The organism is Pannonibacter sp. Q-1 (genome assembly GCF_054073275.1).
On sequence record NZ_JBSXNB010000003.1, the window covers coordinates 56,292 to 113,962 of the forward strand.

The window sequence follows — 57,671 nt, forward strand, 5'->3', positions numbered from 1 at the left end:
AGCCCTGCAGCGCATGGCTGGTGACGTAATCAACCAGCCGGCTCGCCAGCCAGATATCGTCCGGCACACGCCGGGAAAAGCGGCGGCTGATGTCGAGATCAGCGTTCACTTCCGGATCTGCATGAAGCGTTTTCAGCTCATCCAGATCGTCCGGCGTGAAGGGTACGAGGCGTAAACGGCGTGTCGCCAGTACGGTATCCTGCATTGCGCATTCTCCCTTCGTCCTCATCGTTATTTTTGACGGGACGAGGAGATAGAGAGCGATTGTGCGCTTTAAAGGGCTGTTTGACGACAATCCGGCGACAGTTCCCTGACAGTTTGACAACCATCAGAAATCATTGAGGATTTCACGCGCCAGCAAAGCCAGGTCCTGCGCCTGCGGATCCTTGCGCGGCCAATCGGACAGTTGCCCGCGGAAAAAGGTCTCCTGCCGCTTGGCATACTGGCGCGTCGCCACCGTCAGGGCGAAATGCGCCTCTTCCCGGCTGCATTCCCCGCGCAGCAGCGCGCCGATTTCGGCAATGCCGATGGCCCGCATGGCCGGCAGCGTATCTGGCAGCCCCAGCGCCAGCAGCGCCTCCACCTCGGCAAGGCCTTCGGGGGCCAGCATCATCTCCGCCCGCAGCGCAATGCGCGCATGCAGCCAGGGGCGCGGCGGGGCGAGAATCACCTTCACCAACCCTTCCGGCCCCAGCAGCGGCGTCCCATGCGCCTCGGCCTGCCAGTCTGCCAGCGTCCGGCCGGTGCCCCGCACCACCTCCAGTGCCCTTGTCAGGCGCTGCAGGTCCATCAGCCGCTCCGCGGCTTCTGCATCCAGCGGGGCAAGCTCTGAGCGAACGGCTGAAATGCCGCCTTCAGCGGCAAGCCGCCGGCACTGCTCCCGAATGGCGGCAGGAATCGGCGGCACTTCGGCAAAGCCCTGGGTCAGCGCCCGGAAATAGAGCCCCGTGCCGCCCACCAGCACCGGCAGCTTGCCCGCCTCCCGCACAGCGTCAATCTCACCGCGCACCAGATCGAGATAGGCACCGGTCGAAAAGGCCTCGCTGGCAGGCAGGCACCCATAAAGCCGGTGCGGCACCAGTGCCTCGTCTTCGGCGGAGGGACGCGCCGTCACCAGCCGCAATTCACGGTAAAGCTGCATGGAATCGGCATTGATCACCACGCCATTGACGGCTTGCGCCAGTTCAATGGCCAATGCCGACTTGCCGCTGGCCGTCGGCCCGGCTATCAGGATCGCGGTTTTCGCTGTTCCGGCCATGTTGCTCCGGCCTTCTGCCCGTTCAAGAGGTTCCCCGATGCCGTCTCTGGTTGCCACGCTCGTTTCCAATCCGGCTTCACCGGCCCTTGATGACACATTTCTGGCCGAAGCAGCCCGCCTGCTGAACAGTGCAGCTGCCCCTGCCCTTCTCTCTCCCGGCGTTGCCGCCGATCTCTCCGTGGGGCTGGACCTGCCCGCCCGGGACGTGGAAGCCCGCCTGCGCGCACTGGCCGGTCCCCGCCCGGTTGACGTCTTTGTGCAGCCTGCGGAAGGCCGGCGCAAGCGGCTGCTGATCGCCGACATGGATTCCACCATGATCGGGCAGGAGTGCATCGACGAACTGGCGGCAGAACTCGGCCTGAAGGACCATATCGCCGCCATCACCGAGCGCGCCATGCGCGGCGAAATCGAATTCGAACCCGCCCTGCGCGAGCGTGTTGGCCTGCTCAAGGGCCTGCCGGTTGCCGCCGTCGCCGATGTTCTGGACAAGCGCATCACCCTGATGCCCGGTGCTGTTTCGCTGGTGCGTACGATGAAGGCCAATGGCGCCTATTGCGCACTGGTCTCAGGCGGCTTCACCCTGTTTACCGGCCCCGTGGCCGAGCGCATCGGCTTTGACGAGAACCGCGCCAACATTCTGGAGCACGCGGACGGCCAGCTGTCCGGCACGGTGCGCGAGCCTATTCTTGGCCGCGAAGCCAAGCGCGAGCGGCTTGAGCAGCTGGTGGCGGAGATGGGGCTTGCCTTCGGCGAGACCATGGCTGTGGGTGACGGTGCCAATGATCTGGCCATGATCGCCCGTGCCGGTGTGGGCGTTGCCTATCACGCCAAGCCGAAGGTGGCGGCGGAAGCGGACATGCGCGTCGATCACGGCGACCTGACGGCGCTGCTCTTCATTCAGGGATACCGCTTGCAGGACTTCGCCGCCTGAGGCGTATCTTGCTCAGGCGGGCCTTGTTCAGGCCGGGATACGCACCGGCATGCCGCTGGCCTGCTTTTGCGGCGTGTCACTCGCCTTGAGGAGTTGCAGGACATCAGCCGCAGGCATGGGGCGGCCAATGAAGAAGCCCTGTGCCTGCGAACAGCCTTCCCGGCGCAAGGCCTCCATCTGGGCTGCCGTCTCCACCCCTTCTGCAGTCGTTTCAATTCCGAGACTGGCGCAGAGACTGGTAACGGCCCGCACCACGGCCCGCTTGTCTTCCCCCTCATGAATGTCCTGAACAAAGGCCCGGTCGATCTTCACCTTGTCAAAGCGGAACTTCTGCAAATAGCTGAGGCTCGAGTAGCCGGTGCCGAAGTCATCCATGACGATACGCACGCCAAGGCTCCGCAACTCTTCAAGAGTCGTAAGCGTCGCTTCCGTATCCTGCAACAGCACACCTTCGGTGATTTCGATTTCCAGACGGCTCGCCGGAAGGCCCGATGCGCCAAGCGCCGCCAGAACATCGAGGACCAATGTGCGCGTGCGGAACTGGACCGGAGAAATATTGACGGCCACCCGCACGTCCGAGGGCCAGGAGGAAGCCTCACGGCAGGCCTGTTTCAGGACCCAGGAGCCAATAGCGCTGATCAGCCCGGTTTCCTCGGCGATGGGAATGAACTCACAGGGCGGAATGTTGCCGCGTTCAGGATGCGGCCAGCGGATCAAAGCTTCGAAACACGCAATCTGACCATGGTTGAGGCCATAAAGCGGCTGATAATGCAGCTGGAACTGGTCCTCCGCGAGGGCCGAGCGCAGGTCGAGCTCCAGTTCCCGGCGCTGCTGGATCTGGGCATCCATCGCCATCTCGAAGAAACGGTGGATGTTGCGCCCGTCCTGCTTGGCCCGGTACAGCGCCATATCCGCATGCATGAGAAGCGTGTCCGCGTCTTCCCCATCCTGCGGAGAGATGGCAATGCCGATGGAGACGCCGACAAAGATGCACTGTCCGCTGATATCGAAAGGCTGGCCGATGGCATCGATGATCCGGTCCGCCATGTCCGCTGCCTGCGCCGGACTGCGCCGTCCGTGCAGCACGATGGCGAATTCATCGCCGCCCAGCCGGGCAATCAGGTCCTCTTCGCCAATCGCCTGCCGCAGCCGCACGGCAACCTCGACCAGAAGCCGGTCGCCCACCGGATGCCCCAGTGTGTCGTTGACCGTCTTGAACTGGTCCAGATCGAGATAGAGCAGCGCCGTCGGCTGGCCGGTTGCAAGGCTGCTGGCAACATATTCCTCGGCCTTTTCCCGGAACAGGATGCGGTTGGCAAGGCCGGTCAAGGAGTCATGATGGGCAAGATGGGCAATGCGCTGCTCCTGCCGCTGGCGCTCCGTCACATCTTCGTAGACCGCGACTGACCCGCCTTCTTCCGTCCTGGCAATGGTGACCACGATGGTGCGTTCGTCCCGCACCTGAACGATACGCTTGCGTGTCACCTGCAGCCCGGCCGCCAGCCTTTGATCCTGCGGGCCTTCGTCGGCAATCACCTGCGCCCCCTGCCCGATGCAGGCTGAAACGACCCCGGCCCGGGTGGTGCCGGGCTGAACCGCCGCCTCGGACAGATCAAACAATGCACGGAAGTTGCCATTGGCAAGGATCACCCGGTCATCCGGCCCGCACATCAGGATCCCTTGCGGAATGCTCTCCACCGCCGAGGACAACCGGTCGAACTGCTGCTTCACCTCCTGACGGGACGAGGCCAGCAGATCCTGCCGCGCAGCCTCCAGTGACTGCATCAGGCTGTCAAACGCCGCCCCCAGTTCTCCGATCTCGTCCGGGCGCCTGATCAGATCCTCCGGCACCGGATGGATGGCATCACCCGCATCCCGCAAGGCTCTGGCATGGCGCGTAAGCCGTTCGACCGGCCGCGCCACGGCAGCACCAAAGGCAAGCACGGCTCCGATACAGGCGAGGCAGGCAAAGGCTGCCACCGCGAGAATCGTGAACATCCCGGCATCGATGCGCCGGGTGATCATCGCCGTGGTATCCTCATTCTGCTCACGCGCCCAGATGGCAAGTTTTTGCACCGCCTTCGTCAGCCGGTATTCAGAAAGCCGCAGCAGGCGCATCACATCCGTCCGGGCCCGGTCGATGGTAATTGCCTGTTGCAGAACGGCCTCCAGCGGACCGCCAGCATCCACCTCGCTGGATACGGCGCGGATTGCATCGCGCAGCGGCCGTGTCCGGGGAAAAGAAGACTGAGCCTCCAGCCAGGGCATCAGCTGGCGGGAAATCGCTCCAATGCCCTGTGCTGCGAGATTCTGGTTCTGGATCGCCTCGCCAAGATTGCGTGTGCCTGCCGCATACCAGTCTCCCAGAAGACTGGCATCGAACCGCTCCACTTCCTTGCGCAGGTCATAGGCAAGACGAATAACCGGCCAGTTCTCCACCATGGCTGAACCGAGCCGCGCCCTCTCAGCCTCAAGACCATCAGCTTTGCCGATCATCTCCCGCATGCTGCGCTCGTCAAGCGCGACTGCGCCATCCACCTGTTCCAGCAGCCTGTCCAGCGTCGCATTCATGCGCTTGAAGTTGAAGCGGATACGCTCCTCGACGCGCCTGCGCTCCTGAGAGTTCAGAATATGCTGGTCGCAGACGGCCAGAACCTCGCCCTGAATTCTCTTGAAATCATCCCGCGCACGGATCGCATCCTGGCCCAGCGTCTCGAGATTGCGTTGCCGGATCGACATATCAAGCGCATCAAGCTCGGAATAATCGACTGACCGCAGATTGAAGGCTGCAAGCGCCGGATCTCCGCCCGTGCGGAAGAAACACTCATCAATCAATGTCCGCGACAGGCCGGCAATCTGCTGGACGCTGGCCGTTGCGCGCAGCGCATCCACATAGAGCGGGCCTGTCGCCTGGCTCATCAGATGCATGCCGCCGGACACCGCCTGCATCTGCCGGATGCTGACAAGACCGAGGCTCAGGATAAGGAGAACAAGGACGCCGCCGAAACCGGCAACAGCAATGCGCAGGCGCTGAAATCGCAGGAGCACAGGCAATGAAAACCAAAAGCGCATCCAGAACCTACCCCATCTGGAGTTCCTGCCTCAGACAAACAACACTCAAAACACCACCTGCGCCGCCCCAATCCATGGCAGCGGATAAAGCGAGCCCCTGACCAGGATAACACTCGTATAAATTGCTATACGTTTCGTAAAAAACATACGTCAAACAAGAAAATAACGTAGCGTCATTAACAATGCCCTTCCGGGACAGGAGCACTCAAAGGTTGCATATCAAAAGCAAGGGGCGCGGAACATGTCCGCGCCCCGATCAGGTAAGATAAGACAAGAGCCTGATTTTACTTCTGTTCCTCAATCCGCACCGGAATGAAGCGCAACTCTCCGTTCGGATTGGCCAGCAGCAGCAACGCCGACTTCCGGCCGCCCTTTTTCAGCTTCTCGACCTGGGCAGCAGCTTCTTCGGGCGTCTTGACCGGCTCCTGGGCGACTTCCTTGATGGTGTCGCCTGCCTGAATCCGCTTCTCTTCTGCGGAACTGCCAGCGATCACCTCGGTCACGACAACGCCCTCAACCTCGGCATTGATCTGGAATTTTTCGCGCAAGGCATCGTCGAGAACCGCCAGCTTCATGCCCAGCACTTCGCTGGTCTTCTGCTCTTCCTCTGCCGGCTTTTTCTCTTCCTCAGCCGCACCGGCTGCATCTGCCTCTTCAAGGCGGCCAAGCGTCACCTTCAGCGTCACCCGCTCGCCCTTGCGCAGCACGACAACATCCACTTCCTTGCCGATGGCCGTGTCGGCCACCATGCGCGGCAGGTCGCGCATCGCCGGAACCGGCCTGCCGTCAAACTCGACGACCACATCGCCCGGCAGGATCTTGGCAGCTGCGGCCGGGCCGTCATCGGACACACCGGCAACCAGCGCACCCATGGCCTTGTCCATACCCAGGCTTTCCGCGATCTCGTCGGTCACTTCCTGAATGCGCACGCCCAGCCAGCCGCGGCGGGTCTCGCCGAACTCGCGCAGCTGCGCAATCACGGCGGTGGCCGTGTTCGAGGGAATGGCAAAGCCGATGCCGATCGAGCCGCCCGACGGGGAGATGATGGCCGTGTTGATGCCGATGACCTTGCCATTCATGTCGAACAGCGGGCCGCCCGAGTTACCCCGGTTGATGGCAGCGTCCGTCTGGATGAAGTTGTCATAGGGGCCGGCATTGATATCGCGCTTGCGGGCGGAAACGATGCCGACGGTGACCGTGCCGCCGAGGCCGAAGGGATTGCCGATGGCCATCACCCAGTCGCCGACGCGGATCACCTCGCTGTCGCCGAGTTCAACGGCTTTCAGCGGCTTTACCGGCGTCACCTTCAGCACGGCAATATCGGTTTTTTCGTCAACGCCGATGACTTCCGCCTTGAGCTTGGAGCCATCGTTGAAATTGGCGGTAATCTCGTCCGCATCCTCGATCACGTGATTGTTGGTGATGATGATGCCTTCGGTGCCGTCAATGACAAAGCCGGAGCCCAGCGACTGAACCCGGCGCGGAGATCTGCCCCCCTCACCGCCTTCATCGTTGTTCTGGCGGTTGAAGAATTCGTCGAAGAACTCCTGGAAGGGAGAGCCTTCCGGAAGCTTCGGCATGGGGATCGACCGGCGGGCCTGAACGGTCTGCTCGGTCGAGATGTTCACCACCGCATCGGCAAGGCCTTCCGCCAGATCGGCGACGGAAGCTGGCCCCTGCGCGAGCGCAACATGGGCCGGCGACACTGCAACAAAGGCCGCCAGCATCGCTGCGGCTGCCGTCCGGGCTCCGCGGGAGAAGGTTTGAGCTTTGAAAATACGGGCCATCGGCCGCTTTCCTCCATACCATCGGGCGGGCAGATGCCCGGGTCACGAAATCACTCTAACGATATATGCAAACATGGCGCCAGTTCGACAGCAATCGGACTGGCGCCATGACATTTCCGAGAGGCAAAAAATCCGTCAGCCGCGAACCAGCCAGATGACGAAGACACCGGCAGCCAATGCGGCAAGGCCAACGCCGCGCAACACGCTGTCATCCATATCAAGCACGCTGCGCAGCATCGCTTTCATGCGCCCTGGCGCCAGCGCATAGAGGGTTCCCTCCAGCGCCAGCGCCAGGGCTATGGCTGTTATCAGATCGCTCATTGCCCCGCAGGTGCAGCACCGGCGGCCGGTGCCTGGAGCGGCATCTGCACAGGCGCAGCCGTTGCTGCCGCAGCCCCGGCCGGATCATTGAAATACCGGAAGAAGCTGGAGTCGGGCGACAGCACGAAGCTCGTCTGACCGGTCTTCAGGCCTGCTTCATACGCCTGCATGGAGCGGTAGAAGGTGAAGAAGGACGGGTCCTCGCTGAAGGCCTCGGCAAAGATGCGTCCGCGCTCCGCGTCACCATCACCGCGCAGGATTTCTGCATCACGGCGGGCTTCGGCGATCAGAACCGTTGCATCGCGATCGGCACGCGAACGGATGCGGCGGCCCTGCTCTTCACCCTGGGCGCGGATTTCGGTCGCTTCACGCTCACGCTCGGTCTGCATGCGCGAGAACACGGCCTGGCTGTTGGCTTCCGGCAGATCAGCGCGGCGGATCTTCACATCCACCACCTCAAGGCCAAGATCAGCCGTTGCAGCCGACACGAGCGTGCGGATGCGGGTCATGATCTGGGAGCGGTTGTCACGCACCACGGCCGTGAAGGTCGAACGGCCGAGTTCGTCACGCAGCGCGCCCTGCAGCAGCGTCGAAAGGCGCTGGTTGGCGGCGTTGATGTTGTTGACGCGCTGATAGAACCGGACCGGATCGGAGATGCGGTAACGGGCAAACGCATCCACCACCAGACGCTTCTTGTCCGAGGCGATAGCTTCCAGCGGCGGCATGTTGAAGTCCAGGATGCGGCGGTCGATGTAGACCACGTTCTGGACCAGCGGGATCTTGAAATGCAGGCCCGGCTGCTGGGTGGCGGACACCACCTTGCCGAACTGAAGAACAAGCGCCTGCTGCGCCGGGTTGACGATGTAGATGGAGAGATAGAGGACGGTCAGCGCGAGTGCGATGATGACCCCGAGAAAACCGAGAACACCGTTCTTCATTACTGCTGTCCCCCGCCGTTACGCACTGCCGGCTGCTGCGGCTGGCTGGTTCCGCGGCCCAAGAGATCGTTGAGCGGCAGGTAAGGCACCATGCCCTCGCCCGCCTTCTGGTCGATGACGATCTTGGCATTGCTGCCAAGCACCCGCTCCATCGTTTCCAGATAGAGGCGTTCACGCGTCACATCCGGCGCCTTGCGGTACTCTTCATAGATCTTGGTGAAACGCTGGGCCTGACCGGTCGCCTCGGCGATGACCTGATCGCGGTAAGCGTTCGCCGCTTCAATGACACGGGCCGATTCACCGCGCGCTTCCGGCACGATGCGGTTGGCATAGGTCTGCGCTTCGTTCTGGATACGCTCCTGGTCGGCACGGGCGGCCTGAACGTCGCGGAAGGCATCAATGACCTGCTGCGGCGGGTCAACCTTCTGCATCTGCACGCTGACGATGTCGATACCCGCCTGATAGTCATCAAGCGTCGTCTGCATCAGGTTCTGAACGGCAACCTGGATCGGGGCGCGGTTTTCCGTGAGGATGGCGTCGATGTCCGAGCCGCCCACAACTTCACGCATCGCGCTTTCGGCAACCGCCTTCACGGTGCCTTCGGGATCCTGGATGTTGAACAGATAGTTGGCCACACCCTCGGTCGTCGTCTTGATGCGCCACTGCACCTTGAAGTCAGCGTCGACGATGTTTTCATCACCGGTCAGCATCAGGCTTTCTTCCGGCACGTCCACCGTGCGCACGGTGCCGCCGGAGACGCGTTCCTGCATGCCGATCGTCATTTCCTGCAGGCGCAGGACTTCCGGCTTGTAGACCTCACCGACCGGATAGGGCCAGTTGTAGTTGAGGCCCGGCTGGGTCTGGCCCGAGACCTTGCCCAGCACCAGTTCCACGCCCACCTGATCCGGTGCCACACTGTAGAAGCCCGTCAGCATCCAGCCGCCGACGAGCACGACGCCTGCCAGCAGGATGCCCTTGACGCCGAAGTTGCCGCCGCCGCCCGGCAGAACCGTCTTCATCCGGTCCTGCGTCCGGCGCAGCAGTTCTTCAAGATCGGGGGGATTGCCGCCACCACTGCGATTGGGGCCGGAACCCCACGGTCCGCCGTTATTGCCGCCACCGCCGCCGCCCCAGGGACCGCCGTTTCCGCCGCCCCCCTTCCAGCCGCCACCGCCACCGCTCTGGTTGCTCCAAGGCATCAAGACATCCTTCTTCGGGGGGCAGGTTTCCTGTCCCCTGGTTGAACTTGTTGTATCTGACCTGCTGGGGGTTATAGGAAGGTTAGCGGCCGCAGACAACGCGCAGCCTCCGGTGCCTCCCAAACTCAGCCGGATTCAGGTTTATCACCCGGGACATGGGTTCCATGACCCGGATTTTCAAGGCTTTGCGACGCCTAAGGTTACGCCGCGGGCGCGGCAGGGCGACGCATATCCACATGCGGAATTCCATCCTCCAGATAGATTTCGCCGGTGGGCTCAAACCCGTGGCTGCCATAGAAGCGCTGCAGATGCGCCTGGGCAGAAAGTTCCACGTCCGCCTGCGGATACAGATCCCAGGCCCAGGCAAGCCCAGCCCGCATCAGATGATCGCCCAGCCGCAGCCCCCTGGCATGCGGGGCCACGACGATCCGCCCCAGGCGCACGAAGGGCTCTTCCGCAGAAGGCACAAAGGCGCGCAGATAAGCAGCAAGACGCCCCTCAGCGTCCTTCAAAAGATAGTGAAGTGCCTCGGGGTCGCGGCCGTCGATCTCCGGATAGGGGCAGTTCTGCTCCACCACGAACACGTCAACGCGCAGCTTCAGCACCTCGTAGAGGGCCGCGAGCGGCAATTCGTCGAACGGAAACCAGCGGCAGGACCAGCCCGCCGGCACCTCCCGTGCCGCCGTCATGCTGCTGTCCTCCGGCGGTACGTCTGGAACGTCACATCCGCGCTGTCCTTGTCACTGCGCTCTGCGGCCCGCTCTGCCACCAGCTCCCACTGGCCGGTGCTGAATGCCGGGAACACCGTATCCCCCTCCGGCGTGGCGTGAACGCGGGTCAGCTCCAGCCGGTCCGCATGGGCCATGGCCTGCGCATAGATCTGGCCGCCGCCGATCACCATCACTTCTTCCGCCCCGCTCTCTGCCGCAAGCTTGCCGGCAAGTTCCAGCGCCGCTTCAAGGCTCTGCACCAGATGCACGCCTTCCGGCAGATCAATCGCCTGCCGCGAGATCACCACATGCGGGCGTCCCGGCAGCGGCTTGCCGAGGCTTTCAAAGGTCTTGCGGCCCATCACCACCGGCTTGCCAAGCGTCAGCGCCTTGAAGTGCTTCAGATCAGACGGCAGCCGCCAGGGCATGGCATTGTCGACACCGATCACCCCGTTCTCCGCCACCGCCGAGACAATCACCGTTTCCAGCATTTTTCCGCCTGCGCTGATCATGGCTTCACCGCCCCAATGCCTTCAGGCCGAGATCCGGCTGATCGGTGAAGAACCCATCCGCCCCGGCCTCCGTCACCGTCAGGCGCACCAACTCCCCAAAGCTCGACGCAAAGGGCGGCAATCGGTCGGCGCGCAGGGTATAGGGATGAACTGCAAGGCCAAAGGCCTTTGCATCGCGCACCAGCGGCGTCACCTCGGCCACGCCGTCCTTGTTTTCATCCGTCAGAACCTGCGTCAGCGACGGCCCGATCCCGTCCGCCACTTCGGCAATGGCTGCCAGCCCTTCCGGCGCCTTCAGCCAGTCGTAATCCGTGCCCGGCGCCATGTTCCAGCTGTTTTCCCCCAGCAGCTGCACCAGCTTGCCCTTGTAGCCAAGCTCCTGCCGAACGCGGCGGATCTCGTTGAAATCAAAGGACTGGAGATAGACCTTGGCATCGGCCCCGGCGAGGTCATGCGCCTCCAACACGGCAATCACCGCCCTGGCGAGATCCTGGCCTTCGTCCCGGTGGAAGGCAGGAGACTTCAGCTCCGGATAAATGCCGAACACCCAGCCGCTTGTCTGCGCAAGGCCCTTCAGGAAGATGATCTCTTCCTCCAGGGTTGGCACCGTCAGGCCCATTTTCACCCGGGGAAACCGGCCGGGAAAGGCAAGGCCGCCGGTGCGCCCGGCCCGCTCCAGCACCTGCAGCCGGCGGACTTCCTCAAGGGTGAAGTCGATGGCATAATGCAGGCCATCAGCCCGCGCCCGGCCCGCGAACACCTCGGCCACGTCCGTCGTCGCATCCAGCGTGATGTCATGCAGCACGATGGGCACGCCATCCTTCGTCAGCACCACATCCTGTTCGATGTAATCCGCCCCCATGCCCACGGCCAGCGCCTTGGCGGCCAGCGTGTGTTCCGGCAGATAGCCGGAGGCGCCGCGATGGGCGATGACGAGCGGTTCTGCCATGGCAGTGCCCGCCATCAGGACGAGGCCGAGCAGGGAGGCAGGCAGAAACTGGCAAGGACGGCGCATGGCGTCTCCTTTTGTGTGGCTGGCAGAACGCGGGCGAACCGCCGTCCGGTCAGACGGCAATCGGTGCCTTGATCGCGGGATGCGGATCATAGCCCGACAGCTGGAAATCCTCATAGCGGAAGGCGAAAAGATCGGTCACGTCCGGATTGAGTGTCATCACCGGCAGAGGCCGCGGCTCGCGACTCAGCTGTTCGCGCGCCTGATCGAAGTGATTGGCGTAAAGATGCGCATCCCCCAGCGTGTGGACGAAATCGCCCGGCTTCAGCCCGCAGACCTGCGCCACCATCATGGTCAGCAGCGCATAGGAGGCGATGTTGAACGGCACCCCGAGGAACACATCCGCCGAGCGCTGGTACAGCTGGCAGGACAGGCGCCCACCGGCCACATAGAACTGGAACATGGTGTGGCACGGCGGCAGGGCCATCTCGTCCACCAGCGCCGGGTTCCAGGCGGAGACGATCAGGCGGCGCGATTCCGGGTTCTTGCGGATCATCGCCAGCACATTGGCAATCTGATCGATGGACCGGCCATCGGGCGCAGGCCAGGAGCGCCACTGCGCGCCATAGACAGGCCCCAGGTCGCCATTTTCATCGGCCCATTCATCCCAGATGCTGACGCCATTGGCCTTCAGGTAGCCGATGTTGGTGTCACCGGCGAGGAACCACAGAAGCTCATGGATGATCGACTTCAGATGCAGCTTCTTCGTCGTGACGACCGGGAAGCCCTCTTCCAGATTGAAGCGCATCTGGTGGCCGAAGACCGAGCGCGTTCCGGTGCCCGTCCGGTCGCCCCGGTCGATGCCCTCATCCAGAATGCGCCGCATCAGATCATGATATTGCTGCACGTGGTTGCCCGTCCGCTGTCCTGTTCCGGCTGTCTGCCTGTTCTGGCCCGCTGAGGGCCTGGGCGCAAGGATTCATTGCCGGTGCGCGGCTCCTGACAGCCACTCCATCCACAGGCGCCCTGCCCCCCTTTCAATCGGCAAGCGAAATGCCTATATTCCAACTGCCGGTTCACCGGCTACGGCGATAAATTGACTGTGTAATAAGCCTATCGGACCCGGGGGCGGTACCCGGCGCCTCCACCCAAGCCCACCCCAGCGGTGGGTTTCGGCGGGGGCGAAATAGGATCGACGAGGGTGTAAAGACTGCTCTTTCGCTCGGCATGGTACCACCGATATCGGACCAAATCTGTAGTTGCAAACGACAACTATGCTCAGGACGTCGCTCTCGCCGCGTAATGCGGTGCGAGTTGTCCACCTAAAGCCCTGACGGGTAGCACTGTCAGGCGGGGTTCGGAGGCACCTGGCAACAGAAGCCTCCACTTAACCCCCCAAAGCAATCCAGAGATTTCCGCTGTTTTTCAGCGCCGCCAAGGCATTGCCCCTGCGTCATGCTCTTGCCACAGCGCCGCAGCATGCCCATTATTTCCCGCATGCGCCCTTTCCGGCATCCGGAGCGGAAGCGGCGTGGAGGACGGGTCTGCGAAAAGCCGGGATTACGAGCCTTTCAACAGGGCGATATGTGACGCGAGGGGCTTTTCTTTTGACCGGCAAAGGGTCAAGGTGCCCGAAATTGATTTGATTCCGGCGGACAATAAAGAATGGCAGAAGACCTGCTCCGTTATGACATCATCGTGCAGGACGCCCTGCGGGCGGCGGTGAAGAAGATCCTTGCCGAAGTTGCCCGGACGGGCCTTCCCGGCGAGCACCATTTCTACATCGCCTTCGACACCAATGCTCCCGGCGTGCGGATTTCCTCGCGCCTGAAGGAGCGGTATCCGACCGAGATGACCATCGTTCTCCAGCACCAGTTCTGGGATCTGGCCATCGGTGAGCACGCCTTTGAAGTGGGCCTGTCCTTCGGCGGTATTCCGGAGAAGCTGCTGATCCCCTTCAGCGCCATCAAGGGCTTCTTTGACCCCTCCGTCCAGTTCGCGCTGGAGTTCGAGCCGGGCAAGACCGCAGAACCCATTCCGGACGATCTGGTGGAAGCCGTCGGCGAACTCGCCAATCTGGAAGCTGCTGCTGCCAAGTCCCTTGAGGACAAGAACGTCAAGCCGGCCACGCGCAAGACGGCGGCAAGCGCCAGCAAAGCCGAGAAGGCTGAAAAGGCCGCCAAGGCGGACGCAGCAGAAGAGGGCTCCAAGGACGAAAAGCCGGCCGAAGGCGGTGAAGTCGTCTCGCTGGATGCCTTCCGCAAGAAGCCGTAAGATTGAGATCTGCGGAGGATCCGGTCACAACGTCCGGGCCTCCCCGTTGGATCAGATATCAGGGTGGAGGCTGAGGCATGGGCGCCGACATCATCAATCTGCGGCAAGCGCGCAAAGCCCGCGACCGGAAGGCGCGGGAAAGCGAAGCGGAAACCAACCGCCGCCTCCACGGCCGCACCAAGGCAGAGCGCAAGCTCAAGGACGCACTCGACAGCAAGGCGCAGCAGACGCTGGATGCCCATCAGCTGGAGCGCAAGGCCTCTTCTGATAAAACCAAAGATCCAGACCGGGATGGTCAGGCGTGACCTTCGTCAAGCGCTCCCTCAGCCTCAAGGGGCACCGCACCAGCCTGGCGCTTGAGCCCGATTTCTGGGCCGAACTTGACCGCATCGCCGCAGACCGCTCCCTCTCCCTCGCCGCCCTCATCGGCATGATCGACGCCGAGCGCGCACCAAATCAGCCCCTCTCCTCTGCCGCCAGAGTGTTCGTGCTGAGGGCCCTCAGGTCTGTGCCGGAGCAAGGGTGACGGAACGCCGCAAGCCTGGGTGCCGATTGAGAACCCCTTCTTGCGCCGTCATTCCTCCGCCCTGCCATGACCTGATCATGACATCCATGCCGTTCCAGCGCACATCCGAAGCAGGAGGTCCGGCAATTTGCATCTGTTTCCGCAACGACCGCCACGGAATGGATGCCATGGTCGAGCCATGGCATGACGAAACGGTTGAATTCTCCCGAGATGCAGGGCGTGCACTCATTTGCGAGCAGCGTCCGGACCTGCATTTCGAACATGGCCAGTCCGCCGCCAGTCCGCCGCCAGTCCGCCGCCACTCCTCCGTCATGCCATGACTTGATCATGGCATCCATGCCGCTCCAGACCATATCCGAAGCGGGAGTTCCGGTAATTTGCATTTGTTTCCGCAACGACCGCCACGGAATGGATGCCATGGCCGCGCCATGGCATGACGAAAAGGTTGAATTCTCCCGAGATGCGGGGCGTGCCCTCATTTGCGGGCAGCATCCGGATCTGCATTTCGAACATGGCCAGTCCGCCGCCAGTCCGCCGCCAGTCCCCCACCATTCCGCCGCCACTCCTCCGTCATGCCATGACTTGATCATGGCATCCATGCCGTTCCAGTGCACATCCGAAGCGGGAGTTCCGGCAATTTGCATCTCTTTCCGCAACCACCGCCACGGAATGGATGCCATGGTCGAGCCATGGCATGACGAAAAAGTTGAATTCTCTCAAGATGCGGGGCTCTTACCCGGAGATATCAGTTGCCGGGTGCCGGATAGGTGACCACGAGGCCGCTGGGCATGGTGACCAGCACCGGTTGTGCCGGCTTGTTGGCCGGGATGCCGTCAGCCGGCCGGCCGGCCCCTGCGTCAGAGCGCTGGCCCTGCACACGCGGGGCAGCGGGAATTTCCTTCGCGGGCTCCAGCGGCGGCAAGGGCGCAACGCTTCCGGTCGCCTCCGGATCACGGTCTGCGGCACCGCTGCGTCCGGCGTTTCCAATGGCAGACTGGATCTTTTCCTCGAAGGTCAGAAGATCGCCGATAGCATCCCCATTGGCGGGCTTCGGCCCCGTCTGGGCGCGCTCACTGCGCGAAGGCGCTGTGCTCTGTGCATTTCCGCGCTGATCAGGCGCAGGAGCGGATTCAGGGGCCTTTTCCGGCTCACGGCCTGACGCGTTCCCGGCCGCGGCTTTTTCTGCGGCGGCCTTTTCCGCAGCCGCTTTTTCTGCAGCCGCCTTCTCGGCAGCGGCTTTTTCGGCCGTCCGATGCTGATCTTCCGCCTCGCGGAAATATTTCATCTCGCGGGCCAGCCGGTCACGGTCGAGGATATCGGCCTGCAGGCGCTCCACCCGCTCCACTTCCTTCTCGAAGGCGCGCAGGGTGAGGAAGGCCATCAGCGGGCCGGTGTCGATCCGCCGTTCCGGGTTGCCCAGAGGGCCGGAGAAGATCACACCTGCCTGCGGTTCGGCCCCGGCAACCGCGTCCTCGCCCGCATCGGCTTTCAGCGAAAGGTCGGCCTGCACGGTCCAGTCATTGAGATTGATCTGGCCGGAGCCGAGCAGAGCCGCCGCCGTTCCCTCAGCACCAAGATTGCGCAGGCTGACCCGGCCGGCCGCCATCGACAGGGAGCCTTCGAGAGACGCGAAGGGCAGCGTGCCCGCATCCAGCTGGCTGGCAAACAGGCTGCGGATCTTGTCTTCTTCCAGCTGCAGGCCGGAGTCGGCTGCGCGGATGATGAGGCCGAAGGCTTCCGGGTTCAGCGCCCGCAGCTCACCATCCTTCAGAGCCACCGTACCGCCGCCGCTGAGCCCGGCGGCCAGAGCAGCGATGGACCGTCCGCTCGTTTCAAACTGCGCATTCACATCCAGCGTGCCGGTTGCCACGGCCCTGCCAGAGCGCTGCCAGACAAGGTTTTCGGCCTGCGCGCCGGTCAGTTGCAGCGTTCCGGAGAAGCCCGCCTCACCCGCATTGCGGGTCAGGGCCACCTGCCCGCTCAAGCTGCCGCCGCCATAGCGGGCCTCAAGACCCTCCAGCCGCAGGCTGTCCGGCACGATCCGCAGCTTCGCGGAAACCGTCTCAATGGCCGTCAGGTCATCCAGCCACAGTTTTCCGGCCTTGAGATCGAGACCCAGATCCATGTGCCCGGCAAAGGGTGTTCCAAGCGCCTGCCCCGGCCAGACGCCATTCCCCTCGGCAAGCGCCCATTGATCGGCGCCCAGCATGACTTCCGACAACAGGCGGGCGTCGAGGGCCGAAAGGTCCAGCGCGCCGGAGATCCGGTAAAGGCCCGATCCTGCGGCTGGTGTCAGATCCCCCGTCAGGCGTCCGGCCACGGTCACACCGGCCATGGCGCCCTTGATATCGCTCAAGCTGAGCTTGCCGCCTTCACCCAGCAGATCAAACCGCAGGTCCGCCGTCAGATCCCCCGCCAGTGCGGGCAGGACCTGACCGGTCATCAGCACCGCAGGAGAAAGGTCCTGCGATTTCAGCGTCACCCCGGCGGTGTAGCGCAGCGGCACGTCATCGCGCGGCAGTTCCATGTCGCCGACGGCTTCCAGACGGCTCGTTCCCGCCTTCGCATCGAGGCTGAGGGCAAGGCTGTCGCCCGGCTGCCCGTTCAGTTTCAGCGCCAGTTCCGCCGCGCCAAGCCCCTCTTCCGAGGCAACGTCAAAGCCGAGCTGGCGCAGCAGAAGCGCGCCTTCCGGCCCGGACATGTTCAGCGTCAAGGCCGCATCGCCATCGCGCCAGGCGTCCATCCGCCCGGCGAAGCGGCTGTCGAGGCCAATCTTGTTGCCGTTGACCTCGCCCGACAGCACCAGCCGCATCTCACTGCCCTTGCCGGAGGGCTTGGCCTCGATGCGCCCGTCCAATTTGGCCGGCACCAGATAGTCACCGCCGGTCTGCAAGCGCCGGGTCAATTCGCTGTCCGGCGCGGCATTCTCGATGAGGGCATAAAGCCCGGCCAGCGAGCTTGCCTCCAGCGTTGCGTTGAGCGAGCCCGAGGGAACGGTCGTCAGATCCCGGATGGTGCCGATGGCGTCGATGCGCGCACCGGCCAGATCATTGGCGGAAAGCTTCGAGATCTTCAGCTGCTCGCCGTCATATCCGGCTTCCACCGTCAGCGCCTTGCCCTTGATGCCCCGGATCGACACTTCACGGGCGTGAAGCTTCACGTCAATCTCGGCCCCGGCGAGCATCCCGCCCAGCGCATCGGCGCCAAAGGCCGGAGCCAGGCCGGACACAAGATCCAGATCCAGCTTTTCCGCCTCAAGGCCGAGCGCGAACACGGACTTGCCATTGCGCTCATGGGTGTAGGCGATGGAACCGGCAGCCTTCGCCCCGTCAATATCGAGGCGCGAGACGGCAAAGCTCACGCCGCCGCTGCCGGCATCCAGCTTGCCTTCAAGCGCAACCGGCAGGCCGGTGAAGACAAGCCCGTTGTGCCCCTGCAGCCAGCCCGTCAGCAGGCCCGGCTGCGCAGAATTGAGCACCAGCGTGCCGCTGTAGGACGGCGCGCCTTGCAGGGACAGGTCCCCTTGCGTGGTCACCTGCGTGCGGCCCGGCAGGCGGCTTGCAAGCCGCAGCACTTTCCAGCCGCCCGCTGCCGTTTCAAGGTCCAGGCGCGTGCCCTGAATGATCTCGCCGCCAGCCACAATGGCCGGAAGGTCAAGCGAAACCTCACCCTTGAGCGTGTCCGGCGCCAGCGCCGCAAGACCGGAGAGAAGGCTTTGCCCTGCCGTGCGGATGGCCACAGGCTGCTGCGGGCCCTGCCCCAGCATCCGGTCCAGATCCAGCTGCCGCGCACCGGCCTTGATGAGGAACCGGCGCGAATCCGCCAGATCAAGATTGCCCTCGCCCGTCAGCGTCACATGCCGCTCGTCCGGGCCATAGCGAAGTTCAAAGGAAGGCACCGTGATTGAAGCCGGGCCGGCCTTCACGTCACCCTGAACCCGCCACTCCTGCATGGAGGGATCATCGGAGGCAACGGAGGCGAGCGTAAACCGGCCGTCAAGCTCCGGCGCACCGGCCTTGTCGCTCAAAAGCGCATCAACGCTCAGCTGGGCGGGCGTCAGTGCCGGGGTCAGGTCTGCCTTGACGCGGATGCCGCCGCCGGGCTGGCGTTCACCGGTGGCAAGGCGCAGGGACATGGGCTCGCCATTGCTGGAGAGACTTCCGTCCACCTTGAACGGGCCGTTGAGCGAGCGGGCGCTCACCACCACATTCACATTCTCGATCTTGCGCGAGCCGCCGTCACGGGCATCGGACAGCGTCACACTGCCGTTGTTCACCTCGATCTGGTCAAAGGCGACGTTCTTCGGGTCCACCCGGGCAAGGCCCGCCTCGCTGCGCTCCATCAGCCAGTCAAGGCGGCCATCCTCATCGAGCGCAAGGTTCACCTGCGGCCGGTCCAGCCGCATTTCCACGACGCGGATTTCGCCCTTCAGCAGGGACGGCAGTTCGACGCGCATCTGAAAACGGGAGACGGACAGCAGCGGATTTTCCGCATCCCCCACCCTCACATCGGTGAAGGTGAGCGCCGGAGCGGGCAGAAGGCTCATGTCGGCCTTGCCCAGCACCGTCACCTTGTGGCCCAGCGCCTCGCCGGCATAGCGCTCGAAGGTCGAACGGTACGCTGTCCAGTCGACAAAGAGAGGCCCGACCAGCGCCGCCAGCAGCGCCAGGATGATAGCCACACCCGCCGTGATATAGACCGAATTCAGCGTCATTCTCCTGTTGCTCTGGCGCCTGCTGCGTACAGCCCCCCGCCGTTACACGAGCACGATCTTGCCCGGATTCATGATGTTATCCGGATCAAGGGCAATTTTAAGGGTACGCATCACATCCAGTGCGTCTCCATGCTCTTTTTTCAGATATTTCATCTTGCCCTGCCCCACGCCATGCTCGCCGGTGCAGGTGCCGCCCATTTCGATGGCGCGCCAGTTCATCTGTTCGATGAAGGCCTCGCTCTCCGCCAGTTCCTTCGGATCGTTGACATCCACGAGCACCAGCGTGTGGAAATTGCCGTCGCCCACATGGCCGACGATCGGCGCCAGCAGCCCGCGCCGCTCGATATCGGCCACCGTCTCGGCCACGCATTCGGCAAGGCGGGAGATCGGCACGCAGACATCCGTCGACACCGCCTTGGAGCCGGGGCGCAGGCCCTGCGCTGCGAAATAGGCATTGTGGCGCGCCGTCCAGAGCTTTGTGCGCTCTTCTGCCAATGCCGACCAGAGGAAGGTGCCGCCGCCGCAATCCGCCGCAATCGCCTCGAACAGTTCCGCCTGCTCCTTCACGCCCGAAGCCGTGCCGTGGAATTCGAGGAACAGCGTCGGCGTTTCCTCAAGATCCAGCTTGGAATAGGCGTTGCAGGCGCGCACCTGCATCTTGTCGAGAAGCTCGATCCGCGCCACCGGAATGCCGGACTGGATGGTCATGATCACGGCGTTGCAGGCCGATTCCACATCCGGGAAGGGGCAGACGCCGCCGGAAATGGCCTCCGGCTGGCCGAAGAGCCGGAGCGTCACTTCAGTGATCACGCCCAGCGTGCCTTCCGAACCGACGAACAGCCGCGTCAGGTCATAACCGGCAGAGGATTTGCGCGCCCGGCCGCCCGTGCGGATGATGCGGCCATCCGCCGTCACCACGGTCAGCCCCAGCACCACATCCTTCATGGTGCCGTAGCGCACCGCATTGGTGCCCGAAGCGCGGGTTGCCGTCATGCCGCCGATGCTGGCATCCGCGCCCGGATCAATGGGGAAGAACAGGCCCGTGTCGCGGATATAGGCATTCAGCTGCGAGCGCGTCACACCGGCCTGCACCACGCAGTCGAGATCTTCCGCGTTCACTTCCAGAATGCTGTTCATGCGGCTGAGATCGATGGAGACGCCGCCGCCGGGGGCATTCACATGGCCTTCCAGTGACGAGCCGGTGCCAAAGGGGATGACCGGCACCTTGTGCTGGGCACAGAGCCGGACAATCTCCGCCACCTCTTCCGTCGTCTGCGCAAACACCACAACATCCGGCGCCTGATTCGGCAGCCATGTGGTGGTGTGGCCATGCTGCTCGCAAACGGCTGCGGAGGTGAGGCACCGCTCGCCAAAACCGGCAGAAAGTGCAGCCTTCACGGCGGCGATGCCGTCCTCGTTGCGTTTCACCTGAACCTGCATGGCCGCCAGAGACATGGCGCATCTCCTCATCCTGTCATGAGGGCCTTGGTTTCCGGCCCTCTTGTGCTGGCGCACACTATCAAAGATGCCCCGCCACCCAAAGCTGTCTTGTGGGGCAAATCCCGGTTCTGTTGTCTCACCTGTTTCCTCCCGGCAAAAAGCCGTTGAAACGGGTCCAGTTCTGACCGGGATTGCGGTAAGAAGGAACACGCGTGGCCAGCGGCCGCAGCATTTGCGTTCCCGGATGTGGAGAGCATCACGCCATGGCCAAAGGCCCCTCCCCGCTGTTTTCCCTCAAGATTCCCGTCAAAGCCGGGATTACGGCCATCGCCGCCGAGTTGCGGCTCAACGTCCGGCATTTCCGTCACAGCAAGGCACCGCTCATCTGGGTGCTGGCCCTGTTCATCGGCGCCATCGTCTCCTGGGCGGCCATTTTCTTCCGCGAGCTGATCGGCCTCGTCCAGATGCTCTGGCTCGGCACCTCCAGCGAGGCAGTGGTGACGGCCGTTGCACAGGTGCCCTGGTATGTGGTGATGCTGGCCCCTGCAGCCGGCGGGCTGGTGGTAGGGCTGCTGCTGCATTTCGTCCAGCCCATGCAGCGGGCCTCCAGCGTGGCCGACGTGATCGAGGCGCGTGCCAGCGCCGGGCGCAGCCTGCGCTTCTGGCCGGGCATGTCCTCCGCACTGATTGCCGCCCTGTCGCTCGGCTCGGGCGCCAGCGCCGGGCGCGAGGGGCCGATGGTGCATCTGGGTGCGACCATCGCCACCAGCCTGGGCCGCCTGTTCAGCCTGCCGGATTCATCACGCCGCATGCTGCTGGCCTGCGGTGTCGCCAGCGCGGTTTCCGCCTCGTTCAATGCCCCCATCGCGGGCGTGCTCTTCGCCCATGAGGTGATCCTCGGGCATTACGCCCTCTCCGCCCTGCCCCCTGTCGCCATCGCCGCCGTCACCGGCACCGTCTTCTCCCGGCTGTGGTTCGGCGATGTGGCGGCCTTCATCATTCCCGCCTATCAGATCACCTCCTACTGGGAGTTTCCCGCCTTCGCGCTTCTGGGGCTGGCCTGCGCCATCGTCTCCATCCTGTTCCAGTTCGCCTTGACCGGCACGGACTGGGTGGCGCGGAACATTCCCCTGCCGCTGTGGCTGCGCCCGGTCATGGGCGGGCTGGCGGTCGGGGCCATTGGACTGATGTTCCCCCATGTGCTGGGCGTTGGCTACGAGGCGACCGATGAAGCGCTGAAGAACCAGTTGCCCCTGACGCTCCTGCTGGCCCTGCTGGTGGCCAAGACGGCGGCAACCGCCATCACCCTTGCCTCCCGCTTTGGCGGCGGCGTGTTCTCGCCTGCGCTCTATCTAGGCGCCATGACGGGCGGGGCCTTCGGCATCATCGCCGCCGCCGCCGTGCCGGACATGGCCTCCAGCGGCGGTCTCTATGCCATTCTCGGCATGGGCGCGGTCGCGGCTTCCGTGCTGGGAGCCCCCGTCTCGACCACCATGATCGTCTTTGAGCTGACCGGCGGCTACGGCCTGTCCATGGCGCTGCTGCTCTGCGTTTCCATCGCCACCGGTATCACCCAGGCGGTGCATGGGCGCTCCTTCTTCCAATGGCAGCTGGAAATGCGCGGCGTGCCGCTCAAAGACGGGCTGCACCGCATGCTGGTGCGGGAGGTGCGGGTGGATGATTTCATGACACCGCTGGCGCCCGGAGACACCGGAGAGACCGGCCCGCTGACGCCGGACATGCCCGTGCTCTTCACGGACGAAACGCTCGACAAGGCCTTGAGACGATTCGATGAAACCGGCCAGACGCGGCTTCCCGTGGTGCGCCGCTCAGCCCCGCTGGTGCCCGTCGCCACGGCCTTCCATGTGCACGCACTGGCACATTACAACGCCGTCCTGATTAAAGCGGCAGAAGAAGAACACCGGTAAAGGCTATATTTTTCAGATATTTAACCGAAAAACCGGAATCAAGCCGCAAGGCAAGGGCAGCACCGTCTCAGCGGCTTGAATCAATGTGTGAAGAACCGCCTCATCCGCAGACCAGGTCTCTCCCTCGTCATCCCGGACGAGAGCGAAGCGAAGATCCGGGACCGGTGAGCCCCGGCCTGCCGGCTCTATGGACCAGTTGAACCAACCTGCACCCCGGCTCACCGGTCCCGGCTCGCGCTGCGCTTGGCCGGGATGACGAGGGAGGGGCGCAGGCCCGTAAAAGCCCCACAGCCGGATCAAACCGGCTCCGTCGCCTGTTCAAGCCAGATGCGGGTCTTGCCGTCGAGGTGCGGGCCGACTTCGTGGCGGACGCGGGCGTGGTAGGTGTTGAGCCAGTTGCGCTCGGCCACCGTCAGCAGATCCACATCCACCAGCCGCCGGTCGATGGGCGCCAGCGTCAGCGGCTCGAAGCCCAGCATGGGCCGCTCGCCATCGGGAATGTCCCGCGCCTCCGTCACCAGTTCCAGGTTCTCGATGCGGATGCCGTATTCCCCGGCCGGGTAATAGCCCGGCTCGTTGGAGAGGATCATCCCCGGCTTCAGCGGCTGGCTGCCCGTCTTGGCAATGCGTTGCGGCCCTTCGTGGACGGACAGATACGCCCCCACCCCGTGGCCCGTGCCGTGATCATAATCCAGCCCCGCCTGCCACAGGGCGATGCGCGCCAGCGTATCAAGCTGCGCACCCGTCGTGCCCTCCGGGAAGCGGGCCGTGGCGATGGCGATATGGCCCTTCAGCACCAGCGTGAAGTGGCGCTTCATCTCCGCCGTCATCTCCCCCACCGCGATGGTGCGGGTGATATCGGTGGTGCCGTCCTCATACTGGGCGCCGGAATCGATCAGGAACGGGCGGTTCAGCGGGACCGGCAGATTGCTCTCCCGGTTCACCCGGTAATGGCAGATCGCCCCGTTCGGCCCGGCCCCCGAAATGGTATCGAAGGAGATGTCCTTCAGCACGCCCGTCGCAGCACGGAAGGCTTCCAGCTTTTCCGCCGCGCCGATCTCGTCCAGCGTGCCCTTGGGCGCTTCTTCGTCCAGCCAGCACAGGAACCGGCAATAGGCCGCCGCATCGCGCAGATGCGCCGCTTTGGCCCCTGCAATCTCAGCCGCATTCTTGATGGCCTTGGGCAGCAGCACCGGATCGGCGGCCTCCACCAGCTTGCCGCCGGCCTCGGTGATCTTTGTGGCGATGGCTTCACCGGCAAGGTCCGGGTCCACCATCACCGTCAGCCCCTCCTTGCCGAGGCCTTCCAGCGCGGACAGGAACTGATGCGGCTCGGCGATATCGGCATAGGCCGAAAGTTCGCTGCGGACCTCGTTGGAGAGCTTGCGCCCGTCGATGAACAGCACGGATGGCTGCGCCGCCTTGAGCACGGCAAAGGACAGCGGCAGCGGCGTGTGGGACACATCAGACCCGCGGATGTTGAAGAGCCAGGCAATCGAATCGGGCTGGGTGATCACCACCGCATCGGCGCCGCGCTCCACGACGGAGGCCATGATGCGTGCGGCTTTGTCCGCAACGGCCTCTCCTGCCAGTTCCAGCGGATAGAGCGAAACCGCACCCAGCGGCGCCTCGGGACGGTCTTCCCAGACCGCATCAACCGGGTTCGTCTCGACAGCCACCAGTTCAGCCCCCGCCTTGGCGCATACTTCGCGCAGGCGGCGGGTTGCGTTGAGCGTATGCAGCATCGGGTCAAAGCCCAGCTTCATGCCCTTGGAAAGATTCGCCTCGATCCACTTCAGCGGCGGCTCGTTGATGAGATGCAGCGGGGTGAAAACCTCGCAATCCACCTGCTCGCGCACCTGCAGCGTGTAGCGGCCGTCCACAAAGATCGCCGCCTTGCCGCCCAGCACGGCGGCCACGCCCGCCGAGCCGCCGAAGCCGGTCAGCCATTGCAGGCGGCAATCGCAGGGCGGCACATATTCGCCCTGATGCGCGTCGGCGCGGGGGATGAGGAAACCGTCGAGGCCACGGCGGGCAAGCTCTGCCAGAAGGGCCTGAAGCCGCGGACGGCCAACGGAAGGATCGGTGGGGGTGTCAAAAGTCTGGAACATGGAGCGGAGCCTAAACCCGCCGCCCCGGCCATACAATCTCAAAGGCAGCGCCCGTCCACATGCAGCAAGGTTAAAAAGCCGTTTCCTTTCGCACTGCGGCATAGTCTTTTCGCACATGCAATAAACGCAAGGCAGTCATGCGGTTCCATGTCTTTTCGGAATGGCCGGATGAGGCCATATTCAACCCGTGACGAGGGAGGAACCTAGCCACACCGAATTTATGGAGAAATCCAAATGGCACTTTCGACTGTTACCTCCACGATGATCGCCGCTGATCGCCGTTCGTCCCGCAGCATCATCCGCCGCGCTTTCGATCACATGATCGCCGCGCGTGAAAAGCAGGCCCTGCGTTATGTCAACGGCTACCTGCTGTCTCTGGACGATGCCACGCTGGCAGCTTACGGCTACGATCGCGAAGAACTGCGCCGCCAGGGCTCGCTCACCAGCGCGATCTGAGACGGAAACCATATCGCAGCCGCGGCGGAGTGATCCGCCGCCCGGACTGCGGGATGACAAGGCTCCTTCGGGAGCCTTTTTCCGTTTCTGGGCAATGGTTTATGGCGCGTGACGGAATCAGGCGGGCAGCGGGTTGAATCAGAATGTTGGCGAATGACGCTGAAGGCACGGAGTTGCCCTTCCTGACATCCCCACCGTCGTCTTCCCGGACGAGAGCGAAGCCGAGATCCGGGACCGGTGAGCCAAGGTCTCCCGGTTATCGCCTTTAAGGGCAAACCAACTTGCACCCCGGCTCTCCGGTCCCGGCTCGCGCTGCGCTTGGCCGGGATGACGATGGAGAGTGCCTGTTTTTTTTGCAAACGATGAGGCGGGCACAGGGCCCGCCTCATCCTCATCCGATCTGCCCTCAGCCGCGCCCGCGCGTCAGCGTCAGGGTAATCCAGCCGTTCTTTTCAAAGCGCCGCACAAGGCGGAAGCCCTGCGTGCCATAGGCGAAGAGGATGCGCGGGCCGTCCTCGATTCGCAGGCCCGAAAGCACCAGCATGGCATCGCCGGTCATGCGGGCGGAAATGCTTTTGGCCATCTGCATCAGCGGGCGGGCCAGAATGTTGGCAATCACCAGATCAAACGGACCGTACTCGGCAAAGCGCCGGTCTTCCACGCCAGCCGCCGTAAAGGTGCGCACGAAGTTGCCCACACCGTTCAGCACAGCGTTCTCAGCTGCCGTCTGCGTTGCCACCGGATCAATGTCGCTGGCAATCACCTGCTGGCGCGAGAGCTTGGCCGCAGCAATGGCCAGAACGCCGGTGCCGGTGCCGATGTCGAGAATCTTGTCGAACCGCCAGTGGCTGAGCAGCCGGCTGATTTCGCGCAGGCAGCCTTCCGTGGTGGCGTGGTGCCCGGTGCCGAAGGCAAGCGCGGCTTCAATCTCGATGCCGATGCTGCCCGCAGGAACCGTGCCCCGGTCATGGCTGCCGTGGATGAGGAAACGCCCGGCCGGCACGGGAGCCAGCCCTTCGAGGCTCTTCTCCACCCAGTTCAGGTCCTCAAGCACCTCGGCTTCCACCGGTGCGGCAAAGGCATCGGCTCCCAGCCGGTCCTTCAGCTCGTCGGCAGCCTCGTCCGGCTCCATGCCGAACATGAGGATTTCGACCGCCCAGACCGAGCCGTCCGGCACGAATTCATAGACCGTGACCGGATTGCCATCGTCCTCATAGGCCTGTTCCACGATCCCGTAGATACGCTTGGCTTCCAGTTCGGCGGCACAGATCCGCACTCTCACAGTCTGCATGAAATCCTCGGCAGCTTGGCAATGACGTGGCCGATATAACGCCAGCGGCCCCAAACAGCCAGCCTATTCGGGCGCTGCTGGAGCGAGCGGCAGCGTTATGCGGGCCGTGAGCCCCCCAGCGGGCGTATCAAGCAGCTCAAGCTGCCCGCCATGGGCTTCCACGATGGAGAGCGTGGTCGACAACCCGAGGCCAAATCCGGTCCCCGCCTCCGACCCGATGGACCGGGCACTGTCCCCTCTCACGAAGGGCAGGAGCATGCGCTCCTTCTCGGAAGAGGAAATGCCTGGTCCATGATCGATGACGTCGATGACGGCCCTGCCATCCCTGGAAGTGAGCATCACCGTCACTTCGCCCTGTCCGTCAGCCGCATAGCGCAAGGCGTTGCCGGCCAGGTTTTCGACAGCCCTGACAAGCTCGCTGGGCCGGGCCAGAACCTTGATGTCACCCTCTGCCTCAAGCCCGATCACATGGCCTGCATCCTCATATTCATCCCGAATGCCTTGCAGCAAGCTGGGAACATCAATGCAGACGGAGGCTTCGCCGGTGCGGCCCTGCCGCAGAAACGTCAGCGCGCCATCGATCTGGGCTTCCATCACCTTGAGATCAGCAAGGCTGCGGCGGCGCTGGTCTTCATTTTCGATCAGTTCGAGCCGCAGGCGCAGACGGGTCAAAGGCGTGCGCAGGTCATGGCTGATTGCGGCCAGCATCTGGGTGCGGCGCTCGATCAGGTCGTGGATCCGCTGCTGCATCCGGTTGAAGGCAAGTGCCGCATCCCGCACTTCCTGCGGCCCGCGCGCGGCGAGCGGCGCCAGGATTGTGGTATTCTCGCCAAAGCTGGTCACCGCCTTTGACAGGTCGGACAAGGGCCGCACCAGAGTGCGCAGGGCCCAGATCAGCAGCATGGAAACACTGATGATCAGGAAGATGAGCAACTGGAAAAGAGGATCACCCAGGATCGGTGGCCTGTCCCTCGGCAGCATGTCACTTTCCACCAGCGTGCCGTCGGACAAGCGGAAAACCAGTTGCGGAACCCGGCTGTCATTGGCCTGATCATCCGGTCTCCCGCCGGATCCGTCCGCCCCGTCCCCATGCAGCAGGACACCGAGAAATTCGACTCCCTTTGTCACAGCTCCGGGTGCGAGCGGCCAGAAAGGCGGCAGCCGCTCCGTCATCTGATCGATCTCTGCCGAAGCAGAGATCGTCAGCTTCAGCTCCGGATAGTCAGCCCTGACGTCCTCCAGAATAGCTTGCCGGACAGCCGGATCAGCCTCATCAAGACGGACGGCCGCCGCCGCAGCGCGCATGGCATGCAGCGACAATTTCGCATTCGGCCCCTGAGGCCGGATCAGAGTGATCGCAGCGACTGCAAATATGACAAGAACCGCAAGAGATGAGATCATCACCAGCAGCATCTGCGGGGCAATGCGCTTCGGCCATAACCATGCCAGGGCCCGTATCAAGCTGGCTTCACCTCTCCAACGAACTCATAGCCACCGGCACGGACAGTCCTGATGAACTGCATCCGCGCGCCGGCCGCATCCATCTTGCTGCGCAGTCGGCTCACCAGAATGTCAATGTTGCGGCCCGTCATGCTGACGTTGATGCCCTGCGTCAGTTCCACCAGCTGTTCGCGGCTCAGGACACGGCCATGGCGCTCGCACAGCACCTGTAACAGATCAAACTCGGCCGGCGTCAGGCTGACCAGCGCGCCCTTGGGGTTGAACAGATGGCGCGTCTCGCAGTCAAGCACCCAGCCATCAAAGCCCAGCTTCTTGCCGGAGACAGCCGGGGTCGCCGCCCCCATTTCAACGCGGCGGAACATCGCCCGGATACGGGCAATCAATTCGCGCGGATTGAACGGCTTGGGCAGATAGTCATCCGCCCCGACTTCCAGACCGATCACACGGTCAAAGTCATCGGCCTTGGCCGAAACGATGATGATCGGAATACTGCTGGTGCCTCTCAGGCGGCGGCAGATGCTCAGGCCATCCTCGCCGGGCAGCATGAGGTCCAGCACGACGAGATCGATCCGCGCGCTGTGCAGCACACGCTCCATCTCGCCTGCATGGCGCGCGAGGCTCACCTTCCAGCCCTGACCCGTCAGATGCTGGTCAATCAGTTCGCCGATTTCGGGGTCGTCCTCGACAACGAGGATATGTTCAGTCTGTTTCATGAGCCGCAATATGACTCAACTGCGCCGCATTTCAATTATTTTTCGTCGGTTATTTCTTTTGACTTCCGTAGTTTCTTTAGAAAAATAAAGAAAAGAACGAGAAATAATTCATTAATTTCGCATTAACCTTTGCCATTCACTGTTCATTATATTGCAAGCAAAAGGAAAGGCTGCAATCATGATGTCCATTGGTGCATCGGGCATTCAGTCTCCCCAGCAGTATTTTCAGTCCAAGCTGACGGAGCAGGTAAGTTCCGGAGAAATCACGTCCAGCGACATGGACGCAATGCTTTCCGCGCTGGAAGCTATTGATGGAGAAATGGGGCCTGGCGGCTCCGCGCCATCAGCTCCGCCCAGCCAGGGCGAGATGCAGGCAAAGCTTGAGAGCCTGCTGTCTGAACAGGTGGAAGCCGGCACGCTGACACAGGACCAGGCGGACGAACTGGCGTCCCTGTTCGAAAGCGGTGAAATGGCCCCTCCCCCGCCTCCGGGCGGCGGCGGCATGCCGCCCATGACCGAAGATGATGACACCACTGAGGACATTCTGGCGAAACTGCTGGAAGAACTTCAGACAAAGACCGGCTATTCAGCGTCCGGAACAAACACGGTAGCGTCTTCCACATCCCTTATCGTCGACTATACCGCCTGAAACTCTGCATGCGGCGTCAATAACAGGGGCAGGGTTAGGCCAGCGCATGACAGGGCGCTGGCCTTTTTTCTGCTGATCCGGCGTACGGCGCCTGATCCACGACAAGGCGCGATTCGCCGGCATCGAAAGACTTGGCGTCAATGCCGCTCGACGAAACTGTCGATCACCCGCTTCTCGCCGGCCTTCTCGAAGTCGATGGTCAGCTTGTTGCCCTCGATGGCCCGGATCGCGCCATAGCCGAACTTGATGTGGAACACCCGTTCACCGATCTCGAACTCCGAGGGCTTGTCCGCCACGGAGCGGGCCACAAGCGCGCCCTCGATGGTCAGCGGGCCTTGCGCGCGGCTGCGGGCAGAGCGCATGTCGCCACGCCGCCCGTAATCCTCGCCGCCCGCCCGCGCCTTCTGCGCCCGCTGCCAGCCCGGCGTCGAATAGGTGTTCTGGAAGGCATCACGGCTGTCGAAGCGTGACACGCCGTAGCTGCCGCCCCCGCCATAGCCACCGCCGCTGTAGCCGCCATAACGGCTGGAGCTTTCGACCACCTCCACATGATCCTCCGGCAGCTCATCGAGAAACCGCGAGGGAATGCTCGACTGCCAGGAGCCATGGATGCGCCGGTTGGAGGCGAACCAGATCTTCGCCCGCTGCCGTGCCCGGGTGATTCCCACATAGGCAAGCCGCCGCTCTTCCTCCAGCCCGGCCCGGCCGCCGTCGTCCAGTGCCCGCTGATGCGGGAAGAGCCCCTCTTCCCAGCCCGGCAGGAACACCGTGTCGAACTCAAGCCCCTTGGCCGAATGCAGCGTCATGATCGAGACGGCATCGGCAGCGTCGGCCGAATCCCGGTCCATGACGAGGGCGATATGCTCGAGGAACCCCGGCAGGGATTCGAACTCTTCCATGGAACGGATGAGTTCCTTGAGGTTGTCGAGCCGGCCCGGCGCCTCGGCGGACTTGTCCTGCCGCCACATGGCCGTGTAGCCGCTCTCGTCCAGAATGATTTCCGCCAGTTCGGAATGCTTGACGCGGGTGAGCTGCGCTCGCCAGCGGTCGAGATCCGCCAGCAGATCCGTGAGCGCCTTGCGCGCCTTGGGCTTGATTTCTTCCGTGCGGCACAGCTGCGTTGCCGCCTCGATCAGCGGAATGCGCTGCGCCCGGGCCAGTTCATGCACGATCTTCAGCGTCGCCTCGCCAAGGCCGCGCTTGGGCGTATTGACGATGCGCTCGAACGCCAGATCATCGGCCGGCTGCACCACACAGCGGAAATAGGCCATGGCATCGCGGATCTCGAGCCGCTCGTAGAAGCGCGGGCCGCCGATGACCCGGTAATTCAGCCCCAGCGTGATGAAGCGGTCTTCAAACTCACGCATCTGGAAGGACGCGCGCACCAGAATGGCGATCTGGTTAAGCGAATGCCCCTTGCCTTGCAGAGCCTCAATTTCATCGCCGATGGAGCGGGCTTCTTCCTCCGAATCCCAGGCGGAAGCGACCGTCACCGGTTCGGCCTCCGGGTCCTTGTCGTCGGTGAAGAGCGTCTTGCCCAGCCGCCCCTCGTTATGAGCGATCAGATGCGAGGCCGCGCCGAGAATATGCGCCGTGGAGCGGTAGTTCCGCTCCAGCCGGATGACGAGCGCGCCGGGAAAATCGTGCTCGAAGCGCAGGATGTTGTCCACCTCCGCCCCGCGCCAGCCGTAGATCGACTGGTCGTCGTCACCCACGCAGCAGATATTGGCATTGCCCTGCGCCAGCAGCCGCAGCCACAGATACTGGGCGACGTTGGTGTCCTGATACTCATCCACCAGCATGTAGCGGAAGCGGCGCTGGAAATCCTTCAGCACATCCGGCTGGGTCTTGAACAGGGTGATGCAGTGAAGCAGCAGGTCGCCGAAGTCCGCCGCATTGAGCACGGACAGCCGGTCCTGATATTCCTCGTAAAGCTTGCGCCCCTTGCCATTGCCGAAGGAGCGCGCCTCGCCTTCCGGAATGTCCTTCGGCGTCAGGCCACGGTTCTTCCAGCTGTCCACCTGCGCGGCAAACATGCGCGCGGTCCAGCGCTTTTCATCCAGCCCCTCGGCCTGGATCACCTGTTTCATCAGGCGCAGCTGATCGTCGGTGTCGAGGATGGTGAAGCTGCTCTTGAGGCCCACCAGCTCCGCATGGCGGCGCAGGATCTTCACGCAGATGGAGTGGAACGTGCCGAGCCACGCCATGCCCTCCACGCCCTCGCCCACGTAACGGGCGATACGCTCCTTCATCTCGCGCGCCGCCTTGTTGGTGAAGGTCACCGCAAGGATCTGCGAGGGATAGGCCCGGCCGCTTGCCAGAATATGCGCGATGCGGGTGGTCAGAACCCGCGTTTTGCCGGTGCCAGCTCCTGCCAGCACCAGAACCGGCCCGTCGGCGCTTTCGACTGCCAGCCGCTGTTCCGGGTTGAGCCCTTCGAAATATTCCGGCGCCCCGCCCTGCTGGCCAGCCCCCTGCCGCGCCGCCAGAGCCCGCGCCGCAATGCCGCCGCCCTGCGGCCTGTGGGCCGCAACAGGCGCAGATCCCGGCCCAAACCCGGCATCATACTCAGCGTCAATATCGCTCCAGTCGTCGGAAAAACCGGGAGGCACAGTCATTCATCCAGCCAGGGTTCGGGTGCATTTCATGGAGAACAATATAGCAACAATCGCGGCAAGAGCGAGGCTTTGAGGGGAATATAATGGGGGAAAGGGTGCCTCATCAGAGGCCCGCTCAAACCTGTCGCCCTTCCAAGGCCGCCGAAATGCTGGGCCGTCTTACGCTTGGATTGCAACAAATCTTATCGAGACGCTGCAGTCTTGCGTAGCCGGAATCAAGGCGGCAGAGGAACGTTCTGTTCCTCAAAAGTCATAAAAGCCTGCTGCATCAGATATTTGGTCACCTTGCAATCAAAAGGTTGCAAAAATTATGTACCACAATTAAATTCTGATAACTTTACGGAAGATTGGCACTCTAACCGGCATGGAGGAAGCCCATGCAAAAATTCAGAGCCTTTCGGATGGCCATTTGTCTTGCTATGGCTCTCGCAACAGTGCCAACAGGTGTTCTGCATGCGCAGGAACAGACTGGCGTCGTCCTAAATCGACTGCTAGCCGATACTCGCGATACACTGATCCGGGTGAAGCGTGACACCGACGGCACACTGAAGCTGAAACAAGCAACCTTGCAGTTGCAAACCAGCCTGCAAAGTGAAGCAAGTGGCAAGATCAAGCTCGTCGTCGTCTCTTTCGGCAGTTCTGTTGCCAGCGAGGCTGTACAGACCCTGAAGCTGGTGCTTGCACCACCCGGCGATGGCGACACCACAAAGGTGTCCTCAACCTCTGACGGCCTCGCTGAGGCAATTCTCGCCGGCTACACCGCAAGCCTTGGTGCGCGCAACGCCACGCCGCCCCTGCACCTGAAAGAACTGCAAACCAAGGTAAAATTCGTCGTCAAGGCAGAGGCAGGCGCAAGCGGTGGCCTAGTGTTCTTACCCGTTACTGTCGATCTGGCGGGCAAAGTTGCCTCCAGTAACATTCAGGAGATCGATCTGGTCTTCTGCGTTGATCGCTGCTGAGCAAAGGAACCGCATCGACAGGCCTGCACTGACGGTAACGGGCAACAACCGCAGCATGCATGGAGGGCAACCATGAATGTTACCACCAGTTTAAAGCCGAACTGCGACCATTGTGCAAAGACTGACCTGCGGCACCGGTTCGCTCTAGCCGCAACCTTCTTCCTGACACTCGCATTTTTCTGCCAACCTGTAGCAGTGAAGGCCCAGCCAGCCTGTGGCACAGAACTAGGATTAGACTTCGGCCATCCGCAACTGGGCCAAAGTGAATGGCGGGATCTTGCCCATGCCTTGCTGAGAGTGGAGAACGGCACCAGTAATGGCACAGGCCATGGCACAGCCTTCCTAATCGACAATAAACGTGGAATTTACCTCACTGCCGCCCATGTAGTCGAGGTGATTGAAGCCGGAGAGATGTCAGCCAACGGCCGTGCCCCGCTTGCCGGGCGCAATCCTATGCTGGCCAGAGACCCGCTGCCGCTCCGTGTCCTTGCCAAAGTCATGACAGAAGCACCGCAGGGCCAACTTCACCCCTTGCATGAGGACTTTGCAGTTCTGCAACTCATCGATCCGACACCAGTTACTAGCATCACGCCGTTCGAACTGGCATTCGAGCGGCCGGGCCGCAGCACTGGTTTCAGATTCTACGGCTATGGCCTGTCGAATTCGCAGGACTTGACACCACGAGCTTCTGCTGTGCCACAAAATTTCGATCCCCATTCGCCAGCTCCCTTGTACCGGCTCGCTGGTGAAGTGCGCGAAGGCGATAGTGGAGCTCCGGTCTTTGATGACAAAGGTATCGTCTACGGCATTGTCATGGGAGCGCAAGGACACAACTTCGCGCTGTTCCATCCTCTGCAGCTCTATCTCGAGCATCTGTTCGCCCTGCAGCCGCCCCCCGGCGATGACAGGCTCGATACGACCGCCTTCGCCGAGCAAAGCTTGGAGCAGCGCCGCAGCAGCCTGACCCTAATGCTCGACGCACGCCCACGCTCCAATCGCATCACTAACATAGCTCTGGTAAACTTCATCGCTGAACTGGATCGCACGGGCAGGCTGCTGGAGATCCCGGCGGAACTAATTGACTGTCCGCTCTACTATGCAGTCAGCGAAAGAATGATCACCCAGCACGCATTGCCGCTACTGAATCATCGCGTCCGCATCAAGTACACCAACCTGTCCCCGGCGATGACTGTGCAACAAGCACTACGTCAGGCACAGATCCTGGAGCAGAGTGGAGAGATAGCCGAAGCATCAGCCTATTTTACCGTAGCCGCTGAAGCCGCTAGCGCCCAGGTGGCTGCGATCGCCAGCAGGCCAACCGGACAGAAGGCGCTTTTCGCATCGATCGGCCGTGCCAAAGCATCCACAGATTCAACCACCGGCTGGCTGGCCTCCGACGGAGCGGGCACACCGGTTGAGTACTTAACGCTGCTGGAAGACACTATGTCTAGCCTCAATGTACCCGCCGGAACGCCAAACCTGGCAATTGCCCAACTAGATTCACGTCGGCTGACTGGATATGGTTCCGACAGCTTTGCAGTCAGTCTCCACGACTATTCACTGGCGTTGGCTGGTCAAGCGCGCATGGCGCAACAACTGCAACTGAACGAGTTCGACAGCACCGCTTCGGCGGCTTTACGGGCCGCGACACTGTCAGCGGCAGTGGCGCATAATCCAAACTGGCAAACCCGTGCCCTCGACACGCTGGCCACAAATGCTCTCACCTTTGACCAGCCAGACCTTGCCAGCCGCGCCTTCGCAGAGTTATGGGCACGCGGCATCAAGAACAAGGCCGTGCAGCAAGGCTTCGAAAACAGTACCGCACTAGCGCCTGCATCGCCCAACCGGTCTCTGACCATCCGGCAGGCCACAGGATTGAGGCCTATCGACATGCTTGGCCTGTCGAGTGGCCGGGTAGCACTGGAACGGCCGGGTGGAAGCTGAAGAAATAGCAGGCCAACCAGCTAAGCCGCAGGTCCATCACTTTCGAGCAAAATTTGACACAGAAGGGCCGACGCAGCTCCGCCCCAGAGAACAGAACTGGATGGCACGTGGAGTAAATGCCGCTGGCGCGAAGCTTGGGCCTTCGATGATCTCACTCACCCGCCAACCAGATCGAACCAGCCGTCTTCCGTGATCACCTCAATGCCCAGATCCTGGGCCGTCTTGAGCTTGGAGCCGGCGCCGGGGCCGGCCACCACGAGATCGGTCTTTTTCGAGACAGAGCCGGCCACCTTGGCGCCCAGCCGTTCGGCCATGGCTTTTGCCTCGTCGCGGGTCATGCGCTCCAAGGAGCCGGTGAAGACGACGGTCTTGCCCGCAACCGGCGAGCCATCGGCGCTGATCTTCTCGGCGTCCTGCGGCGTCACTTCGGCCAGAAGTGCGGCAAGTGCCTCCCGGTTATGGTCTTCCCCGAAGAACTGCACCACCGCCTCGGCCACGGTTTCGCCGATGCCGTCGATGGCGTTGAGTTCGGCCCAGGCTTCGCTGCTGCGGTCCTGCGCAGCTTCCATGGCAGCGGAGAAGGCGGAGAAGGAGCCATAGGCGCGGGCGAGAAGCTTGGCGTTGCCCTCGCCCACATGACGGATGCCGAGCGCGAAGATGAAGCGGTTGAGATCAATGCGGCGGCGGGCGTTGATCGCCTCGAACAGGTTCTTCGCTGATACGGCGCCCCAGCCTTCGCGGTTGCGCAGCTTGGTCAGCGCCTGCTTGTCACGCGCTTCCAGCGTGAAGATCTCCGCCGGGCTGCGCACCAGCCCTTCGGCGAAGAAGGCGTCGACCTGCTTGTCGCCAAGCCCCTCGATGTCAAAGGCGTTGCGGGAGACGAAGTGCTTCAGCTTTTCGGAAGCCTGCGCCGGACAGATGAGGCCGCCGGTACAGCGGCGCACGGCATCCGGGCGGCCGGTCTTCGCATTGATCTCCCGCACCGCGTGGCTGCCGCAGGCGGGGCATACGTCCGGGAAAGCAAAGGGCACGGCATCCGCCGGGCGGCGCTCCAGATCCACCGCAATCACCTGCGGGATCACGTCGCCCGCGCGCTGGATCTGCACCGTGTCACCGATGCGCAGGTCCACGCCGCCGCGGATCGGCTCGCCATCGGTGCCGATGCCCTTGATGTAATCCTCGTTGTGCAGCGTTGCGTTGGAGACGACCACACCGCCCACCGTCACCGGCTCAAGCTTGGCGACCGGCGTCAGGGCGCCGGTGCGGCCGACCTGGATCTCGATATCCCGCAGGATCGTATAGGCCTTCTCGGCCGGGAACTTATGCGCAATCGCCCAGCGGGGCGAGCGGGAGACGAAGCCGAGCCGCTGCTGCAGGTCCAGCCGGTCCACCTTGTAGACGACCCCGTCAATGTCATAGCCAAGGCTGGCGCGGTCTTCCTCAATGCCGTGATAGACGGCCAGAAGCTCCTCGACGCTGGAGCAGCGGACCATGCGCGGGTTGATGGCAAAGCCCCAGTCGCCGAAACGGCGCACCATGTCAAACTGAGTGTCACAGGGCACCTCGCTCATCTGCCCCCAGGCATAGGCAAAGAAGCGCAAGGGGCGCGAGGCGGTGATCTCCGGGTTGAGCTGGCGCAGCGAGCCGGCCGCCGCATTGCGCGGATTGGCGAAGACCTTGCCGCCGTTGCCGGCCATGCGCGCATTCAGCGCCGCAAAGTCGGCATGGGACATGTAGACTTCGCCGCGCACCTCCACCACCTCCGGCACACCGGCAGGCAGTTCATGCGGGATATCGGCGATGGTGCGGGCATTGGCGGTCACGTTCTCACCCACCGAGCCATCACCACGGGTGGCGGCGCTGACGAGGACGCCCTTCTCGTAGCGCAGCGACAGGGACAGCCCGTCAATCTTCGGTTCGGCCGTGACAGTAAGCTCGCCCATCAGCGGATCGAACTTCAGGAAGCGGCGGACGCGGCCGACGAAATCGCGCACATCCTCATCGGCAAAGGCATTGTCGAGGGAAAGCATCGGCACCGCATGGGTGACCTTGCCGAAGCCATCGGCCGGCGCAGCCCCCACCCGTTCGGACGGGCTGTCCGAGCGCATCAGCTCCGGAAAGCGGGCCTCAATGGCGGCGTTGCGCTGGCGCAGGGCATCATAATCCGCATCGGAAATGACCGGCGCATCCTCGCCGTGATAGCGCGCATCGTGGAAGGCGATCTCACCGGCAAGCCGCTGCAATTCGGCTGCGGCCTGCTCGAGCGTCAGGGCCTCGACGGCGGTGTTGGCGTTGGAGCTGTCAGTCCCGGTCATGGCTGTCATCCGCAATGCAGCGGTCCGGCCTCAGCCGCAGGACCGCAAAAAAATCAGAGCCGGGACGGAACCGGAAGCAGGGCTGCCGAGTTCTTCTCCCGAACAGACCAGCCAAGCCCCACGGGGGTCTGAGTGGTCTGAAGGCCGGATGCGTCAGCATCGCAGCGCCTTGGTATTAAAGCCAGAAGAAGGAGAGGCCAAGATGCCCGCAGACAACAATTCAGCAAAGCTTCGTCCCGGTAGCAATGCAGGTTGGTTTGTGGCAGGCGCCCTCGCCGTGGCTCTGGTCGGCGTCGCGCTTTATGCGGCGGAAGGCGGTTTCGCCAAGCAGGACAAGGCCGTGATCGAGCTGAATATCCCGAATGTGGGTGATGGCAAGATCGAGCTGCCCAAGCCTCAGGAAGGCCCGATGACAACGCCGACGACGCGGGAGTAATCCCCGTACAAGGCAGAGACAAGACACTCCAAGTCAGGTGAAATCCCCCCGCACCTGACCGTCATGGCCCACGCTCCACGCAAGCCCCCCAACTCAGCCCGGAGCGTGGGCCATGAGCTTTTCAGCCGCCGCACGGGCTTCATCGGTGATGACGCTGCCAGCCAGCATCCGGGCGATTTCCTCACGCCGGTGCGCATCATCAATCGGGGTGATGCGGGTCGCCACCCGGTCCTCGGCGACCGCTTCCTTCGAAATCAGGAAATGACCATTGGCGCGGGCCGCCACTTGCGGCGCATGCGTCACCGTCAGCACCTGTACGGAGCGGGCAAGCCGCGCCAGACGCAGGCCAATCGCCTCGGCAACGGCACCGCCCACGCCCGTATCAATCTCGTCGAACACCAGCGCCGGAACGGAACCGCTGTCCGCCAGGGACACCTTGAGCGCCAGCAGAAAGCGGGACAGTTCGCCGCCTGAGGCAACCTTCATCATCGGGCCGGGGCGCGTGCCGGGGTTGGTCTGCACCCAGAATTCCACCGTATCGACGCCGCTTGCCGACCGGTTCTCCGGGTCACTGGTCATCTCGACGATGAAGCGCGCCCGCTCCAGCTTCAGGGCCGGAAGCTCGGCAGCAACAGCTGCCTCCAGCGCACGGGCCGCCGTGGCACGGCGGGCGGAAAGATTTGCCGCGAGGCCATCAAAGGCCTTGCGCGCCGTTTCAGCGGCCGCCGCCAGCGCGTCCAGCTTCTCTTCGCCTGCATCCAGATCATTGAGGTCTGCCACCATTTTCTGGCGCAGGGCCGGCAACTCATCCACCTGAACGGAGAACTTGCGGGCCGCAGCGCGCAGGGCAAACAGCCGCTCCTCGGCAGATTCCAGTTCGCGCGGATCAAAATCCGTCTCGCGGATGGCAGCTTCGAGACCCGAACGGGCTTCCTCGAGGTTGTCGAGAGCCGTTGCCAGCGCCGCCACCGGGCTTGAGAGCAGCTTCGGTGCCTGATCGGCCTTGCGCTCCAGACGGCGCAGCAGACTGGACAATTCCGGGATTGGCGACGCGCCGCCGTTCAGCGTTTCATAAGCCTCGTTGAGATCGGTGGCGATCTTTTCCACCTGCATCATCTCGGCCCGGCGCAGCGCCAGCGCCTCTTCCTCGCCCTGCTTCGGGTCGAGGGTCTTCAACTCATCGACGGCGGAGCGCAGAAAATCGGCTTCGCGGCGGGCAGCCTCAATGCGGGCCTTGTGGTCGCGCAGTGCCTTCTCCGCCTTGCGATAGGCTGAAAAGGCCGCTTCCACCGCCGTCAGTTCGCCCTGCAGCACGCCAAAGGCATCCAGCAGCAGGCGGTGGCTTTCGGGATCCACGAGCGCCCGCTCGTCATGCTGGCCATGCACCTCGACCAGCATCTGCCCCGCCTGCCGGAGCAAACCGACGCTGACGGGCTGGTCGTTGATGAAGGCCCGGCTGCGGCCATCGGCCGTCTGGATGCGGCGCAGGATGACATCGCCATCGTCGGGCACGTCGTTTTCGCGCAGCAAAGCGCGAACGGGATGGGCGCCCGCAACATCGAAGACGGCGACCACCTGCCCCTGCGCCTCGCCGTGGCGCACAAGCCCGGCATCGCCCCGCCCGCCAAGGGCAAGGGTCAGCGCGTCGAGAAGGATGGACTTGCCCGCACCGGTTTCACCGGTCAGCACAGTCATGCCGCCGGAAAACTCGATGTCGAGCCGGTCGATGAGGACGATATCGCGAATGGACAGCGTCGCCAGCATGTAAAATTGCCCCGCCCTGATGACCCGGAATCCGGATCAGAACACACTCACCCCCTGGAAGGCGCGGCTGATCCAGCTCGACTTGTTCTCGGAGGGCTCATATCCGCCCTTCTGCAACAGCGAGAAAGCGTCCTTGTACCACTGGCTGTCAGGATAATTGTGACCGAGGATGGCCGCAGCGGTCTGCGCCTCGTTCACCACACCCAGCGCGTAATAGCCTTCGGTCAGACGGAAGAGGGCTTCCTCGACGTGGCGGGTGGTCTGATAATTGATCACAACCGTCTTGAAGCGGTTGATCGCCGCGATGTAGTTGCGCCGCTCCAGATAGTAGCGGCCAACCTGCATTTCCTTGCCCGCCAGCTGATCTTCCGCCATCAGCAGCTTGGCCTTGGCGTCCGGCGTGTACTCGCTGTTGGGATAGCGCTGGATCAGTTCGCTGAAGGTCTGTGCCGCCTGCTCGGTGATCTTCTGGTCGCGGGTGATGTCCGGGATCTGGCGCTGATAGGACTGGCCCTTCAGATACAGCGCATAGGCCGCATCTTCACTGCCCGGATAGAGCGTGATGAAGCGGTCGGCTGCATTGATCGTCTCGGCGTAGCGGCCCAGCGAGAAATTGATGTAGGCAAGGTTGATCAGCGACTTCCGGGCGTACTCGGAATAGGGGTAGGTCTTGTCGACCTCGGAAAACTTCTTGCCGGCATCGCTCAGGCGGCCTGCATTGCGCAACGCAAGGCCCTCGTTGAACAGCACTTCGGCCGGGGTATCGTCCAGCGCCAGGTCGTCATCGTCCTTGGATGCGCAAGCCGACAGGGTCAGTGCACATACCAGCATGATCGAGCCAAGAAGGGCAGTCTTTCTGCCGGAACGCTTGCCAGCCTCTGTTGCCATGTTTCGCAGCACGCCTCACCACTCCTTGCCCGAGTTATGCATGAGCCCCCTGCCCAGGGGCCACAGTCCGGTTACCAAACACGTTCCACGCTAAGGCTTTTAGCGGAACCGGACGGCATTCGTCACGCCGTGTGTCGTCTTTTTTGAGCTTTTTTGTGACCGTAGACAAAGAGCGGGCGCCTCTCGGGCGCCCTCACTCGAATGACTTGTGCAAAAAACTCAGGAAACCTCAGGGCCGAAGGCCGCAGCCGCCAGGCCGGAACGCTCGACATTGCCATGTTCGCGCCAAGCCGGAGCCTCGACAATTTCGAACACATCCTGCCCGGTCTTGCTGAACAGTTCAGCCAGAATAGCCACATTCATGCGGTGACCGGCCTTGTAGGAGCGGTAGAGGCCGAGAATCGGCAGCCCGGCCAGTGCCAGATCACCAACCGCATCCAGCGTCTTGTGACGGACGAATTCGTCAGCCCAGCGGGTGCCTTCCGGGTTCAGCACCCGGCCGTCGGCAACGGCGACGGAATTCTCCAGCGACGACCCACGGGCAAAGCCCATCGCCCACAGCTTCTCGACTTCCTTGACCTGCCCGAAGGTGCGGGCGCGCGACACTTCCTTGCGGAACACATCCGGGGTCATGTCGCTGGCAAAGGTCTGACGGCCGATCAGCGGCGTCTCGAATTCGATGGTCACCTCGAAACGGGTGCCGGAATAGGGCAGAAGCTCGCACCAGGCGCCATTCTGCTCAAAGCGGACCGGCTTCTTGATTCGCAGATAGCGGCGGCCGCGGTCGAGGCGCTTCAGGCCCACCTGGTCGATGGCTTCCACGAAGGCGGCCGCGCTGCCGTCCATGATCGGCATTTCCGGGCCGTCCATTTCGACGATGACATTGTCAACGCCGAGGCCGCGCAGGGCAGCCATCAGATGCTCGACCGTGGACACGCCATTGCGGGCAGGATCAGCCATCACGGTGCAAAGCGCCGTCGCCGTCACATGATCCCAGCGGCCCGGAATGTCCGTCTGCAGATCGTCGCTCACGTCCGTGCGGTGGAAGACGATGCCCGTTCCAGCATCTGCGGGCAGAAGGGTCACCGAGGCCGGCGTGCCCGAATGGACGCCAATGCCTGTCAGTGTCACCTGATCCGCCACAGTGGTCTGGAAATCAAGACGGTTGGTCATTCGGGTCTGCCTATGCCGGTGCCACGGTCGGAGTGTCATTCCGAAAACTGAAATGACTTTAGCTACCGTGCGTTAACGCTTCTGGAACTGGCAGCACAATAGCCCCGGAGAGGCCAAGTCCGAAATAAAGCTTTATTACGGTTTGTAACGCGAATTACGGCATCAACATATTGAATTCGCTACGGAACCCTCCAGACACAAGGAAACGGCCTGACACATTCCGTGTCAGGCCGTCCAAGGGAAGAAGGGTCAGGGGAGACTCAGTTCGACTGACGGCGCAGGAACGCCGGAATCTCGAGCTGGTCTTCCTCGCTGTGCACCTGCGGACGCGCCGGAGCGCGGCCCTGCATGTCGAGCTGACCGGCAGCACCGGCCGGGCGGCCCTGCTGGGCGGGAGCCATCTGCGGCATGCGCGGAGCCGGACGCATCTGCGGCTGGGGAGCGGCAGCCGGAGCACGCGGGGTCATGACGGGAGCAGCCTCATGCGCGGCATGCTCTTCATGATCTTCGCGGCGGGACAGACCGCTGGCCAGACGGCGCAGCAGACCCATCGGACGGCGGTCATCGCCATGCTCTTCCATGTCGAGCGCGGGCGCTGCCATTGGCTGCGGCGCGGGAGCGTGAGCCGCCGGGGCAACAGCTTCGGGGCGCTGCGGCTGACGGGCCATCAGCTCACGCTGGGCGATCGGCGGGAAGTCTTCCACGCGCGGCATGCGCGGGGCAGCCATCGGCTGTTCGGCCGCCGGGGTCTCGAACGGAACCGCGGCCTGGACCGGCTGCTGAACCATCGGCTGCAGCGGAGCTGCCGGCATTTCGGCCTGGACCGGAGCGGGGATTACGGCTTCGGCTGCGGGACGAAAGGATTTGGCTTCCACAGCCTCGCTCACCTGAGCGGACGGAGCCGGCTCGTTGATCGCCAGTTCACGCTCAAGGCTGGCCAGAGCGCGGGAAGCTGCATCCTGCTGGAAGCTGGTCACGGCCGGACGCTCAACGGGACGCTCGGGCTGACGCGGAGCGGTGTTGATGACCGGACGGGCGACAGGCTCGGTCTTCGGTGCCGGAATGGCATCGAATTCACCGTTTCCCATCAGCAGTTCCTTGTCGATGCCGGTGGCGACGACGGAAACGCGGATGATGCCATCCATGCTTTCATCGAAGGTTGCACCCAGGATGATGTTGGCGTCAGCGTCCACTTCCTCGCGGATGCGGGTGGCTGCTTCATCAACCTCGAACAGGGTCAGATCGTTACCGCCCGTGATCGAGATGAGCAGGCCCTTTGCGCCCTTCATCGAGGTCTCGTCGAGCAGCGGATTGGCAATGGCCGCTTCGGCTGCCTGCTGGGCGCGGTTCTCGCCCGATGCCTCGCCGGTGCCCATCATCGCCTTGCCCATGCCGCGCATGATCGAGCGCACGTCGGCAAAGTCGAGGTTGATGAGACCTTCCTTGACCATCAGGTCGGTGATGCAGGCCACGCCCGAATAGAGCACCTGGTCAGCCATCGCGAAAGCGTCGGCGAAGGTGGTCTGGGCATTGGCGATGCGGAACAGGTTCTGGTTCGGAATGACGATCAGAGTATCGACATTGCGCTGCAGTTCCTGGATGCCGGCTTCGGCGATGCGCATGCGGCGCGCACCTTCGAACTGGAACGGTTTGGTCACCACACCTACCGTCAGTATACCCTGGGCGCGAGCCGCCCGGGCAATGACGGGGGCAGCGCCCGTACCGGTGCCACCGCCCATGCCGGCGGTAATGAACACCATGTGCGAGCCGGACAGGTGGTCATTGATTTCGTCGATGACCTCTTCGGCAGCAGCGCTGCCGACTTCCGGCTGGGAGCCGGCGCCGAGGCCTTCGGTCACAGCCACGCCCATCTGGATCAGGCGTTCTGCGTGGTTCATGGCAAGAGCCTGCGCATCCGTGTTGGCTACGACAAAGTCGCAGCCCTGCAGGCCGGCCGTGATCATGTTATTGACGGCGTTTCCGCCCGCGCCGCCGACGCCGAAAACCGTGATCCGCGGCTTCAGCTCCTGAATGTCGGGCATCTTCAGGTTGATGGTCATTCTATCCTCGCGACCCTAAAGGAGCACCCGGTTCTCGGGGGCTCCGCATTCTTCCCTTTGAAGTTCGCCGTTTCCGGCAGTTTCCCCTGACGCGGATGCCGCGTCAGAAGCTGTCCCTGATCCACTGGCCGACACGGGCCAGGTAACCCGTGCTGCCGCCCCATCCAGACCGCCTGTGTTTCGGTTGAAACTGTTCGATCTGGGAGACCTGCGGATAAATCAGCAACCCGACCGAGGCGGCGAATGCCGGCCCCTTGGCTGCATCCGGCAGTCCGGCCACCCCGAGTGGCCGTCCAAGCCGGACATTGCGGCCGATCACCCGGCGCGCAACTTCACTCAATCCCGTCAGCTGGCTCGCCCCGCCCGTGAGGACGATCTGCTTGCCGACGCGCCCGGCAAAGCCGGAGGCCGTCAGCCGGTCACGGACCAGCTCCAGGATTTCCTCTACCCGCGGACGCACGACCCGGATAAGGGCCGAGCGCGGGATCTGATGCGGCAGGTCACCTTCCACCGGCGGGATCGTGAGCATCTCACGGTCATCCACGCTGGTCGGCAGGGCCGAACCGTGAAGGGTCTTCAGACGCTCGGCGTCCGAAAGGCGCATGGCAAAGGCCCGCGCAATGTCAGTCGTCACGTGCTGGCCGCCAACGGCAATGGCATCCAGATGCACCATCTGCCCCTCGACGAAGACGGACAGGGTCGTGGTGCCGCCGCCCATATCGACGCAGGCAACGCCCAGTTCGGCTTCGTCATCCACGATGGTGGACAGGCCGCTTGCGTAAGGCGTCGCCACCAGCGTCTCCACATGCAGGTGGCCACGGTTGATGCAAAGCTCTAGATTGCGGACCGGCGGCACTTCCGTGGTGACGACCTGCATGTCGACGCCCAGCTTCATGCCCAGCATGCCGCGCGGATCACGGATGCCACGGTTGCCGTCCAGCGAATAGGAGATCGGCAGCGCGTGATTGACCGCCCGGCCTTCCATCACCGTATGCGAGGACCCGGCCACGAGAACGCGCTGGATATCGGCTTCGCTCACCGCATCACCGGCCAGCGGCACGGTGGCGCTGAAGATCTCGCTCTGCAGACGGCCGCAGCTGACGTTGGCAATGACGGATTCCACCGTCACGCCGGCCATGCGCTCGGCTGCATCCACGGCCAGGCGGATCGCCTGCTCGGCTGCATCCATGTCCACCACCACGCCGGACTTGATCCCGCGCGAGCGCTGGTAGCCGTAGCCCAGAACCTCGATGGCATGGGACCGGCCGGCCAGAACGGAACCTTCGGCACGCGGGGTCAGCTTGGCGATGAGGCAGCAGATCTTGGTGGAGCCAACATCAAGCACGGACATGACAACGGCGCGGCGCCCCGGAAGGGGGCGCATGCGCGGCAGATAGAGGGTGGAACCGGTGCGGCTCATGTGTTGGCACCCCCTCTTGCAACTTTCTTGTTTCCATCCAGCGCGTCGCGGCGGCGCTGCGCGGCCTCATCCGTCAGGCGCACCACCACGCGGTCGGGCAGGCGCAGATCGATGGCCGCAATGTCTCGGGCCAGAATGGCGCTTTCCTTGTCCATCTTCACAAGGGCAGCAAGCGCCTTGGCCGGATCTTCTTCCGGCAGGCGGATGGTGATGCCGTTCTCGAGCATGAGATCCCAGCGGCGCTGACCGATGAGATAAGCGGCGCGCACACGCGGGCGCAGTTCCGGCTCGCTCTCAAGCGCCTTGAGGATTTCACCTGCGCGGGTCTGAGCCCCGTAGTTCACCACGAGCAACAGATTGGCATAGCGCCCATCCACATCGTCGGTGATCACTTCGCCCTGCTCGGTCACGATGGACACGGTATTGCCGCGCTGCCAGAGAGCATAGGGCACCCACTCGTCAATCGTGACCTTCACCGTGTTCGGGTAAAGCTTCATGACCGAGGCGGACTTGACCCAGGGGTTCTGCTTCAGGCGCTCGCGCGCAGCATCCGCATCGAAGAGCACCAGCGAATCACCCTCTTCCAGCGCAAGAGCATCGAGGATCTGATATTCGGCCACTTCACGCTGCCCGGACAGCTTCACCGCCTCGACACCCAGGCCGGCCGCGCTGATGAGAGACTGCGCCACCATGCGCCCATGACCGCCCAGAATGACACCATACGTGATGGTGGCAGCCAGGAAGGCCACGGCAGATACGGTGCCGGTCCAGCGGGGCAGATCAGCAAGCCAGCCCGCCTGCCGCCAGACAGGACGGCGCCGCAGCCGCGGGACACCACGCCCGCGCGGCGCCAGCTCCGCTTCCAGCGGATAAGCACTGACCATACTGCCTTTGCGCCTCAGCGAGAGCAACTTGCGTCCTCCACCATCCAGGTGACGAGATCCCCGAAATCACGGCCAGCGTAGGCGGCAAGCTCAGGAACCAGCGAGGTTGGGGTCATTCCAGGTTGAGTGTTAACTTCCAGGCAGATCAGGGTACCCGAGCCATCCGCACGCTCATCGAAGCGGAAATCCGCCCGCGAAACACCCCGGCAGCCGAGCGCACGATGCGCTGTTAAGGTAAGTTTCTGTACTTCTTGGTAAATAAAGGGTGAAAGTTTCGCAGGAAGGATGTGAACAGAGCCACCTTCCGCATATTTCGCTTCAAAATCGTAGAAACCGTGCCCTTTTGGCACAATGTCGATAACTCCAAGCGCCTCATCTCCCATCACCGCGCAGGTCAGCTCGCGGCCAGGAATGTAGGTCTCGCACATCATTGTGTCCGGATATGGCCAGTCATCGCGCGTCAGCTCCTGCGGCGGATGCGGCTGATCTTCCTTAACGATGAGCACACCAAAGCTGGAGCCTTCGTTAATCGGCTTGATCACATAGGGCGGGCGCATCGGATGCTCATGACCCACGTCCCGCCGGTTGATGATCAGATGCTCCGTGACAGGCACCCCATGCGCCGCCATCACGGCCTTGGCCTTCACCTTGTTCATGGCAAGGGCAGAGGCCATCACGCCGGAATGCGTGTAGGGGATGTTCAGGATCTCGAGCAGGCCCTGGATGCAGCCATCCTCGCCGAAGGGGCCATGCAGAGCATTGAAGGCCACATCCGGCTTCAGTTCGGCCAGACGGGCTGCGATGGAACGGTCAACATCGACGCGCGACACCCTGAAGCCGCGCGCTTCCAGCGCATCGGCGCAGGCATTGCCGGACGAAAGGCTCACCGGCCTCTCATGCGCCCACCCGCCCATCAGTACCGCGACATGCTTACCCGTCATTTCCACCGACTCACTCAAACAAATGTGAGCCCTTAAGATGCTGCCCAAATTGGTAAGGAAACGTTAACCAAGCCGTTAAGGAATGCATTAACACCTTGTTGCCTGCACAGTGTGATTCAAAAGCAACAGCGGCAGGGTCTGAGGCTGTGGAAATCCTGGCCGGAACATGAACTGCGTGCGGATGGCCATGCGGGAGCGAGATTCTGCGCAAGCCCTTGCATTGCGTCTCACCCTCGCGCTCTGCAAGCGAGTGGTTCCCGGATCCCAGCTTCGCTTCAGCCGGGACAACACCGAGTATGCGTTGGGCTTCGCCTCTATCCGCCCACCCTCAATCCAGGAACGGGCTGATTTCCTCACCGGGGAGAAACTGCCCGAGACGCTTGATTTCCCACTCAAGCTCCACACCCGAATGCTCGCGCACGCGGCGGCGGACGGTTTCGCCCAGAAGCTCCAGATCGTGGCCGGTCGCGGTGCCGGTGTTGATCATGAAATTGCAGTGCATTTCCGACATCTGCGCCCCGCCCACGGTCAGCCCGCGGCATCCGGCAGCGTCGATCACCTTCCAGGCAGAGTTGCCCGGAGGGTTCTTGAAGGTGGAACCGCCGGTCTTCTCGCGGATCGGCTGGGCGCGTTCGCGGTGGGCCACGACCTCGGCCATCTCCGCCCGGATCTTCGCCTCGTCCTCGACCGGGCCTTCAAAGACCGCGCTGGTGAAGATGAAGCCGGGAGCAGCTGAACTGTGGCGGTAGCTGTAGCCCATGTCCGCGTTGGTCAGCACATGGCGCGCGCCCTTGCGGTCAATGGCCGTCACTTCCACCAGACGGTTGCAGGTCTCGCTGCCATGGGCGCCGGCATTCATGCGCAGCGCACCGCCGATGCCGCCGGGAATGCCAGTGTAGAAGGCAAAGCCACCGATACCGGCATCTGCAGCGGCTTCCGCCAGCCGCTTGTCCGGCACAGCAGCGCCCGCACGGATGCGCCCGCCGTCCAGCACCTCCACAGCACCAAAGCCGCGTGCGCCAAGACGGATCACCACGCCTTCAATGCCCCCGTCCCGCACCAGCAGGTTGGAGCCGAGGCCGATCGCAAGCACCGGGATTTCTTCCGGCAGCACGGACAGGAACTGCGCCAGATCCTCTTCGTCTGCGGGCTGGAACAAGAGCTGCGCCGGGCCGCCTGCCCGCAGCCAGGTGACGGCGGACAGCGGCTGATTGGCCGTCAGCTTGCCGCGCAGGCCCTCGAACCGGGAGCCGGGGCTTGCCAGAAGATCGGGAAAGCTCACGCCCCCTCTCCCTTGCCAAGGGCTTCCAACTGGCCCGGCAGCGCATGCGCCCACTGGGTGATGTTGCCGGCACCGAGACAGACAACGTAGTCACCCGGCTTGGCAAGGCCCGCAATGACACCGGCGAGAGCCTCCGGCCCCTCCAGCGCGATGGCGGAGCGGTGGCCGTGGGTCTTGAGGTTGGAGACGAGACTGTCACGGTCGATGCCTGCGATGGGCTGCTCACCGGCCGCATAGACCGGAGCGACGATCACCGTGTCCGCATCGTTGAAGCAGGTGGAAAAGTCCTCGAACAGACTGGCGAGGCGGGAGTAGCGGTGCGGCTGCACCACGGCGATCACCCTGCCCTTCGCCGATTCCCGCGCGGCCTTCAGCACGGCGCGGATTTCCACCGGGTGGTGGCCATAGTCATCGAAAAACTCGGCGCCGTTCCAGGTTCCCGTGTGGGTGAAGCGGCGCTTGACGCCGCCGAACCCGGCCAGCCCCTTGCGGATGGCATCGGCGGAAATGCCCAGACGGTTCGCCACCGCAATGGCAGCCGTTGCGTTGGAGACATTGTGCAGCCCCGGCATGGGCAGCACCAGATTGTCCATGACCTCGCTCGTGCCGGATCTCCGGTTCTGCAGGATCACGCGGAAGCTCGACTTTCCGCCGGCCATCGACACATCGGCAAAGCGCACATCCGCCTGAGGATTGGCACCATAGGTGACGATGCGCTTGTCCTCGATCTGGCCGACGAGCGTCTGCACTTCCGGGTGGTCGAGGCACATCACGGCAAAGCCATAGAAGGGCACGTTCTCGACGAAGTGGCGGAAGGCCGCGCGCACGCCGGCAAAGTCGCCGTAATGGTCGAGATGCTCCGGGTCGATGTTGGTGACGATGGCGATATCTGCGGGCAGCTTGACGAAGGTGCCGTCGCTTTCGTCCGCTTCCACCACCATCCATTCGCCATCGCCCATGCGGGCGTTGGTGCCATAGGCGTTGATGATGCCGCCGTTGATCACGGTCGGGTCCATGCCGCCCGCCTCCAGCAGCGCCGCCACCAGCGAGGTGGTCGTCGTTTTGCCGTGGGTGCCGCCGATGGCAATGGCCTGCTTGAAGCGCATCAGCTCGGCCAGCATTTCGGCACGGCGGACCACCGGGATCAGCTTCTCACGGGCGGCAATCAGCTCCGGATTGTCGCGCTTGATCGCGGAGGAGACGACCAGAACTTCAGCACCGCCAAGGTTTTCCGCCTTGTGGCCGATGAAGACCGGAATGCCCTTCTCGCGCAGGCGCAGCACATTGGCGCTCTCGGACATGTCCGAGCCCTGAACGGTGTAGCCGAGCGTGTGCAGCACTTCGGCAATGCCGCTCATCCCGATGCCCCCGATGCCGACGAAATGCACCGGCCCCAATTCACGCGGCATCTTCATGCGCGGTCTCCTTTGTCTGTTCTGTTTGCGCCAGCAGTCTCTTCCACCAGATCGGCAAGGCGGGCAACCGCATCGGGCTTGCCCTGCCCGCGCGCGGCGGCGGCGGCGGCTTGAAGGGTGGATGGCTCATCCATGAGCCGGGTGAGTTCTGCGGCAAGGCGCTGCGGCGTCAGGTCCTTCTGCGCCACAGGCCAGGCCCCGCCTACGGCTTCCAGCACGCGGGCATTGTTGCTCTGGTCCTGATCCAGCGCATTGGGCAGCGGCACGAGGATCGACGGGCGGCCGATGACGGATAACTCGCTGACGGAGGACGCGCCGGAACGGCAGATGACAAGGTGCGAAGCGGCAATCCTCGCCGGCATGTCGCGGAAGAAGGACGCAAGCTCCGCCGAAAGCCCAAGCGCTTCGAAGGCGCTCTTCACCCGGTCCATGTCTTCCGGGCGGCACTGCTGCACCAGCCTGAGCCGGGCGCGGTGTTCCGGGGACAGAAGCTTCACCGCTTCCGGCATCACGTCGGAGAAGAAGCGTGCGCCTTGAGAGCCGCCGAACACCAGCAGCTGAAACGCGCCGCCTGCCTGTGGCACCGCATAGGGCACGCTGGCGGCTTGCACCACCGGCGGGCGCACCGGATTGCCGGTCTCACGGATCTTCGGGGCGAGCGCTGCATCGGGATTGACCAGCGTCAGGCTGGTGGCGACACGGGTGACGCCCTTGGCCAGCATCCGGTTGGCCCGGCCCATCACGGCATTGGCCTCATGCAGGATCGACGGCACGCCCGTCAGCCGCGCAGCCATCATCGGCGGAAAGGTGGGATAGCCGCCAAAGCCGACGACAACGGCAGGCTTGATCTGCCGGATGACACGGCGGGCCTGCAGCGTGCCGCGGGCAAGGCTCAGAACCGTCTTGAGCAGGGCAACGGGCGACTTCGAGCGCAGGGTTTCGGAGGCGATGATATGCACCTCCCGGGCCGGAAAGCTGGTGCCGTAGCGGTCGGCGCGCTCGTCCGTCGCCAGATCGACGATCCAGCCCCGGCGCACCAGTTCATGCGCCAGCGCTTCGGCAGGGAACAGGTGACCACCGGTGCCACCGGCCGTCAGGAGAATGGTCTTGCTCATTGAATACCCGGCTGAATGAGCTGTGACGGCGGCACGCGGGCCACCGTCACGCTGTCGCTGTGCAGCGGCCGCGGCTTGCGGCGCGACAGGGCCAGAATGAAGCCCGCCGTCAGCGCCGTCGAAAGCAGCGAGGAACCGCCGTAGGAAATGAAAGGCAGCGTCATGCCCTTGGCAGGCATGAGGTTGAGGTTCACCATCAGATTGATGGTCGCCTGCAGGCCGAACATCAGCGTCAGTCCGGCCGTCGCCAGCCGCGAGAAGGCATCCTGGTCCCGGCCCGCATTGCGCAGGCCCCGCAGGATGATGAAGGCGAAAAGCGCCACCAGCAGCATGCAGACGATGATGCCGAATTCCTCGGCCACCACGGCAAAGATGAAGTCGGTGTGGCTGTCCGGCAGCCCGCGCTTGACGATGCCCTCTCCCGGCCCCTTGCCGAACCAACCGCCCGAGAGGAAAGCCTCACGGGCACGGTCGATCTGATAGGTGTCGCCGGAATCGGGATCGAGGAACCTGTTCACACGCGTGGTCACGTGCGGCAGCAGGAAATAGGCCGAGGCAAGACCGGCAACGCCCACGCCGCCCAATCCGATGATGGCGATCCACGGCAGGCCGTTCATGAAGAACAAACCGCCCCAGACGAGGCCGATCAGCATGGTCTGGCCGAAGTCGGGCTGCGCCACCAGCAGCGCCGCGCACATGGCGAAAAGCAGGGCGGACAGAACCATGCCCGGCACTTCGCGGCGGCGGCCGCTTTCCGACAGCAGGAAGGCGACCAGCACGACGAAGGCAGGCTTGAGGAATTCGGAGGGCTGCACCGAGAAACCGGCAATGTTGATCCAGCGGCGGGCACCCTTCACTTCGGCGCCGACGAAGAGTGTCGCAACCAGAAGCGCAAGCGACACGCAAAAGAGCAGCAAAGCCCCCCGGCGCACCATCCGCGGCGACATCAGCGAGACGCCGAACAGCACGACGACCGCCAGCGGCAGGAACATGGCCTGCCGCTTGACGAAGTAATAGCTCTCCACACCGATGCGCTCGGCCACCGGGGGACTGGCCGCAAAGGACAGCACGACGCCGCCGATCATGAGCAGGACGAAAAGCGCGAGAAGGATGTGGTCAACCGTCCACAGCCACTCGGCCAGCACACCACGATCAGCGCGAGAAACCATCAGGCATCCTCCGTCTTTTCCGGCACCGCCAACAGGGCCCGGACGCTTTCGGCAAACGCATCACCACGCACTTCAAAATTCGGATACTGGTCAAACGAGGCACAGGCCGGGGACAGCATGATCACCTTCTCGGCCTGCGGATCGAGCGCCGCATCCGCCGCCGCCCGCTGCACCGCCACGTCCAGCGTGCCGCTGATCTCGTAGGGCACCTTGCCGTCCAGCGTGCGGGCAAACTCCTCGGCCGCCTCGCCGATCAGATAGGCCCGGACAATGCGCGGGAAGAACTCGCCCAGCGGCTCAATGCCGCCCGACTTCGGCTTGCCGCCCGAGATCCAGTAAAGCCGGGGATAGCTCGCCAGCGCCCAGGCCGTGGCATCCGCGTTGGTCGCCTTGCTGTCATTGATGAACAGCGTGCCCTCATGGCGGGCGATGATCTGCATCCGGTGCTTGAGGCCGGGGAAGCTCTCGAGCCCTGCGGCGAGCTCCTGCGGTGCCACGCCAAGCGCCAGCAGTGCAGCACAGGCCGCCGCCGCGTTCTGGGCATTGTGCTGGCCGCGAAGCGACGGTGCGCGCGACAGATCGGCAATCACCGTCTCTACGCCCTTGTCCGCGCAGATCAGCAGGCCATCACGGGCAAAGACGCCATGGGTCTGCGTCTGATGGCCGGAAATGCGGCGCACATCGTGCCCGGCAGCTTCCAGCCGGTCCGCGATGGCAGCACTCATTTCGTCATCCACGCCGACGATGGCGGTGCGGGCCGCAGCAACGAGCCGCTCCTTGATGCCGGCATAGTTCTCCATGGTCCCGTGCCGGTCGAGATGATCCGGCGACAGGTTCATGTGAATGCCGGCCGTCGGGGCGAGACCGGGAGCAAGATCGATCTGATAGGACGAGCACTCGATGACATAATGCCGGTGCGGCGCCAGAGGGGCGAGGTCGAACACCGGCGTGCCGATGTTGCCGCCCATCTGCACGTCGCGGCCCAGCGACTTCAGCAGATGCGTGGTCAGTGCCGTTGTGGTGGACTTGCCATTGGTGCCGGTGATGCAGATGACAGGGGCGTCCGGGCACACGAGCGCCCGTTCGCGCGAAAACAGCTCGATGTCGCCGATGACCTCGACACCCGCCTCACGCGCGAGCTCCACCGTCCAGTGCGGCTCGGGATGGGTCAGCGGCACACCGGGTGACAACACCAGCGCCGACAGACCCTTCCAGTCGAGTTCGGCCAGATCGCGGGCCTCAAGACCTTTGGAACGGGCAAGATCATTGCGCGCAGGCGCATCGTCCCAGACGATGACATGCGCCCCGCCTTCCTTCAGCGCCAGCGCACTGGAAAGGCCCGAGCCGCCAAGCCCGAAGAGCGCTACCTTTTTTCCCTTGAAGCAGGTGACCGGGATCATGACCGCCTCACCTCAGCTTCAGGGTGGCAAGGCCGACAAGGGCGAGAACCACGGCGATGATCCAGAAGCGGATCACCACCTGGGACTCGGTCCAGCCCAGCTGCTCGAAATGATGATGGATCGGCGCCATGCGGAACACACGCTTGCCGGTCAGCTTGAAGGAGGCCACCTGCACGATGACGGACACTGCCTCCAGCACGAACAGCCCGCCAACGATGGCCAGCACGATCTCATGCTTGGTGACGACCGCAATCGCACCGATCATGCCGCCAAGGGAGAGCGAGCCCGTGTCGCCCATGAAGATGGCGGCCGGAGGCGCGTTGAACCAGAGGAAGCCAAGCCCGGCGCCGATCACGGCGCCGCAAATGACGGCAAGTTCGCCCGTGCCGGGCACGTGGTGGATCTGCAGATACTCGGCAAAGACTGCGTTACCCGACAGATAGGCGATGAGGGCGAAAGTGGCCGAAGCGATCATCACCGGCACGATGGCCAGCCCATCGAGCCCGTCCGTCAGGTTCACCGCATTGCCTGCGCCGACGATGACGAAGGCGGCGAAGGGAATGAAGAAGATGCCCAGATTAAGCAGCAGGTCCTTCACGAAGGGGAAGGAGATGGAGGTGGCGAAGGTGCCCTTGTCCAGCATGGTCACCGCCAGCGCCGCCAGACCGGCAATCAGGAACTCGATGCCGAGACGCGCCTTGCCGCTGAAGCCCTTGTGGGTGGCTTTCGTCACCTTCAGATAGTCATCATAAAAGCCGATGGCGCCGAAGCCGACGGTGACCCACAGCACGATCCAGACATAGGGATTGCGCAGATCCGCCCACAGCAGGGTGGAGACGATGAGGCCGGACAGGATCATCAGCCCGCCCATGGTCGGCGTGCCCTTCTTGGTCAGAAGGTGGCTCTGCGGCCCGTCTTCACGGATCGGCTGGCCCTTGCCCTGACGCAGGCGGAGGCCGGCAATGATGCGCGGCCCGAACAGGAACACGAAGAACAGCGCCGTCATGATGGCACCGCCCGTGCGGAACGTGATGTACTTGAAGACGTTCAGCGCAGAAACCTGGCCGGACAGTTCACCGAGAAGATAGAACATTTGGATTCCTCAGGCCGAAGCCATTTCATCCGCTGCGGGATATTCCTGCTTGAGCGCGTCCACAAGGGGGCCCATACGGCTCCCGAGAGACCCTTTGATCATGATGATGTCGCCAGGGCGCAGCTCATCCTTGAGGCGCTCGGTCAGCGCTGAGGATTGCTCGGCATAGACGGCGCGTTTCTCGCGCGGTAGCCGCTCCCACAAAGCGCGCATCAGCGGGCCGGAGCAATAGACCAGATCTGCGCCGCTGTCTTCGACGGGGCCAATCAGATCCGCATGCAACTGCCCGGCTGCATCGCCCAGTTCCAGCATATCGCCCAGGACTGCAATCTTGCGGCCCGGCGCTGCGGCCTCCATGCCGCCAAGCACGCTGAGGGCCGCACGCATGGAGGCCGGATTGGCGTTGTAGCTTTCATCAACCAGCACGGCCTCGCCGCCCGGCAGTTTCAGCCGCGTCTGGGCGCCGCGCCCCTTGGGGGCCGAAAGCTCCGCCAGTGCCAGTCCGGCCAGCGCCAGATCGCCGCCCAGCTCGCAGACGGCCAGCAGCACGGCGAGGCTGTTGCGGACAAGGTGCTTGCCCAGCGCGCCGATCTTGTATGTGATCTCCTGCCCCAGCACCCGCGCCTGAATGGAAGAGGATCCGGTCTGCACAGCATAGTTCTCAAGCAGCGCGTCGCTGCCTTCAGCTTCGCCGAAGGTCTGGATACGCTCGACACCAGCCGTCTTGGCAAGGAAAGTCAGCAGGTCGAACTGGTCATTATCCTGATTGAGAATGGCAAGGCCGCCCGGCTCCAGCCCGAGGAAGATCTCGGCCTTGGCCTGTGCGATTTTCTCGACCGAGCCGAAAAACTCCAGATGCACCGCCTGCACGGTGGTGATGATGGCCGCATGCGGGCGCACCATCTGCACCAGCGGCGTGATTTCTCCGGCATGGTTCATGCCGATTTCGAAGACACCGAATTCGGTATCCTCCGGCATGCGCGCCAGCGTCAGCGGCACACCCCAGTGATTGTTGAAGGACGCGGCCGAGGCGTGGACCTTGCCGGAGCGGCCAAGCGCGAGGCGCAGCGCCTCCTTGGTGCCGGTCTTGCCGACCGAGCCGGTGACCGCCACGATCCGGGCGCTGGTGCGCGCGCGGGCGGCACGTCCAAGATTGCGCAGGGCCTCCAGCGGATCATCCACCACCACGTAGCGGCTGTCCCTGGGCAGATCGACCAGCTTGTGGCGGGCAACCAGCGCCAGCGAAGCGCCGGCTTCGAGGGCCTTGGCCACATAATCATGCCCGTCCAGCCGGTCACCGACGATGGCGACGAAAGCCTCGCCCGGCGCGATGGTGCGGGTGTCGATGGAAATGCCGGTGATTTCAGCCTGCGGCTCTCCGCGGGCCTCGCCGCGCGTTGCGGCCAGAAAGGCATCGAGGGTCCAGAGCGGTGCGCTCATGACCGGGCTCCTTGTGCAAGCGCGGTGCGAACCGCATCATGATCCGAGAACGGGAGCACCGTCTTCCCGACGATTTGGCCCGTTTCGTGACCCTTTCCGGCAACACACAGCACATCCCCGCTTTCCAGCATGGAAACAGCCGTTGCGATGGCCTCCGCCCGGTCACCGATCTCCAGCGCGCCCGGAGCGCCCGCCATGACGGCCTTGCGGATGAGTGCAGGATCTTCCGTCCGCGGGTTGTCGTCTGTGACGATGACCACATCGGCGCGGCGGCTGGCAGCTTCCCCCATCAGCGGGCGCTTGCCTGCATCCCGGTCGCCACCGGCCCCGACGACCACGATGAGGCGGCCGGTGGTGAAGGGGCGCAGCGCAGCCAGCGCATTGTCCACGGCGTCGGGCTTGTGGGCATAGTCAACGAAGCACAGGGCGCCATTGTCCTTGCGGCCCACCAGTTCCAGACGCCCCGGCGCGCCTTCCAGCGCTTCCAGCGCCCGCATGACGGCCCCCGGCGCCTCGCCTGCGGCAATCGCAAGACCGGCGGCAACAAGGGCATTGGACACCTGAAAATGCCCGGCGAGCGGCAGGGAGACCTTGTATTCCCCGCGCGGTGTATCGATCGTCAGAACCTGGCTGAAACCGCTGAACTGGACATTGCGCAGGTGCAGATCCCTGCCCCGCTCGCCCACGGTCAGCACCTGCTGGCCGCGTTCTCCGGCCACCGCCAGCACACGGTCAGCCTTGTTCTGCGCCGGGTCCACGACCACCGTGCCGCCGCTGGGCAGAAGCTCGCGGAACAGGCGCAGCTTGGCCTGCAGGTATTCCTCTTCGGTGGCGTGATAGTCCATGTGATCACGGCCAAGGTTGGTGAAACCGGCGGCCACCAGTTCCACCCCGTCCAGCCGGTACTGATCGAGCCCATGGCTGGACGCTTCCATCGCGGCATGGGTGACACCGGCATCGGCCAGCTTTGCGAGTTCCGCATGCAGCGAAACCGGGTCCGGCGTCGTCAGCCCGCCATAGCTGGTGCCGGAGGCTGTCACCGTTCCAAGCGTGCCCAGGCTGGCCGCATTGTGGCCGCAGCGCTGGAAGATCTGGCGGACGAAATAGGCAACGGAGGTCTTGCCGCTGGTGCCGGTGACGGCCACCATGGTTTCCGGCTGGCGCCCATGAAAGCGGGCAGCCATCTTCGCAAGCGCCAGACGCGGGTTCGCGGCAACGATGACCGGCACCGGCACGCCGCCCTCGGCCTCAATCAGCGCCGCACCTTCCGCATCCGTCAGTACAGCGGCCGCGCCCTGCTCCACCGCCTTTGCGGCAAAGCGTGCGCCATGGGCCTGTACGCCGCCAAGGGCAAAAAACAAAAAGCCCGGCCCAGCCGCCCGGCTGTCCGAGGTCAATCCCCCGATCACGAGGGTATCATCAGGAACGGCGATGCCTGTGCCCGCCGCAAGTGTTCCTAGCTGCATTGTCTGCCAAATCCGGTAGTGCGCCGTCACAAGCCGGTGCGGAACCCTTTTTCAGCTGCGACCCTGATGTCCCGCTCCGGCGCTTCGATCACGTCTCAATAAGATACTTCGATTGCCTTTGTCCCATCAGTCTGTTTCGGCATGACGCCCAGCATGGGGGCCGCGCGGCGGATGATGTTGCTCACCATCGGCGCCGTGTTGAGACCTGCCGTCGCAGCCATGCCCGGCTTTTCCGGCTTCGGCTCATCGAGCACGACCAGCACCACATACTGGGGATCATCCATCGGGAAGGCCGACAGGAACGAGTTGCGCCGCTTGTTGGGCGTATAGCGGCCGTTCTCGACTTTTTCAGCCGTGCCCGTCTTGCCGCCAACAATATATCCCGGCACTTCCGCCCGGCGGCCCGAGCCGCCCTGCTGCACCACGTTGAGGCGGAAGAGATAGCGCATCTTGCGGCTTGTCTCTTCGGAAATCACCTGCTTGCCCAGAGACTTGGCCGTTATTTCATCCCGCGGCAGGAAGGTCGGCGGAATGAGATAACCGCCATTCACAAGAGCAGCTGCCGCCGTTGCCGTCTGCATCGGCGTCACCGAAATACCGTGACCGAACGAGGCAGTGATGGCCGCCAGTTCACCCCAGCGGCGCG

47 protein-coding genes and 1 other RNA gene (2 of these 48 cut by a window edge) are annotated in these 57,671 nt (G+C 63.5%); 13 read left to right on the forward strand and 35 right to left on the reverse strand.

Annotated features, from left to right (window positions below; all coding sequences use genetic code 11):
• A protein-coding gene (locus ACVNHC_RS08245) for a GNAT family N-acetyltransferase (RefSeq protein WP_457166952.1) crosses the window boundary here: on the reverse strand, positions 1-205 show its 5' portion. The gene continues 344 nt to the left of window position 1, outside the view; the window shows 205 of its 549 coding nt (coding positions 1-205); its start codon is at positions 203-205; the stop codon falls past the left edge of the window.
• A 123-nt stretch (positions 206-328) separates the two neighbouring features.
• Positions 329-1,258 (reverse strand): tRNA (adenosine(37)-N6)-dimethylallyltransferase MiaA, encoded by a 930-nt coding sequence (miaA, locus tag ACVNHC_RS08250; protein ID WP_457167364.1) that lies wholly within the window; start codon positions 1,256-1,258, stop codon positions 329-331.
• A 37-nt stretch (positions 1,259-1,295) separates the two neighbouring features.
• Between miaA and serB the strand changes: the two genes are divergently transcribed.
• The gene (gene serB, locus ACVNHC_RS08255) at positions 1,296-2,189 is read left to right on the forward strand and encodes a phosphoserine phosphatase SerB (protein ID WP_457166953.1); all 894 of its coding nucleotides are present in this window, start codon (positions 1,296-1,298) and stop codon (positions 2,187-2,189) included.
• Positions 2,190-2,216: 27 nt separating this feature from the next.
• Here serB and ACVNHC_RS08260 read toward each other — a convergent pair whose 3' ends face one another.
• The 9 genes from ACVNHC_RS08260 to ACVNHC_RS08300 all read right to left on the reverse strand — a co-directional run bounded on the left by ACVNHC_RS08260 (position 2,217) and on the right by ACVNHC_RS08300 (position 12,587).
• The gene (locus ACVNHC_RS08260) at positions 2,217-5,237 is read right to left on the reverse strand and encodes a putative bifunctional diguanylate cyclase/phosphodiesterase (RefSeq protein ID WP_457166954.1); all 3,021 of its coding nucleotides are present in this window, start codon (positions 5,235-5,237) and stop codon (positions 2,217-2,219) included.
• 308 nt (positions 5,238-5,545) lie between these two features.
• Entirely contained in the window at positions 5,546-7,048 is a 1,503-nt protein-coding gene (locus ACVNHC_RS08265; RefSeq protein ID WP_457166955.1) for a Do family serine endopeptidase, read from the reverse strand.
• Between the two features lie 135 nt (positions 7,049-7,183).
• Positions 7,184-7,369: a DUF2065 domain-containing protein gene (locus tag ACVNHC_RS08270; RefSeq protein WP_019964455.1), complete on the reverse strand. Its 186-nt coding sequence runs from the start codon at positions 7,367-7,369 to the stop codon at positions 7,184-7,186.
• Positions 7,366-8,307 (reverse strand): protease modulator HflC, encoded by a 942-nt coding sequence (gene hflC / locus ACVNHC_RS08275; protein ID WP_374629032.1) that lies wholly within the window; start codon positions 8,305-8,307, stop codon positions 7,366-7,368. Before hflC ends, ACVNHC_RS08270 begins: the two co-directional genes overlap by 4 nt.
• The gene (hflK, locus tag ACVNHC_RS08280; protein WP_457166956.1) at positions 8,307-9,506 is read right to left on the reverse strand and encodes an FtsH protease activity modulator HflK; all 1,200 of its coding nucleotides are present in this window, start codon (positions 9,504-9,506) and stop codon (positions 8,307-8,309) included. Before hflK ends, hflC begins: the two co-directional genes overlap by 1 nt.
• A 200-nt stretch (positions 9,507-9,706) precedes the next feature.
• Positions 9,707-10,195 carry a GNAT family N-acetyltransferase gene (locus ACVNHC_RS08285; protein WP_457166957.1) on the reverse strand — a complete coding sequence of 163 codons (489 nt, stop codon included), beginning with the start codon at positions 10,193-10,195 and terminating at the stop codon, positions 9,707-9,709.
• On the reverse strand, positions 10,192-10,728 hold the full coding sequence (locus tag ACVNHC_RS08290) for a dihydrofolate reductase (RefSeq protein WP_457166958.1): 537 nt from the start codon (positions 10,726-10,728) through the stop codon (positions 10,192-10,194). The genes ACVNHC_RS08285 and ACVNHC_RS08290 overlap by 4 nt, the downstream gene beginning before the upstream one ends.
• Positions 10,729-10,732: 4 nt before the next feature.
• Positions 10,733-11,743 carry a glycerophosphodiester phosphodiesterase gene (gene glpQ, locus ACVNHC_RS08295; RefSeq protein WP_457166959.1) on the reverse strand — a complete coding sequence of 337 codons (1,011 nt, stop codon included), beginning with the start codon at positions 11,741-11,743 and terminating at the stop codon, positions 10,733-10,735.
• Positions 11,744-11,792: 49 nt separating this feature from the next.
• Entirely contained in the window at positions 11,793-12,587 is a 795-nt protein-coding gene (locus tag ACVNHC_RS08300; protein ID WP_457166960.1) for a thymidylate synthase, read from the reverse strand.
• Between the two features lie 124 nt (positions 12,588-12,711).
• Between ACVNHC_RS08300 and ssrA the strand changes: the two genes are divergently transcribed.
• The 6 genes from ssrA to ACVNHC_RS08330 all read left to right on the forward strand — a co-directional run bounded on the left by ssrA (position 12,712) and on the right by ACVNHC_RS08330 (position 15,251).
• Positions 12,712-13,068: a transfer-messenger RNA gene (gene ssrA, locus ACVNHC_RS08305) on the forward strand.
• Positions 13,069-13,345: 277 nt separating this feature from the next.
• Positions 13,346-13,954 (forward strand): SspB family protein, encoded by a 609-nt coding sequence (locus ACVNHC_RS08310; protein WP_050474218.1) that lies wholly within the window; start codon positions 13,346-13,348, stop codon positions 13,952-13,954.
• 77 nt (positions 13,955-14,031) lie between these two features.
• Positions 14,032-14,259 (forward strand): DUF4169 family protein, encoded by a 228-nt coding sequence (locus tag ACVNHC_RS08315; protein ID WP_457166961.1) that lies wholly within the window; start codon positions 14,032-14,034, stop codon positions 14,257-14,259.
• Positions 14,256-14,480 carry a ribbon-helix-helix domain-containing protein gene (locus ACVNHC_RS08320; protein ID WP_457166962.1) on the forward strand — a complete coding sequence of 75 codons (225 nt, stop codon included), beginning with the start codon at positions 14,256-14,258 and terminating at the stop codon, positions 14,478-14,480. The genes ACVNHC_RS08315 and ACVNHC_RS08320 overlap by 4 nt, the downstream gene beginning before the upstream one ends.
• Before the next feature lie 77 nt (positions 14,481-14,557).
• The gene (locus ACVNHC_RS08325) at positions 14,558-14,800 is read left to right on the forward strand and encodes a hypothetical protein (protein WP_457166963.1); all 243 of its coding nucleotides are present in this window, start codon (positions 14,558-14,560) and stop codon (positions 14,798-14,800) included.
• Between the two features lie 7 nt (positions 14,801-14,807).
• A complete protein-coding gene (locus tag ACVNHC_RS08330) occupies positions 14,808-15,251 on the forward strand; it encodes a hypothetical protein (RefSeq protein WP_457166964.1) in 444 nt (147 codons plus the stop codon).
• Here the strand turns inward: ACVNHC_RS08330 and ACVNHC_RS08335 are convergent.
• On the reverse strand, positions 15,226-19,194 hold the full coding sequence (locus tag ACVNHC_RS08335; protein WP_457166965.1) for an AsmA family protein: 3,969 nt from the start codon (positions 19,192-19,194) through the stop codon (positions 15,226-15,228). The genes ACVNHC_RS08330 and ACVNHC_RS08335 overlap by 26 nt on opposite strands.
• A gap of 42 nt (positions 19,195-19,236) precedes the next feature.
• Positions 19,237-20,649 carry an FAD-binding oxidoreductase gene (locus ACVNHC_RS08340; protein ID WP_050474223.1) on the reverse strand — a complete coding sequence of 471 codons (1,413 nt, stop codon included), beginning with the start codon at positions 20,647-20,649 and terminating at the stop codon, positions 19,237-19,239.
• Between the two features lie 248 nt (positions 20,650-20,897).
• Here ACVNHC_RS08340 and ACVNHC_RS08345 point away from each other — a divergent pair, with 248 nt between their 5' ends.
• Positions 20,898-22,562, forward strand: a complete 1,665-nt coding sequence (locus ACVNHC_RS08345; RefSeq protein WP_457166966.1) for a chloride channel protein — start codon at positions 20,898-20,900, stop codon at positions 22,560-22,562.
• Between the two features lie 296 nt (positions 22,563-22,858).
• Here ACVNHC_RS08345 and ACVNHC_RS08350 read toward each other — a convergent pair whose 3' ends face one another.
• Entirely contained in the window at positions 22,859-24,673 is a 1,815-nt protein-coding gene (locus tag ACVNHC_RS08350) for an aminopeptidase P family protein (RefSeq protein WP_457166967.1), read from the reverse strand.
• A gap of 234 nt (positions 24,674-24,907) precedes the next feature.
• Here ACVNHC_RS08350 and ACVNHC_RS08355 point away from each other — a divergent pair, with 234 nt between their 5' ends.
• On the forward strand, positions 24,908-25,129 hold the full coding sequence (locus ACVNHC_RS08355; RefSeq protein WP_244269971.1) for a hypothetical protein: 222 nt from the start codon (positions 24,908-24,910) through the stop codon (positions 25,127-25,129).
• A 406-nt stretch (positions 25,130-25,535) separates the two neighbouring features.
• Here ACVNHC_RS08355 and ACVNHC_RS08360 read toward each other — a convergent pair whose 3' ends face one another.
• The 3 genes from ACVNHC_RS08360 to ACVNHC_RS08370 form a co-directional block, all read right to left on the reverse strand.
• Positions 25,536-26,420: a 50S ribosomal protein L11 methyltransferase gene (locus ACVNHC_RS08360; protein ID WP_122520470.1), complete on the reverse strand. Its 885-nt coding sequence runs from the start codon at positions 26,418-26,420 to the stop codon at positions 25,536-25,538.
• Positions 26,421-26,483: 63 nt separating this feature from the next.
• A complete protein-coding gene (locus ACVNHC_RS08365) occupies positions 26,484-27,881 on the reverse strand; it encodes an ATP-binding protein (RefSeq protein WP_457166968.1) in 1,398 nt (465 codons plus the stop codon).
• The gene (locus ACVNHC_RS08370) at positions 27,878-28,594 is read right to left on the reverse strand and encodes a response regulator (RefSeq protein WP_050474228.1); all 717 of its coding nucleotides are present in this window, start codon (positions 28,592-28,594) and stop codon (positions 27,878-27,880) included. Before ACVNHC_RS08370 ends, ACVNHC_RS08365 begins: the two co-directional genes overlap by 4 nt.
• Before the next feature lie 178 nt (positions 28,595-28,772).
• On the opposite strand from ACVNHC_RS08370, the gene ACVNHC_RS08375 reads away from it, so the two are divergent.
• Positions 28,773-29,243, forward strand: coding sequence for a hypothetical protein (locus tag ACVNHC_RS08375; RefSeq protein ID WP_457166969.1), 471 nt, complete (start codon positions 28,773-28,775; stop codon positions 29,241-29,243).
• A 137-nt stretch (positions 29,244-29,380) separates the two neighbouring features.
• On the opposite strand, the gene ACVNHC_RS08380 is transcribed toward ACVNHC_RS08375, so the two are convergent.
• Positions 29,381-31,861 carry an ATP-dependent helicase gene (locus ACVNHC_RS08380; RefSeq protein WP_457166970.1) on the reverse strand — a complete coding sequence of 827 codons (2,481 nt, stop codon included), beginning with the start codon at positions 31,859-31,861 and terminating at the stop codon, positions 29,381-29,383.
• Between the two features lie 377 nt (positions 31,862-32,238).
• On the opposite strand from ACVNHC_RS08380, the gene ACVNHC_RS08385 reads away from it, so the two are divergent.
• On the forward strand, positions 32,239-32,820 hold the full coding sequence (locus ACVNHC_RS08385) for a trypco2 family protein (RefSeq protein ID WP_058899353.1): 582 nt from the start codon (positions 32,239-32,241) through the stop codon (positions 32,818-32,820).
• Between the two features lie 72 nt (positions 32,821-32,892).
• Positions 32,893-34,764, forward strand: coding sequence for a S1 family peptidase (locus ACVNHC_RS08390; protein ID WP_457166971.1), 1,872 nt, complete (start codon positions 32,893-32,895; stop codon positions 34,762-34,764).
• Between the two features lie 155 nt (positions 34,765-34,919).
• Here ACVNHC_RS08390 and ligA read toward each other — a convergent pair whose 3' ends face one another.
• Positions 34,920-37,079, reverse strand: a complete 2,160-nt coding sequence (gene ligA, locus ACVNHC_RS08395) for an NAD-dependent DNA ligase LigA (RefSeq protein WP_457166972.1) — start codon at positions 37,077-37,079, stop codon at positions 34,920-34,922.
• Between the two features lie 202 nt (positions 37,080-37,281).
• On the opposite strand from ligA, the gene ACVNHC_RS08400 reads away from it, so the two are divergent.
• Positions 37,282-37,515: a hypothetical protein gene (locus ACVNHC_RS08400; protein WP_050474234.1), complete on the forward strand. Its 234-nt coding sequence runs from the start codon at positions 37,282-37,284 to the stop codon at positions 37,513-37,515.
• Between the two features lie 93 nt (positions 37,516-37,608).
• On the opposite strand, the gene recN is transcribed toward ACVNHC_RS08400, so the two are convergent.
• From recN to ACVNHC_RS08480, 16 genes are all read right to left on the reverse strand, one after another.
• Positions 37,609-39,279: a DNA repair protein RecN gene (recN, locus tag ACVNHC_RS08405; RefSeq protein WP_457166973.1), complete on the reverse strand. Its 1,671-nt coding sequence runs from the start codon at positions 39,277-39,279 to the stop codon at positions 37,609-37,611.
• 36 nt (positions 39,280-39,315) lie between these two features.
• Positions 39,316-40,167, reverse strand: coding sequence for an outer membrane protein assembly factor BamD (locus ACVNHC_RS08410; RefSeq protein ID WP_094463249.1), 852 nt, complete (start codon positions 40,165-40,167; stop codon positions 39,316-39,318).
• Positions 40,168-40,386: 219 nt separating this feature from the next.
• Positions 40,387-41,340, reverse strand: coding sequence for a UDP-3-O-acyl-N-acetylglucosamine deacetylase (gene lpxC, locus ACVNHC_RS08415; protein ID WP_457166974.1), 954 nt, complete (start codon positions 41,338-41,340; stop codon positions 40,387-40,389).
• 260 nt (positions 41,341-41,600) lie between these two features.
• Entirely contained in the window at positions 41,601-43,400 is a 1,800-nt protein-coding gene (gene ftsZ / locus ACVNHC_RS08420) for a cell division protein FtsZ (protein WP_457166975.1), read from the reverse strand.
• Between the two features lie 103 nt (positions 43,401-43,503).
• The gene (ftsA, locus tag ACVNHC_RS08425; RefSeq protein ID WP_019964127.1) at positions 43,504-44,820 is read right to left on the reverse strand and encodes a cell division protein FtsA; all 1,317 of its coding nucleotides are present in this window, start codon (positions 44,818-44,820) and stop codon (positions 43,504-43,506) included.
• Positions 44,817-45,704 carry a cell division protein FtsQ/DivIB gene (locus tag ACVNHC_RS08430; RefSeq protein WP_457166976.1) on the reverse strand — a complete coding sequence of 296 codons (888 nt, stop codon included), beginning with the start codon at positions 45,702-45,704 and terminating at the stop codon, positions 44,817-44,819. Before ACVNHC_RS08430 ends, ftsA begins: the two co-directional genes overlap by 4 nt.
• A gap of 14 nt (positions 45,705-45,718) precedes the next feature.
• Entirely contained in the window at positions 45,719-46,645 is a 927-nt protein-coding gene (locus ACVNHC_RS08435) for a D-alanine--D-alanine ligase (protein ID WP_457166977.1), read from the reverse strand.
• 328 nt (positions 46,646-46,973) lie between these two features.
• A complete protein-coding gene (gene murB / locus ACVNHC_RS08440; protein ID WP_457166978.1) occupies positions 46,974-47,927 on the reverse strand; it encodes a UDP-N-acetylmuramate dehydrogenase in 954 nt (317 codons plus the stop codon).
• Entirely contained in the window at positions 47,924-49,342 is a 1,419-nt protein-coding gene (gene murC, locus ACVNHC_RS08445) for a UDP-N-acetylmuramate--L-alanine ligase (RefSeq protein WP_122520478.1), read from the reverse strand. The genes murB and murC overlap by 4 nt, the downstream gene beginning before the upstream one ends.
• On the reverse strand, positions 49,339-50,457 hold the full coding sequence (murG, locus tag ACVNHC_RS08450; RefSeq protein WP_457166979.1) for an undecaprenyldiphospho-muramoylpentapeptide beta-N-acetylglucosaminyltransferase: 1,119 nt from the start codon (positions 50,455-50,457) through the stop codon (positions 49,339-49,341). The genes murC and murG overlap by 4 nt, the downstream gene beginning before the upstream one ends.
• A complete protein-coding gene (gene ftsW / locus ACVNHC_RS08455) occupies positions 50,454-51,626 on the reverse strand; it encodes a putative lipid II flippase FtsW (RefSeq protein WP_050474243.1) in 1,173 nt (390 codons plus the stop codon). The genes murG and ftsW overlap by 4 nt, the downstream gene beginning before the upstream one ends.
• Positions 51,626-53,026, reverse strand: a complete 1,401-nt coding sequence (gene murD / locus ACVNHC_RS08460; RefSeq protein ID WP_457166980.1) for a UDP-N-acetylmuramoyl-L-alanine--D-glutamate ligase — start codon at positions 53,024-53,026, stop codon at positions 51,626-51,628. Before murD ends, ftsW begins: the two co-directional genes overlap by 1 nt.
• Before the next feature lie 7 nt (positions 53,027-53,033).
• Positions 53,034-54,119, reverse strand: a complete 1,086-nt coding sequence (mraY, locus tag ACVNHC_RS08465) for a phospho-N-acetylmuramoyl-pentapeptide-transferase (protein ID WP_094463243.1) — start codon at positions 54,117-54,119, stop codon at positions 53,034-53,036.
• Positions 54,120-54,128: 9 nt separating this feature from the next.
• Complete coding sequence (locus ACVNHC_RS08470; protein ID WP_457166981.1) at positions 54,129-55,559, reverse strand: UDP-N-acetylmuramoylalanyl-D-glutamyl-2,6-diaminopimelate--D-alanyl-D-alanine ligase; 1,431 nt, start codon at positions 55,557-55,559, stop codon at positions 54,129-54,131.
• Positions 55,556-57,025, reverse strand: a complete 1,470-nt coding sequence (locus tag ACVNHC_RS08475; RefSeq protein WP_457166982.1) for a UDP-N-acetylmuramoyl-L-alanyl-D-glutamate--2,6-diaminopimelate ligase — start codon at positions 57,023-57,025, stop codon at positions 55,556-55,558. The genes ACVNHC_RS08470 and ACVNHC_RS08475 overlap by 4 nt, the downstream gene beginning before the upstream one ends.
• A 95-nt stretch (positions 57,026-57,120) precedes the next feature.
• Positions 57,121-57,671: the end of a peptidoglycan D,D-transpeptidase FtsI family protein gene (locus ACVNHC_RS08480; protein WP_094463241.1), read on the reverse strand. Its footprint extends 1,180 nt past the window's final position; only the last 551 of its 1,731 coding nucleotides appear in the window; its start codon lies off the right edge, out of view; it ends in the stop codon at positions 57,121-57,123.

What these genes read in the sequence shown, in the direction of transcription:
- miaA (WP_457167364.1), bottom strand. Translation starts at nt 1,258, where the DNA reads ATGGCCGGAACAGCGAAAACCGCGATCCTGATAGCCGGGCCGACGGCC.
- serB (WP_457166953.1), top strand. Translation starts at nt 1,296, where the DNA reads ATGCCGTCTCTGGTTGCCACGCTCGTTTCCAATCCGGCTTCACCGGCC.
- ACVNHC_RS08265 (WP_457166955.1), bottom strand. Translation starts at nt 7,048, where the DNA reads ATGGCCCGTATTTTCAAAGCTCAAACCTTCTCCCGCGGAGCCCGGACG.
- ACVNHC_RS08270 (WP_019964455.1), bottom strand. Translation starts at nt 7,369, where the DNA reads ATGAGCGATCTGATAACAGCCATAGCCCTGGCGCTGGCGCTGGAGGGA.
- hflC (WP_374629032.1), bottom strand. Translation starts at nt 8,307, where the DNA reads ATGAAGAACGGTGTTCTCGGTTTTCTCGGGGTCATCATCGCACTCGCG.
- hflK (WP_457166956.1), bottom strand. Translation starts at nt 9,506, where the DNA reads ATGCCTTGGAGCAACCAGAGCGGTGGCGGTGGCGGCTGGAAGGGGGGC.
- ACVNHC_RS08285 (WP_457166957.1), bottom strand. Translation starts at nt 10,195, where the DNA reads ATGACGGCGGCACGGGAGGTGCCGGCGGGCTGGTCCTGCCGCTGGTTT.
- ACVNHC_RS08290 (WP_457166958.1), bottom strand. Translation starts at nt 10,728, where the DNA reads ATGATCAGCGCAGGCGGAAAAATGCTGGAAACGGTGATTGTCTCGGCG.
- glpQ (WP_457166959.1), bottom strand. Translation starts at nt 11,743, where the DNA reads ATGCGCCGTCCTTGCCAGTTTCTGCCTGCCTCCCTGCTCGGCCTCGTC.
- ACVNHC_RS08310 (WP_050474218.1), top strand. Translation starts at nt 13,346, where the DNA reads ATGGCAGAAGACCTGCTCCGTTATGACATCATCGTGCAGGACGCCCTG.
- ACVNHC_RS08315 (WP_457166961.1), top strand. Translation starts at nt 14,032, where the DNA reads ATGGGCGCCGACATCATCAATCTGCGGCAAGCGCGCAAAGCCCGCGAC.
- ACVNHC_RS08325 (WP_457166963.1), top strand. Translation starts at nt 14,558, where the DNA reads ATGACATCCATGCCGTTCCAGCGCACATCCGAAGCAGGAGGTCCGGCA.
- ACVNHC_RS08330 (WP_457166964.1), top strand. Translation starts at nt 14,808, where the DNA reads ATGGCATCCATGCCGCTCCAGACCATATCCGAAGCGGGAGTTCCGGTA.
- ACVNHC_RS08335 (WP_457166965.1), bottom strand. Translation starts at nt 19,194, where the DNA reads ATGACGCTGAATTCGGTCTATATCACGGCGGGTGTGGCTATCATCCTG.
- ACVNHC_RS08340 (WP_050474223.1), bottom strand. Translation starts at nt 20,649, where the DNA reads ATGTCTCTGGCGGCCATGCAGGTTCAGGTGAAACGCAACGAGGACGGC.
- ACVNHC_RS08345 (WP_457166966.1), top strand. Translation starts at nt 20,898, where the DNA reads ATGGCCAAAGGCCCCTCCCCGCTGTTTTCCCTCAAGATTCCCGTCAAA.
- ACVNHC_RS08350 (WP_457166967.1), bottom strand. Translation starts at nt 24,673, where the DNA reads ATGTTCCAGACTTTTGACACCCCCACCGATCCTTCCGTTGGCCGTCCG.
- ACVNHC_RS08355 (WP_244269971.1), top strand. Translation starts at nt 24,908, where the DNA reads ATGGCACTTTCGACTGTTACCTCCACGATGATCGCCGCTGATCGCCGT.
- ACVNHC_RS08360 (WP_122520470.1), bottom strand. Translation starts at nt 26,420, where the DNA reads ATGCAGACTGTGAGAGTGCGGATCTGTGCCGCCGAACTGGAAGCCAAG.
- ACVNHC_RS08370 (WP_050474228.1), bottom strand. Translation starts at nt 28,594, where the DNA reads ATGAAACAGACTGAACATATCCTCGTTGTCGAGGACGACCCCGAAATC.
- ACVNHC_RS08375 (WP_457166969.1), top strand. Translation starts at nt 28,773, where the DNA reads ATGATGTCCATTGGTGCATCGGGCATTCAGTCTCCCCAGCAGTATTTT.
- ACVNHC_RS08380 (WP_457166970.1), bottom strand. Translation starts at nt 31,861, where the DNA reads ATGACTGTGCCTCCCGGTTTTTCCGACGACTGGAGCGATATTGACGCT.
- ACVNHC_RS08385 (WP_058899353.1), top strand. Translation starts at nt 32,239, where the DNA reads ATGCAAAAATTCAGAGCCTTTCGGATGGCCATTTGTCTTGCTATGGCT.
- ACVNHC_RS08390 (WP_457166971.1), top strand. Translation starts at nt 32,893, where the DNA reads ATGAATGTTACCACCAGTTTAAAGCCGAACTGCGACCATTGTGCAAAG.
- ligA (WP_457166972.1), bottom strand. Translation starts at nt 37,079, where the DNA reads ATGACCGGGACTGACAGCTCCAACGCCAACACCGCCGTCGAGGCCCTG.
- ACVNHC_RS08400 (WP_050474234.1), top strand. Translation starts at nt 37,282, where the DNA reads ATGCCCGCAGACAACAATTCAGCAAAGCTTCGTCCCGGTAGCAATGCA.
- recN (WP_457166973.1), bottom strand. Translation starts at nt 39,279, where the DNA reads ATGCTGGCGACGCTGTCCATTCGCGATATCGTCCTCATCGACCGGCTC.
- ACVNHC_RS08410 (WP_094463249.1), bottom strand. Translation starts at nt 40,167, where the DNA reads ATGGCAACAGAGGCTGGCAAGCGTTCCGGCAGAAAGACTGCCCTTCTT.
- lpxC (WP_457166974.1), bottom strand. Translation starts at nt 41,340, where the DNA reads ATGACCAACCGTCTTGATTTCCAGACCACTGTGGCGGATCAGGTGACA.
- ftsZ (WP_457166975.1), bottom strand. Translation starts at nt 43,400, where the DNA reads ATGACCATCAACCTGAAGATGCCCGACATTCAGGAGCTGAAGCCGCGG.
- ftsA (WP_019964127.1), bottom strand. Translation starts at nt 44,820, where the DNA reads ATGAGCCGCACCGGTTCCACCCTCTATCTGCCGCGCATGCGCCCCCTT.
- ACVNHC_RS08430 (WP_457166976.1), bottom strand. Translation starts at nt 45,704, where the DNA reads ATGGTCAGTGCTTATCCGCTGGAAGCGGAGCTGGCGCCGCGCGGGCGT.
- ACVNHC_RS08435 (WP_457166977.1), bottom strand. Translation starts at nt 46,645, where the DNA reads ATGACGGGTAAGCATGTCGCGGTACTGATGGGCGGGTGGGCGCATGAG.
- murC (WP_122520478.1), bottom strand. Translation starts at nt 49,342, where the DNA reads ATGAAGATGCCGCGTGAATTGGGGCCGGTGCATTTCGTCGGCATCGGG.
- murG (WP_457166979.1), bottom strand. Translation starts at nt 50,457, where the DNA reads ATGAGCAAGACCATTCTCCTGACGGCCGGTGGCACCGGTGGTCACCTG.
- ftsW (WP_050474243.1), bottom strand. Translation starts at nt 51,626, where the DNA reads ATGGTTTCTCGCGCTGATCGTGGTGTGCTGGCCGAGTGGCTGTGGACG.
- murD (WP_457166980.1), bottom strand. Translation starts at nt 53,026, where the DNA reads ATGATCCCGGTCACCTGCTTCAAGGGAAAAAAGGTAGCGCTCTTCGGG.
- mraY (WP_094463243.1), bottom strand. Translation starts at nt 54,119, where the DNA reads ATGTTCTATCTTCTCGGTGAACTGTCCGGCCAGGTTTCTGCGCTGAAC.
- ACVNHC_RS08470 (WP_457166981.1), bottom strand. Translation starts at nt 55,559, where the DNA reads ATGAGCGCACCGCTCTGGACCCTCGATGCCTTTCTGGCCGCAACGCGC.
- ACVNHC_RS08475 (WP_457166982.1), bottom strand. Translation starts at nt 57,025, where the DNA reads ATGCAGCTAGGAACACTTGCGGCGGGCACAGGCATCGCCGTTCCTGAT.